Here is a 56585-nt window from a genome sequence, read left to right as displayed (position 1 = left end):
GTCGTCGGGGCCGACGCGGCGTCACCGGAAGCCCGGCACCCGGCGACGGCGCGTCGCAGCGGCGCGCGCCCCCGGCGCGGGGAACCGGTCACCGGGGCCGGTCACCGGAGCCCATCACCGGGGCCGGCCGCCGGAACCGGCCACTGGGGGCCGGTCGACGCACGAACGACCCTAGGGGCGGAGGCCCGGTCACGCCCGCCGGAGGCGCCCGACCAGGGGCGTGCGCCGCACGCCGTACCACCGGCCGGCCGGGTGAGGGGCGCCCGGATGAACCACGACCCGGCCGCCGCACGTTGTCCGAGGTGTCCGGCGGGAACGTCCGGCGCGCGGGCCTCCGACACGTCCGGGTGCACACGGAGGGAACGTCTGGCGGCGGGTTGCTTCGCCTGCTACCTTGCATTGCATGGTACCTGGCATCGCAAACCCCGAGCCCGGCCACGGCGCCGCCGGGGGCGACCGCGACGGCGCGAACGCCCCGGACGGCCCGGTGGCGACCCAGCTGCGCAAGGGCGTGCTGGAGTACTGCGTCCTCGCGCTGCTGCGCGACGGCCCGCGCTACGGCGTCGAGCTGCTCCAGGAACTCGGCCGCTTCCCGATGCTCGCGACCAGCCAGGGCACCATCTACCCGCTGCTGTCCCGGCTGCGCCGCGCCGGGCTCGCCGACACCTTCCTCCGGGACTCGGCCAGTGGCCCGTCCCGCCGCTACTACGCCCTCACCGACGCCGGGCGCGTCGCACTGCACGAGTTCACCGCCCTGTGGCCGGCCTTCCGCGCCACCGTCGACCACGTCCTCACCCCGGGAGAGAAGCCGTGAGCAACCCCATCGACCACCCGCTGGTCCGCGCCCACCTCGACGCCGTCGCCCGGCTCACCGAGCCGCTGCCCGCCGACCAGCGCCGCGAGCTGCTCGCGGACCTGCGCGAGCACGTCGAGGTCGCCCTGGCCGAGACCGGCCCGGCCGGCCCGACCGGCCCCGCGGGCCCCGCCGACGAGGCCGCCGTCCGGCGCGTCCTCGACCAGCTGGGCAGCCCCCGGCAGATCGCCGACGCCGCACTCGCCGAGGCCGGCCGCTCCCGGCCCGGAGCCGGGGCTGGGGCCGGGGCCGAGCGCCGCCCCGAGCCGGAGACCAGCAGGCGCACCACCGTGACCCTGGCGCTGGCCGTGCTCCCGCTGCCCCTGCTGCTCGTCCCGGGCGTCGGACCGGTGCTCGGGCTCGCGGCCGCCGTCGCCGCCGCCGTCCGGGTCGGGCGCTCCGCGCAGTGGAGCCGGCGGGAGAAGGTCCACGCGACCCTGCTCCTGCTCGCACCCCTGCTCGCGGTGCCGCTGGCGGCCGCGGTCGTCGTCGCCGTGGCCGGGAGCCTGAGCCCGGTCGGCGTGCTCGCGGCCTGCGCGGTGGGCTTCTGCCCGACCCTGCTCGCGGCCGCCCGGCTGGCCCGGTCCGCCGCCCGGCTGCGCGCCGCCGCCGTCACGGCCTGACCGCCGCCGGCCCGGGCACGGCCCGACCGCCGGCGACGGTCCGTCAACCGCTCAGCGCGACATTCCCGGGATGCCGCGCACCGCGAAGGCCGGCAGGCGCAGCTCGCCGAGCGCGGCCCGCGGCAGGCCGAGGCCGAACCGCCGCTCCACGACGCCGAGGGTGCGGTCGCGGACGGCCGCGTACCCCTCCTCCGGGCCGCCCCGGTCCGCGGGAGCGGTGCCGCCCGGCGCCAGCACCTCGGCGGCGACCAGCTCGGGCAGCAGCAGGTCCGGCTCCCGGCCCCAGCGCCAGCGCTCCTCCCCGAGGCCGAAGCCGCACAGCACCGCGCCGTCGCGGGCGTAGTCGAGCAGCGCCGGCGGGTGCTCCGGCATGGGGCGGAAGTGCACCACCTCGACACCACCGGCCGCTATCTCGGTCAGCCGCTCGCCGCCGGTGGAGTCGCCGTACTCGATCGCGAAGGACCAGCCGCCGCACTCGCCGACCCGGACCACGCCGTCCCCGTCGTCGCCGGGGCGGTACGACTCGATGTCGAGGTCCCACACCTCGGTGCCGCTGATCGGCTCGGTGCCGGCGGCCGGGTCCGCGCCCATCCGGCGGGCGAGTTCGCGCGGCGGTATGCCCCGGGCGAACACCACGCCGTCCAGCTCCCAGCGGACCTCGGCGAGCCAGCGGATGCCGTCACCGGCCCCCGGCCCGCACCCCTCCCCACGTCCGGTCCCGATCGCGCGCGTGCCCTCGCCCATGCCGCCGCCCTCCCCTGGCGCCGGCCCGCGATGGCAGCGGTCGCCGGTCCGCACCTTAACGGAGAGCACCGACAGCCGGAGGGCGTACGGACCGGCGCACCCGTCCGTCCCGCTCCGCGGCCGACCGCGCACCGGGCGGTACGGGCGCCGGCCGGGGCGGTACGGGCATCGGCCCGGGCCGACGTGCACCGCGCCGCGGCCGGACGGACGATGGTGGGGGGACGAACTCCCCCGGGGCGCCGTGCCGTTCACCCGGTGTCACCGCCGGGCCGGGCGCGCGGCCGACCGCGCTCACGCCCGGTAGCACCACCCGGAGCCCCTCATGCCCCTCGCATCCCCCGCCCGCCCGCTGCGCTTGGCGGCCGGCGCGGTGACCGGCCTGCTGGCCGCCCTGCTCGGCCTCGGCGCCCCGGCCGTCGCCTCCGCCGCCACCACCTCCCCCGCTCCGTCCCACCCGGTCGTCTACCTCACCTTCGACGACGGGCCCGGACCGAACACCGCCCAGGTGCTCGCCGTGCTCGCGTGGTACGGCGTGCCCGCCACCTTCTTCGAGCTCGGCCAGAACGTCGCCGCGCACCCCGGCCTCACCCGGCAGGTCGCCCACCAGGGCGAGAGCGTGCAGAACCACAGCTGGTCCCATCCCGACCTGCGGACCCTCTCGGCCGCCGACCTCAAGGCCCAGATCCTCGACACCGACCACGCCATCAAGGCCCAGACCGGCGCCACCCCGAGCTGTCTGCGGCCGCCGTTCGGCTTCGTCGACGACACCGTCCGGGCCCGCGCCGCCGCCCTCGGCAAGACCGTCGTGCTGTGGTCCGTCGACCCGCAGGACTGGTCCGACCCCGGCGCCGCCGCGATCGCACAGCGCGTCCTCGACGCCGTCCGCCCCGGCTCGGTGGTCCTGCTGCACGACGGCGGCGGCGACCGCAGCCAGACCGTCGCCGCGCTGCCGGCCATCATCGGCACCCTCCAGCAGCACGGGTACACCTTCCGCACCCTGTGTCGCTGACGCCCACCCACCCCGGTGACGCCCACCCACCCCGGGCCACCCCGCCGCCTCGCCGGGCTCGCCCTCCGACGAGGCCGGGTTCGGCAGCCGGCAGAACGGCGCCACCACCGACACCGCCCACACCGCCCGACCAGGGGAGTTATGTCAGTCCTGCCTGCTAGCGTCCGTCTCCGACAGCACGCGACCACGGGCGAGCGGCCGCACACCGCGCCGCCCGTACCGACCGAACGGGGGCAGCGCATGGTGGACGTGACGCGGCACGACGTGGAGCAGGACCGGATCGCCGACGCGCTGGCGCGCACCCGCGCACGGGCCAACGCGCAGTGGCTGACGATCAGTTGCCAGGAGCTGAGCGTCGAGCCGATCCGCGCGATGGCCGCGGTCCTGCTGGACCACCTCGGCGCGCTCTGTGCGACGGGCGGCGCGTTGGACGACCCGGAGGCCCAGGAGCTGCTGCGGACGGCCTCCGAGTGCGCGACGGGAGTGCTGCACCTCGGCAACTTCCCGCGCGGGGACTTCTCGATCCCCTTCCCGTACCTCGGCCGGACGCTGGACAGCGAGGAGCACCAGTTCGGCGAGGTGCTCGACTTCGGCGCCACCGCGCCGACCTGGGTCGAGGCCTTCGCGCTGGCCGTGGTCAGCGGGCACGTCCACGAGCGGCGCCGGATGATCGGCCCGCTGTTCAAGGACGACTTCGCGCCGTCGATCCACCGGGGCCTGCCGTGGTCGGACCTCACCACCGTCTCCGAGCCGGCCGACCTCGCCGAAATGGACGCGCTGGGCGCCTACTTCGCCCTGGTGAAGACGTCGTACTCGCCGTGGACAGCCCCCGCGCCCGACCCGCTGCGGAAGCCCCCGGCCGAGGACCGCGCCGCGGCCGTCCGGGCGTTGGACGCCGCGGGTGCGCTGAGCCCCGACCAGCGGCTGCTGCGGGTGCTGCTGGCGGACGACCAGGCGGCGTTCGAGCAGGCGCTCGCCGCCCGGCTGGCCGAGTACCGCGACAGCCTGCCGGCGGACGCCCCGCCCCGCAGCCTGCTCCCGCTCGGCACCATCGCCCTCGCGGCGCTGGCCGTCCAGGCGCACGGCTGGGAGCTGGGCGTGCGCTCCGACTACCTGCCGGCGGTGCTGCTGCGGGCGCCCGTGACAGCCGCGGGGGGTGCTCGATGACCCAGGTCGGCCGCTTCCTTCCGGAACGGGCGTCGGGCGGCCCGGCGGGGGCAGTCAGCCGGTGAGCCGCCCGTCGCGGGCGACGACCCGGCCGGCGCGCACGACCAGGTCGCGCGGCGGCAGGTCGACCACGACCTGCGGCAGACACTCCCCGGCCAGCAGCAGGAAGTCGGCGGGCGAGCCGGGCCGCAGGGTCACCGGCGGCAGGCCGAGCGGTTCGGCGCGCACCCGGTGCGCTACCCGCTCTCCTGGTGACGGGGGACGGGGGGACGGCGGCGTGTCCGTCATCCCCGCCGCCGATCGCGCGGCCGAGGCGCGGAGGCCGAACTCCCGTACGGGCGAAGCCCGCTGAGCCTTCCTCGGGAAGGAAATCCGGTGGCGCGCCCGAGCGTGCGCGGACGACCATTCCCCGCATGTACCGCCGTCCGCCAGTACCGCCGTCCGCCAGTACCGCCGTCTGCCTGTACCGCCGTCTGCCAGTAGCGCAGACGGCCGGCACCGCACCCCGGCTCAGCCGCCGTGGAAGAGGTGGCTGCGGCCGATCTCCGCGAAGCCCCGCCGGGCGTACCACTCGCGCGGCCAGTCCTCGGCGTCCGCGAGCAGGAACAGCCGGGGGATGCCCGCGGCGGCGGCCAGCCCGAGCGCGGTGCCGAGCAGGGTGTCGCCGTGGCGCCGGCCGCGGTGCGCCTCCGCGGTGACCAGGTCCTCCACCTGGGCCAGCCCGGCCCGCCGGTCGAGGTACAGGTCGGCCCAGCCGGCGACCTGCCCGTCCGGCTCCCGGGCCACCAGGAAGTGCACCTCCTCGGCGCCGCGCAGCCGGGCCGCCCGCCGGTCGGTCAGCTGCCGGGCCGACTCCTCGTCCGGGAACCAGACCAGCTGCTGGCGGAGCTCCGCCACCCGCAGCTCGGCCAGTCCGTCCGCCTCGACCGGCGGTGCGGCCGGTTCGGGCGGCACGCAGCCGGCCGTGTCCCGGGCCATCACCAGCAGGTCCTGCCGCCCGTACCCGGCGGCCGCCAGCGCCGGGGTGGCCCGCTCGCCGAACTCCCCGTCCAGGGTGGCGATCGCGTAGCGGCTGCGCTCCCCGAGGTGCCGGGCGGCGAGGCCGGGCAGTGCCGCCGGGTCGGCCTGCGGGCCGTCCACGATCAGGCAGTTGTGCTCCTCGGAGAAGGCGAACTCCCGGTCGCGGACGACGACGGCCCCGGGCAGCTCGACCGTCTCGGCGGCCTGGCGGCGGGCGAAGGCGGCACGGAAGGCGTTGACGTGGTGGATCAGTTCGGCCATGCCGCCATCGTCGTCACCGGCCGCCGCCCGCCGCAACCGAGTTCCGGCCGGGGAAGCCCCGCGCGCCGAGAGGACCGGAGGACCCGCCGCCCCCGCTCAGCGCGAGCCGCGCGAGCGCTCCAGGAAGCGCCCCACCCCGTCCCGCACGCCCTCGGTCGGCACCGTGGCCGCGAAGGCGGCCGCCTCCACCGCGAGGCCCTCGTCGATCGGCAGGTTGACGCCCCGGGTGACGGCCCGCAGGCAGGCGGCCACCGCCGTGGGCGCGTGCCGGATGATCTGGTCCGCCAGGTCCCGTGCCGCGTCGAGGAGTTCGATCGCCGGGACGACCGAGTTGACCAGGCCGATCTCGGCGGCGCGGGCGGCCGGGATCGGGTCGCCGGTGAGGATCAGCTCCAGCGCGCGCTTGCGGCCGACATGGCGCGGCAGCCGCTGCGAGCCGCCGAACGGCGGCGGGAAGCCGAGCGCGATCTCCGGCTTGGCGAAGCGCGCGTGCTCGGCCGCGACGGCCAGTGGCGCCGCCTCGGTGAGCTCGCAACCGCCGCCGTACGCCAGGCCGTTGACGGCGACGATGATCGGCTTGGGGAACTCCTCGATCCGCCGGGTCAGCGTGTGCCCGCGCCGGACGAACTCGCGCAGCGCCCGCTCCGGCCCGCCCGCGATGCTGTCGGCGAGCGAGGGGATGTCGGCGCCCGCGCTGAACGCCCGCTCCCCGGCGCCGGTCAGGATCACCGCACGGAGGCTGTCGTCGGCCTCGATCCGGTCGAGCTCGGCGAGCAGCGCGTCGATCGTCGGATAGTCGAGGGCGTTGAGCTTCTTCTCCCGGTCGATGGTGAGGGTGACGACCTGCTGGTCCCGTTCGCTGCGGACGGTCATTCGCGGCACTCCGATTCTCGCCGTACTGAAGGATTTCGCCGTACTGCCGGACGCCACCGAGCCTAGGAACCCACCACCAGGACAATCCACTCATTGTCCTGGATACACTCGCGCCACCACCGCTGCCGCCCCCGGACCGGAAGGTGCCCGCCCGTGCGACCGCCCGCCTACAAGGCCATCGTCGACGAGTACGCGACGGCCATCCGCTCCGGCACCCTCCCGGCCGGCACCCGGCTGCCGACCCACCGCACGCTCGCCCGCGAACGCCGGATCGCCCTGGCCACCGCCACCCGGGTGTACGCCGAACTCGCCGCCGCCGGCCTCGTGGTGGGCGAACAGGGCCGCGGCACCTTCGTGAAGGTCCGATCCGGCTACGACGGCATCGAGCCCTCCCGCGCCCTGCCCGTCCCCCGGGTCGCCGACCTGTCCTTCAACCAGCCGCTCGCCGCCGGCCAGGGCGACCAGCTGCGGCAGGCCCTGCGCGCGCTCGCCGCCTCCGGCGACGCCGAGGCCCTGCTGCGCCAGCAGCCGCCGGGCGGCCACCGGCACGACCGGGCCGTCGTCGCCCGGTACCTGCTGGAGCGCGGCGTCGACACCGCGCCGGAGAACGTCCTGCTGACCAGCGGCGCGCAGCAGGCGCTGGACTGCGTGCTGCGCACCCTCACCCGGCCCGGCGACGTGCTGGCCGTGGACGCGCTCAGCTACCCCGGCATCAAACTGCTCGCCGCCGCCCACGGGTTGGACCTCGCCCCCGTCCCGGTCACCCCCGCCGGCCCCGACCTCGACGCGCTGGACCGGCTCTGCCGCACCCGCCCGGTCCGCGCCGTGTACACCGTCCCGACCGTCCACAACCCGCTGGGCTGGGTGCTCGACCGGGCCCAGCGCGAGCGCCTGGCCGGGATCGCCGCCGAACACGGCTGCACGCTGATCGAGGACGGGACGTACGCGTTCCTCGCCGCCCTCGCCCCGGCGCCGCTGCACGCCCACGCCCCGGAGCACACCTGCTACGTCGCCGGCCTGTCCAAGAACGTCGCCACCGGGCTGCGGTTCGGCTTCGCCGTCGTCCCCGCCCGCCACCTGCGCGCCGCCACCGCGAGCCTGCGCGCGGCCGCCTGGGGCTCACCCGCGCTGGTCACCGCCCTCGCCACCGGCTGGCTCGCGGACGGCACGGTCGCCCGGCTGGAGGAGCAGCGCCGCGCGGACGCCGCCGCCCGCCAGCGCATCGCCCGCACCGCCCTCGCCGGCCTCGACCTCACCGGCCACCCCGTCTCGTACGCCCTCTGGCTGACCCTCGAACCGCACCAGCGGCCCGCCCACGCCGCCGCCCTGCTCGCCGCCGAGGGCATCCTGGTCTCCACCTCCGACGCCTTCGCCACCGGCCCCCACACCCCCGCCGCGCTCCGACTCGCCCTCGCCACGCCCCCGCTCGCCGACCTCGCCCCCGCCCTCGCCCTCCTGCGCCGGACCCTCGACTCCATCGCGCCCTGACCCGGAACGCCGGCCCCACCGGCCGCCGACGGCCGTGGCCCGCCCCGAGCGGTGTCGGGGCGGGCCACCGGGCGGCCGGATCAGCGGACGACGTCGAAGACGTTCTTCTGGATGCCGTTGGCGTAGACCTCGCTGTCCACGAGCTCGAGCTTCTGGGTGTCCTTGTCGGTGTCGCTGAACAGCCGCTCGCCGGCGCCGAGGAGCAGCGGGAAGACCAGCAGGTGGTAACGGTCGATCAGGCCCGCGTCGGACAGGGCGTGGTTGAGGGTGACGCTGCCGTGGACGATGATCGGGCCGCCCTCGGTCCGCTTGAGCGCCGCGACGTCGTCGAGCGAGCGCAGGATCGTGGTGGGGCCCCAGTCGGAGACGAGCGCGTCCTCGGTGAGGGTGGTGGAGACGACGTACTTGGGCAGGTCCTTGTAGTGGGCGAACTCGGGCATGCCCGGCCACACCGGGCTGAACAGCTCGTAGCTCCGGCGGCCCATCAGGACGGCGGTGGACTCCTGCTGCTCCGTCCCCTTGAGCGCGTACGCCTCGGGGACGAACTCGACGTCCTTGAAGCTCCAGCCGCCGTTGCGGTAGTCGCTCTGGCCGCCCGGGTCCTCGACGACGCCGTCGAGCGAGATGAAGGCGGTGCTGATGAGAGTGCGCATGATCATTCCTTTGTGCCGGTGGTGTCGGACGGTCGGTCGGTGGGCGTGCCGGCGGCGGGGGCCAGGCTGCCGCGGCGGCGGGTGAGGAACGCCCGCTCGCCGGGGTTCCGGGTGGTGTCGATCGCCGCGTCGTAGGCCCGGCGGGCCTCGGCGCTGCGTCCCAGCCGCCGCAGCAGGTCGGCGCGGGCGGCGTGCCAGGCGTGGTAGCCCTCCAGTGGCAGGGCGTCGATCCGGGCCAGGGCGACGGCCGGCCCGTCGACCTCGGCGACGGCGACGGCCCGGTTGAGGGCGATGACGGGGGTCGGCTCCAGGGCGTAGAGGTGGTCGTAGAGGGCGGCGATCCGGCCCCAGTCGGTGGCCGCGGCCTCGGGCGCGTCGGTGTGGACGGCGTTGACCGCCGCGAGGAGTTGGTAGCGGCCCGGGCGGTCGGTCCGCAGGCAGGCCCGGACCAGCGTGTGGCCCTCGGCGATGAGTTCGCGGTCCCAGCCGCCGCGGTCCTGCTCGGCGAGCGGGACCAGTTCCCCGTCCTCGGCGAAGCGGGAGGCGACGCGCGACTCGGACAGCAGCAGGAGGGCCAGCAGGCCGGTCGCCTCCGGCTCGTCGGGGACGAGCCGGTGCAGCAGCCGGGCGAGCCGGATCGCCTCGGCCGTGAGCTCGCGGCGCACCGGCAGCTCGCCGGCCCCGGCCAGGTACCCCTCGTTGAAGATCAGGTAGAGCACCGCGAGGACGGTGGCCAGCCGCGGCGCGAGGTCCTCCGCCCCGGGCACCCGGAACGGGATCCGCGCCTTCTTGATCTTCGCCTTGGCCCGGGTGATGCGCTGGGCCATCGTGGTCTCGGGTACCAGGAACGCGCGGGCGATCTCCGCGACGGTCAGGCCGCCGAGCAGCCGCAGGGTCAGCGCCACCCGGGCTTCGGGCGCCAGGGCCGGATGGCAGCAGGTGAAGATCAGCCGCAGGCGGTCGTCCCCGATCGGGCCGGTGGGCTCGGCCGGGGAGTCGTCGACGACCATCAGCGCCGCCCGGTGCTTCGGGGCGCGGGCCGCCTCGCGCCGCAGCCGGTCGACGGCCTTGCGGCTCGCGGTGGTCGCGAGCCAGCCGCCCGGGTTCGGGGGCGGGCCCGACTGCCAGTGCTCGACGGCCGCGAGGAAGGCGTCGGCGACGGCGTCCTCGGCGAGGTCGAGGTCGCCGAAGCGGCGGGTGAGCGTCGCGATGAGCCGGCCGTACTCCCGCTTGAAGACGGCATCGACGTCGGTCACTCCTGGTCCTCCGGCTCGATCTCGAACGGGCGCACCTCGACCTTGCCCTCGCACGCCCGCGACGCCTGGACGGCCAGTTCGAGCGCGGCGTCCAGGTCCGGGGCCCGGACGACCCAGAAGCCGCCCAGGTACTCCTTGGTCTCGACGAACGGTCCGTCCGCCAGGACCACCTCCGGCCCCCGCGCGTCGACCGTCGTGGCCGTCGCCGGCTCGGCCAGGCCCCCGGCGAAGACCCAGGCGCCCGTACGGCGCAGCTGCGCGTTGAAGGCGTCCACGGCTTCGAAGAGCGGCTGGGCCTCTTCGGGCGTGCGCCGGCGGGTGGACTCGTCGTCGACGACGGACAGCAGGTACTTCGGCATCGGCTCGGCTTTCTCGATGTTCTCGATGTCCTCGATGTCCTCGATGGGACCTCGGGACGTGCTTCCACCTGTCCTACGAACGGCGCGGGCCCGATACGACAGGGACCGGAGACCATTCTGCTGGCGATCTTGAGCACCCGCCCGCCCGGCGGAAACCGGATGCGGCGCGGGGAGCTTCGGGCCGACCGCACCCGCGCGAGAAGTCGGCCCGGCCGACTTCCTACTCCCCCGCCCCTTCCCCCGCCCCCTCCGCCACCGCGCGGCCGAAGCGGGCGCTCCAGTCCGCGAGCAGCGTGCGCAGCTCGGGCGGGTGGACGACGCGGAACTCCGCGCCGAGCGAGCCCAGGGCCATCGCGGGCCAGTCGAGGGAGTCCGCCGTCATGTGCAGCCGGCAGCGGTCCGCCGTGTCCGCCTCGACGGTGCCCCAGCGGCCGATGCGGGCGCGGACCCGGTCGGCCGGGGCCTCGACGAGCGCCTCCACCCGGTACGGGCGGGGGATGCCGCTGAGCCTGGAGCGGACGTACTCGGCCGCGTCGGCGGCCGGGAGGGCGCGCGGGGCGAAGCGGGCACCGGTGTGCCGCGGGGCGGCGAGCCGGTCGAGCCGGAAGGTGCGCCAGTCGCCGCGGTCGAGGTCGTAGGCGACGAGGTACCAGCGGCGGTCGAGGCTGACCAGCCGGTGCGGTTCGACCTGCCGCTCGCCGGGCGGGCCGCCCGCGGCGGTGTAGCGGAAGGTGAGCCGTTCGCCGTCGCGGCAGGCCAGGGCGACCACGGTCAGCGCGTCCGGATCGATCCGGGTGCCGGCGGCCGCCGTGCCCGAGTCCACGGGCACGGTCATCGCGCGCAGCGCCTCCACCCGCCGCCGCAGCCGGGCGGGCATCACTTGGACGACCTTCGCCAGCACCCGGACCGAGGCCTCGGCGACGCCCTCGACCGGGCTGTCCGCGGCCGCCTGGAGGCCGACCGCCAGGGCGACCGCCTCCTCGTCGTCGATGACGAGCGGCGGCAGCGCGGCGCCCGCCGCGAGCTGGTAGCCGCCGTCGACGCCGCGCTGCGCCTCGACGGGGTAGCCGAGTTCGCGCAGCCGGTCGATGTCTCGGCGCAGGGTGCGGACGGAGACGGCGAGCCGGTCGGCGAGTTCCCCGCCCGGCCAGTACCGGTGGGTCTGGAGGAGGGAGAGGAGCCGCAGGGTCCGGGAGCTGGTGTTCGCCATGCCTGCGATTCTCCCGGCCATTCAGGTCAGGAAGTGACCGCTGTGATCCGTAGAGTCGTTCCTGTCAGCCAGCGCAGCACCCGACGAAAGGGCCGTCACCATGAACGACACCACCGCCACCACTCCCGTCACCGGCGAGCGGGCCGACCTGCTGGTGGCCCTGGCCAAGCAGCGGCACTTCCTGCGCTTCACCGCCCGTGGTCTCACCGACGAGCAGGCCGGCCTGCGGACCACCGTCAGCGAGCTGTGCGTGGGCGGCCTGATCAAGCACGTGACCTCGACCGAGCGGGTGTGGGCGAACTTCATCGTGGAGGGCCCCTCGGCGATGCCGGACTTCTCCGCCATGACCGAGGAGGACTTCGCCCGGCGCGCCGACGAGTTCCGCATGCTGCCCACCGACACGCTGGCCGACGTGCTCGCCGCGTACGACGAAGTCGCCGCCCGTACAGACGAGTTGGTGGTCACCCTGCCCAGCCTGGACGCCACCCAGCCGCTGCCGAAGGCGCCCTGGTTCGAGGCCGGCGCGGTGTACTCGGCCCGCCGGGTGCTGATGCACATCGTCGCCGAGACGGCCCAGCACGCCGGCCACGCCGACATCATCCGCGAGGCCCTGGACGGCCAGAAGAGCATGGGCTGACGACAACGGTCAGGCCCGGCCGACGAAGGTGAAGCCGGCCCCGTCGACGGCGCCGCGCAGGGCGGCGTCGTCGAGTGGCTGCGCCGAGGCGACGGTGACCCGCCCTCCGGCCGCGTCGGCGGTGACGTCGACGACGCCCGGCAGGGCGGCGAGCCCGGCGCTGACGGTGCGCTCGCAGTGGCCGCAGCTCATGCCGTCGACGGCGAGGACGGTGGTGACGGTGGAAGCGGACATGGCGGTACCTCCGGTGGTGTGACGGACAGGGGCGCGGGAAGGAACGGCCCGGCCGACACCACGACACCGGATTCCGGCGGCCGAGCCCAGGGACACGCCACGGGGATGGCACCTTCGAGTGGTTCCGGGAACCACCGGGGCCGCCCGCCCGACGTGGCCGGAAAAGCGCGGGCCGCGGCGGCGCGCTGAACGATCTGCCCCCTCCTGCCCGTTGTGTCCGGTGAGCCCCCCGTTCCACCGACCCGTTCAGGAGAGCCGTACCGCCATGCCCACCCCGCCGCAGCCCGGCCCCCGCCGCCGATGAGGGCCCGGATACCCGCCGTCCGCCCCCGGCACGCCGTCCTCGCGCTGCTCCTGGCCGCCGCCGTCACGGCCGGCCTGCTGTGCTGGCACCCGTGGCAGCGGGCGGACGGCCCGAAGCCGCTGGCGTTCACCACCGCCCCGGGCGGCTCGGCGCGGTTCGGCACCGGCGAGCACCTGTACCGCTACAAGGTGCGGGTGGAGGACGGGCTGGCGGAGCGCCCCGAGCAGTTCGCCGCCGAGGTGGACGCGATCCTCGGGAACGTCCGGCGCGGCTGGGCGGCCGGCGGGCAGGCGTCCTTCCAGCGGGTGGCCGCCGACCCGGTGGACTTCACCGTCTACCTGGCCACCCCGCGGTCCACCGACCGGATCTGCGGCCAGTACGGGCTGGACACCGGCGGCTGGGTGAACTGCGGGGTGAACAAGCAGGTGGTGATCAACGTCAAGCGCTGGACGGAGCTGTCCGAGTTCTACGTCGGGCAGCCGGAGCTGTACCACGCGCTGGCGGTGAACCACGAGGTCGGCCACGTCCTCGGCAACGGCCACGTGGACTGCCCGGGCCCGGGCGCCCCGGCGCCGGTGATGATGCAGCAGATCAAGGGGCTGCACGGCTGCGTGCCCAACGGCTGGCCGTACTCCGACGCCGGCGCCCTGCTGACCGGCCCGCCGCTCCAGGCCCCCACCGCCGCGCCGTGAGGCCACCCCCCTCGTCCGCCTGACCAGCGCAGACGGGATAATCCTGGTCGACCCGGGGCGAACCCGGCCCAGACCACGGAGGAGAACCGTTGGACCGCGTGCCCGGCGCAGAGGACGCCCTGGACTACCCCCGCCTGCTGGCGGCCGCCGAACGGGCCGCCCGGGCGACCACCGGCCAGGGCCGGGTCGCCGACTACATCCCGGCGCTCGCCTCGGCGGACCCGGAGTCCTTCGGCATGGCCGTGGCCACGGTCGACGGCCGGCTGTACGGCGTCGGCGACTGGGAGCGGCCGTTCTCGGTGCAGAGCATCTCCAAACTGTTCACCCTGGCGCTGGCGCTGGCGCACGGCGGCGACGCGCTGTGGCAGGGGGTGGGCCGGGAGCCGTCCGGCAACCCGTTCAACTCGCTGGTCCAGCTGGAGACCGAGCACGGCATCCCGCGCAACCCGTTCATCAACGCGGGCGCCCTGGTGGTGACGGACCGGCTGCTGAGCCTGACCGGCGACGCGGCCGGGGCCGTCCGGGACTTCCTGCGGCAGGAGTCCGGCAACCCGCTGCTGGACACCGACGCCGAGGTCGCCGCCTCCGAGGCCGCGCACGGCCACCGCAACGCCGCGCTGGCGCACTTCATCGCCAGCCACGACAACCTGCACAACCCGGTCGAAACCGTGCTGGAGCACTACTACGCGCACTGCGCGATCGCCACCAGCTGCCGGGACCTGGTGCTGGCGGGCTCGTTCCTGGCCCGGCACGGCGCCCGAGCGGACGGCTCGCGGCTGATGTCGCGCAGCGAGGCGAAGCGGGTCAACTCCGTCCTGCTGACCTGCGGCACCTACGACGCCGCGGGCGACTTCGCGTACCGGGTCGGGCTGCCCGGCAAGAGCGGGGTGGGCGGCGGGATCCTGGCGATAATCCCGGGCCGGGCGGCGGTGTGCGCCTGGGGCCCGCGACTGGACCGGGCGGGCAACTCGGTGGCGGCGGTCACCGCGCTGGACACCCTGACCACGCTCTCCGGCTGCTCGGTGTTCTGACACCCGAGGGGCCCGGCCGCGACGACGCGACCGGGCCCCGCTCCGTACCGGCGGCTACTCCACCGTCACGCTCTTCGCGAGGTTGCGCGGCTTGTCCACGTCCCGCCCGAGCGCGACCGCCGCGTGGTACGCGAGCAGCTGCAGCGGGATGTTGAGCAGCAGCGGGTCCAGCTCCGGCTCGCTCCTGGGCACCACGATGCAGTGGTCGGCGAGCTTTTCCTCGGGCCGGCGGTGGGCGACGGCGATGACCCGGCCGGAGCGGGCCTTGATCTCGCCCAGCGTGGTGAGGTTCTTGTCCAGCAGCTCGTCGTCGGGCACGAGGGCGACGGTGGGCAGCTCGGGGCTGATCAGCGCCAGCGGGCCGTGCTTGAGCTCGCTCGCCGGGTAGGCCTCGGCGTGGACGTAGGAGATCTCCTTGAGCTTCTGCGCGCCCTCGCGGGCCACCGGGTAGCCGCGGGTGCGGCCGATGAACATCATCCCGGCGGAGTCGGCGTACTCGCGGGCGAGTTCGGCGATCTGGTCGCTCTGCTCCAGCACCTCCTGGATCTGCCCGGGCAGCGCCTGCAGCGCGGAGACGATCCGGCGGCCGTCCGCGGGCGAGAGGTCGTGGATGCGCCCGAAGTGCAGGGCGAGCAGCGCGAAGGCGACCACGGTGGAGGTGAACGCCTTGGTGGAGGCGACGGAGACCTCGGGCCCGGCGTGCAGGTAGATGCCGCCGTCGCACTCGCGGGCGATGGCGCTGCCCACGGTGTTGACGACGCCGAGCACCCGGCCGCCCTTGCGCTTGACCTCCTGGACGGCGGCCAGCGTGTCGTAGGTCTCGCCGGACTGGCTGACCGCCACGTACAGGGTGTCCGCCTCGATCACCGGGTTGCGGTAGCGGAACTCCGAGGCGGGCTCGCTGTGCGCGGGGATGCGGGCCAGCTCCTCGATCAGCTGGGCGCCCATCTCGCCCGCGTAGTAGGCGGATCCGCAGCCGAGGATCTTCACCCGGCGGATCTCGCGCAGCTCGCGGGCGTCCAGGTTGAGGCCGCCGAGGTGGGCGGTGGCGAAGCGCTCGTCGAGCCGGCCGCTGAGGGTGCGCTCGACCGAGCCGGGCTGCTCGTGGATCTCCTTGAGCAGGTAGTGCGCGTAGTCGCCGGTGTCGTAGGAGTCGATCTCCCAGTCGACGGTGGACGGCTGGCGGTGGGTGGTGCGGGCGTCCGAGGTGAAGGTGCGGAAGCCGTCTGCCCGGACGGTCGCCAGCTCGCCGTCCTCCAGGTGGACGACCTGGCGGGTGTAGCGGACCAGGGCGGAGACGTCGGAGGCGACGAACATCTCCTTCTCGCCGAGGCCGAGCACGATCGGGCTGCCGTTGCGGGCGACGACGATCCGGTCGGGCTGCTCGGCGTCGAGCACCGCGATGCCGTAGGTGCCGACGACCCGGCTGAGCGCGGCCCGCACGGCCTCCTCCAGCTCGACGCCCTCGACGGCGTGCGCGGCGATCAGGTGCGAGAGCACCTCGGTGTCGGTCTCGGAGCGGAAGACGGCGCCGTCCGCGGTGAGCTTGGCGCGCAGCTCGTCGGCGTTCTCGATGATGCCGTTGTGGACGACGGCGATCCGCTCGGCGTTGTCCAGGTGCGGGTGCGCGTTGGCGTCGCTGGGCACGCCGTGGGTGGCCCAGCGGGTGTGGCCGATGCCGGTGGTGCCCTTGAAGCGGGCCGGCACGGCGGCGGCGAGGTCGGCGACCCGGCCCTTGACCTTGCGGACCTTGATCCCGCCGCTGCGGCCGGTGACGGCGACGCCGGCCGAGTCGTAGCCGCGGTACTCCAGCCGGGCCAGCCCCTCCAGCAGGAAGGGCGTCGCGTCCTTGGGGCCGATATAGGCCACGATTCCGCACATGCGTGGTCTCCTCTTGAGAAGGGTTTCGGCCGTCGAACACTCATCGGAGTGTCGTCGGCGTGTCGTCGGAGGGCCGCCCACGGACCTTCGGAGGGGGCCCGGCGCTCAGCCGTACACGATCCGCCGCAGCTGGCGGGCCGAGAGCTCCGGCGCGGCCACCCGGCGGGCGGGCAGTTCCTCGGCGAGCCGGGCGAAGATCCGTTCGTTGGTCAGGCCGCGTGCCTGCAGCTCGCCGTGGCGGCGGCGCACGTACTCCTCGGTGGTCTCGGAGAAGTACGCCAGGACCTCCGCCACGATCCGCGCCGCCTCCCGGGGGCCCAGCGGACTGGTCCGGGTGAGGTGGGCGAGAAGGTCTTCGTGAGGGTGGAGTGAGCTGGACACGGTTGAGGAGCCTAGGCTCCTCGACGCCCCGAAGCCAAAGATCCTGCCCGGATTCGGGCAGACATCGCGTTTTTCCGCACTGGCAACTTCCGCCCCTCCCGGCCGTCACCTTCCAGCCAGACCCTTGAAGCCACCCAGGCCCGAAACGTAGCGTGATCCTGCAATCACTAAGCGGAAGACCGGAGGCTTGCTGATGTGCGGGATCACCGGATGGGTCGCATTCGAACGCGACCTCACCGCCGAGCGGGGCGTCCTCGAAGCGATGACGGCCACCCAGACCTGCCGCGGCCCGGATGCCGGCGGCATCCACCTGGAGCCGCACGCCGCGTTCGGCCACCGCCGACTCGCGATCATCGACATCGAGGGCGGCGTCCAGCCGATGACCGTCGAGCACGACGGCAGACTGCTGGCCGCGCTCACCTACAGCGGCGAGGTGTACAACCACCGCGAGCTGCGCGCGGAACTGGAGGCGGCCGGACACCGCTTCCGCACCCGCAGCGACACCGAGGTCGTGCTGCACGCCTACCTGGAGTGGGGCGAGCACATGGCCGAACGGCTGAACGGCATGTTCGCCTTCGCCATCTGGGACGCCCGGCAGGAGGAACTGCTGCTGATCCGCGACCGGATGGGCGTCAAGCCGCTGCACTACGCCCCCACCCGGGACGGCGTGGTCTTCGGCTCCGAGGCCAAGGCCGTCCTCGCCCACCCCGAGGTCCGCGCCGTGGTCGACCTGGACGGGCTGCGCGAGCTGATGGCCGTCACCCGCACGCCGGGCCTGACCCTCTACCGGGGCATCCACGACGTGCGCCCCGGGCACGTGGTGCGGGTGCGCCGCCAGGGGATCTCGATGCGCCGCTACTGGGCGCTGGAGGCCCGCGAGCACACCGACGACCTGGACGCCACCATCGCCACCGTCCGGGCCCTGCTGGAGGACATCGTCCACCGGCAGCTGGACGCCGACGTCCCGCTGTGCTCGCTGCTCTCCGGCGGGCTGGACTCCAGCGCCGTCACCGCGCTGGCCGCCAAGGCCCGGCGCGAGGCCGGCGCCGGGCCGGTGCGCTCCTTCGCCGTCGACTTCGCCGGCCAGGAGGAGAACTTCCACGCCACCGAGCTGCGGCCGACCCCGGACGGCCCGTACGCCCGGATGCTCGCCGAGCACGTCGGCGCCGACCACCAGGTGATCGAGCTGGACGCCGCCGAGCTCACCGACTTCGCCCAGCGCGCGGTCGCGCTGCGCGCCCGGGACCTGCCCAGCGGCGTCGGCGACATGGACATCTCGCTGCTGCTGCTCTTCAAGGGCGTGCGCCGGCACTCCACCGTCGCGCTGTCCGGCGAGTCCGCGGACGAGCTGTTCGGCGGCTACCGCTGGTTCCACGACCCGCAGACCGTCGCCGCCGACGACTTCCCGTGGGCCGTCCACAACCTCACCTCCCTCGCCGGCCAGGGCGCCGGCCCACGCGAGGCACTGCTGGACGCCGACCTGCTGCGCAAGCTCGACCTGGAGAACTACCGCAAGGCGCGCTACCACGAGGCCCTGGCCGAGGTCCCGCACCTGCCGGGCGTCACCGACCCGCTCGAACGCCGCCAGCGCGAGCTCGCGTACCTCAACCTGACCCGCTTCGTCTGCATCCTGCTGGACCGCAAGGACCGGATGAGCATGGCCAACGGCCTGGAGGTCCGGGTGCCGTTCTGCGACCACCGGCTGGTCCAGTACGTCTTCAACGCCCCCTGGTCGATGAAGACCTTCGACGGCCGGGAGAAGAGCCTGCTGCGCGCCGCCGTCCGGGACCTGCTGCCGGACGCCATCGCCGACCGGGTGAAGAGCCCGTACCCGGTGACGGCCGACCCGCACTACCCGGTGCTGCTGCGCGAGGAGCTGGCCCGGGTCGTCGCCAAGGGCACCTCCCCGGCGCTCCCCCTGCTCGACCGGCGGGGCCTGGCCGACATGCTCGCCCCGGACACCGACCCGCAGTCGGTGCGCCTCGGCGTCGACCTCGCGCTGGACCTCGACGCCTGGCTGACGGAGTACCAGGTGACCCTGGAGTTCTGACACCTGGCGGCACCGGACGGCGCGGCACCCCGCACCCGGCGGGGGGCTGCGCCGTCCGGGTGTCCGGAAGATCACCGGGAACCATCCCGGCACCGCGCGACGTCACAGCGTGCGGTAGCGTCGCCGACGTCTCCCGAATGGCGGGCGAAAACGCGGACTCCCGCCACCGCGCCGGTCAGGATGGGGGACGAACCGTCCGTCTCGATCCCCCGGGGGATTCCCACCATGCAGCCGCGAGTCTTCGCGATCGTCACCGCCCTGCTCCTGGGCGTCCTGGGCCTCGGCTCGGTGGCCGTCACCGACTGGTCGCCCGCCGGGGCCACCGCGGTGCCCGCCGCCCAGGCCGCCGGCGGCACCGCCACCGGTGCCCAGCCGGCCGCGACGACCGCCGGCGCCACCCCGACCGGGGACCCGGCGGTGTGGACCAGATCGACGCTGCGCAACAAGCTGATGGCCGAGATGGAGGCCACCGATCCCGGCGTCGCCCTCGCCGACCTCGACAAGATCACCAAGGAGAAGCCGTACACCGTGCGCTTCTGCCACCCGATCGCGCACGAGCTCGGCCACGCGGCGGTCAAGCGCTTCAACGCCGACTTCCAGAAGGTCATCTCCTACCCGCACGAGACCTGCGCGGCCGGCTACCTGCACGGCGCCGTCGAGGAGATGCTGAACGCCTCCACCCAGCCCGAGGTGGACCTGCTCAAGCTGTGCGCGCCGAAGAACACCGGCCCGTGCATCCACGGCGTCGGCCACGGCACCATGTTCGTCGCCAAGCAGGACGTCGCCAAGGCGCGCGACCTGTGCAACAAGTTCACCACCGACCAGAACCGGATCCGCTGCTCCGAGGGCCTGTTCATGCAGCTCTTCGGCCCGGACGAGGAGGACGAGCAGGCCAAGGCCAACCTGCCCGCCGACAAGCTCGCCCAGGACCCGCTGTACCCGTGCAAGGACCAGCCGGCGCTGTTCCAGTCCGCCTGCTTCTTCTACGCCCCGACCTTCTACCTGTCCTCGCACGACTACCCGAACCACCCCGAGGTCTACGCCGACGCCCTCAAGTGGTGCCTGGGCGGCAAGGCCAGCGGCGGGGCGGTGGACTGCAGCCGGGGCGTCGGCTCGCGCACCATGAAGTACAACCTGGACCGCGAGGACTGGGCCGCCCAGCAGTGCGCCAGCTCCGCGGAGGGCTGGCAGCGCAAGGCCTGCGCCGAGGGCCTGGTCAGCTACTACACGGTCAACTACACCGACGCCGGGGCGGCCGGCCGGCTCTGCGCCAAGATCACCAACAAGGAGATGCAGGGGTACTGCCGCTCCGCGAGCGGGCTGTCCGCCTCGCTCGACTGACCTCGGTCTCGGTATGAGGGCCCGCGCCGCACGGCGCGGGCCCTTTGCGTAGGATCACCCGACCATCGCCCGACCAGGGTGCGCCGAGGACGCCGCGCCCGCCCTCCCCGGTCCCTGGAGCACGCCCATGACCACCGAGGACTTCCGCGCCTCCGCCCACGCCGCCGCCGACCTCGTGTCCGGCTACCTCGCCGAGCTGCCCGCCCGCCCGGTCTGGCAGCCGATGGACGAGGCCGCCCGCGCCGCGCTGCTGGACGCCCCGCTGCCCGCCGCGGGGCGCCCGCTCGACGACCTGCTGGCCGCCATCGGCCGGGACGTCCTGCCGCACCCCATGGGCAACGGCCACCCGCGCTTCTTCGGCTGGGTCAACTCCGCGCCCGCCCCCGCCGGAGTCCTGGCCACCCTCGTCGCCTCCGCGATGAACCCCAGCTCGGCCGGCGGCGACCACGCCGACGTCCACCTGGAACGCGCCGTGGTCCGCTGGATCGCCGAACTCGTCGGCTTCCCGCACCCCGCCGGCGGCGGACTGCTCACCTCCGGCACCTCGATGGCCACCATCGTCTGCCTCGCCGCCGCCCGCGACCGCGCCGCCCGCCGGGCCGGCGTGGACGTCCGCGCGGACGGCCTGGCGGCGCTGCCCCCGCTGGTCGGCTACGTCACCGGCGAGACCCACTCCTGCGTCCGCAAGGCCGCCGAACTGCTCGGCCTCGGCAGCCGGCAGCTGCGCACCGTCGCCACCGGCCCGGACGGCCGGCTCGACCCGGCCGACCTGCGCGCGGCGGTCGAACGGGACCGAGCCGCCGGGCTGCTGCCCTTCCTCGCCGTCGCCTCCGCCGGCACCGTCGGCACCGGCGCCGTCGACCCCTTCGAGCCGATCGCCGACCTGTGCGCCGAACAGAGCCTGTGGCTGCACGTCGACGGCGCGTACGGCGCCTTCGGCCGGCTCGACCCGGCCGTCGCCCACCGCTACGCGGGCCTGGAGCGCGCCGACTCGCTGGCCCTCGACCCGCACAAGTGGCTCGGCGTGCCGGTCGACTGCGGCTGCGCGCTGGTCCGCGACCCGGCGGAACTGCGCGCCACCTTCAGCCTCGTCCCGTCCTACCTGCGCGACGAGACGGCCGGCTCGCTCGGCTGGTTCTCCGAGTACGGCACCGAGCAGACCCGCCCGTTCCGCGCCCTCAAGGTCTGGGCCACCATCGCCCACCGGGGCCGCGACGGCCTGCGCCAGGACATCGCCCGGTGCACCGCGCTGGCCCGCCGGCTCGGCGAACTCGTCGCCGCGGACGAGGAGTTGGAGCTGCTCGCGGAGGTCCAGACGTCCATCGTGGCGTTCTGCCACCGGGCCCCGGGGCTGGACGGGGCGGCACTCGACGCGCTCAACCGCGACCTCCCGGCGGCCGTCCAGCGGCGCGGCCGGGTCTTCGTCACCGGCGCCCGGCTCGGCGAGCGCGAGATGCTGCGCGCCTGCCTGCTCAACGCCGCCACCACGGAGGACGACCTGCGGCTGCTGCTCGCCGAGGTGAAGGAGGCCGCGCGCGAGCTGCTGGCGTAACACACCGTGGCGAACCTTAACGGCCGGGTCACAGCGGGTTCGTGACCGGGAAACACCGCTCGGGCACGGTGGAGGGCATGGAGCACTCGAAGCCTTCCTTCCACCGCGCCCGCCGCCGGCGCCGTGACACCGTCGAACTCGCCGCCGCCTTCCTCTCCGTCACCGCGGCCGACCTGATCGCGAAGGTCGTCCTGCACGGCTCGGACGGCCCGGTGGTCCTCGCCGCCTCGGCGCTCGCGCTGCTCGCCGTCGCCCTGCTGCACACCTGGTGGTCGCCGCACGCCCCGCCCCCGACCACGCTCTGGCGCGTCCGCACGACCGCCCTCGCCCACACGCCCACCACACTCGCGGACCACCAGATCACGCTGCTCTCGCTCCACCCCCAGGAGCTGTTCCTCCGCACCCCGCACTCGCTGAGCCCGGCCGCGCTGACCGCCCTGCTCACCACCAGCGGCCACACCGTCGAGGGTGCCCCCACCCGGATCGTCTGACCGGCGGCTCAGTCCTTGTTCTCGACCTCGACGGCGGTCCGGACCTCCAGCGCACGCCCGGCCAGGTCCGCCGGCCGGACCTCACCCGTCAGGTCGTCGACGATGCCCACCGTGGTGCCGTCCGCCCATGCGCAGACGGCCGTCCGGGACCCGTCCTGGGTGGGGACCGTCGCGCATTCGAGCGCGCCCCCGAGCGGGCCGGTCGGGTAGTCCTGGCGGTCCGTCACGCTCTTGCCGGACACCCCGGGGGCGGACGGGGTGCCGAAGTACCTGTCCAACTGCGTCCGGGCGTCCGGGAAGCTCCCGGTCAGCCCGATCACCAGCAGGGTGCTCCCGCTCGACCCGCCGGTGCCGTAGCCGGCCACCGCCAGCTCCCGGTAGGGGCGCAGCGCGGTCAGCTTCCGCTCGAACTCGCTCCGGATGGTGGTGACGATGTCGTCGTCCGGCATCCGCGCCTGGTCGCCGATCCGGTCCGCCAGCACGATCCGGTGCGGCGTCGGGCCGCCCGCCCCGGTGACGGCGGCCACGGTCAGGGCGGTGAACAGGCCCACGACCACCACGGCCGCGGCGATCAGCTTCGGCGACACCCGGCGGTACCAGGGCAGCGGCGCCACGGGCTCCAGCGTGTTCGCCCAGATCGCCTGCAGGCCGGTCGGCCGGTCGTCGGAGGCGGTGGTGTCGGTCTCGGTCATGTCGTCATCATCCAGCGGGCCAGCGGGAAAAGGGGCGGACGAGCCGAACACCAGCACGATCGGCAGGCGCTCAGCGTACGTCAGTTCACTGACAACCCGTCCGCCCCTTCGCCGAGGACCCTGCTCAGCCCCCGGTCGACGGCCGCACGACGCACGCCGAGTCGGCGAGCGTCGAGCCGAAGCCGCCGAGCAGGCCGGAGACCACCGACTTGCAGGCGGCGGCCTCCTGGGCGTTCTTCGGCCCGTTGTTCTCGGTGGCGGCGGCGGACTGGGCGAAGGCCAGCGGGACGGCGAGCAGCAGGGCGCAACAGGCCGTGGCCAGTGCGGAGTTCCTGACGGACATGGGGGAGCCCTTCGGATCGGGACGGATTCGGCGGAAAGCCGAGCCATCCCTATCCGAAGGGGCTCCCGTGCTCACGGATTCTGAGCCGTCCGAGGGCGTGTCAGCACTCTTCCGCCCGGCGCTCCACGGCCCGGATCGCGGCGGCGAGTTCGAGCACGCCGTGCTCCTTCAGCACCGCGTAGTGGTCGCCGACGAGTTCGACCACGGTGGGCGGGGCGGCGCTGTAGCCGCTGCTGCCCTCGATGAAGGAGTAGTCGTCGCCGGCCGCCTTGAAGACGGTGACCGGCGCGGCCAGCTGCCGCTCGGCCAGCTCACGGAAGCTGTAGTCGAACTCGTAGGTCTCGCCGACGATCCGGGTGATCCGCCGGATCAGCTCCTGGTCCAGCTCCGGCAGCATCCGGTGGACGAACCGGACGAAGCCGTCCTCGTCCGCCGCCTCGGCCAGGCAGCGCTCCCGGTCCGGTCCGCCGATCGTGCCGGCGAACACCGAGAACAGGATGGTCAGGTACGCCGGGTTGGCGAAGGAGGATTCCCGGCCCCACCGCTCGCCGTCGCGGGCGCGGACCTTCGGGTTGCCCGGGCAGATCAGCAGCAGGTTCTCCACCCGCTCGCCGGCCTGCTCCAGCTGCCAGGCCGCCTCGAAGGCGACCCGGGCGCCGAAGGAGTAGCCCCACAGCGTGTACGGGCCCTCGGGCTGCACGCGCCGCAGCTCGGCGACGTCCGCCGCGGCCATCTCGCGGATGGTCGGGTACGGGGTCTCCCCCGCGTTGATGCCGTGCGACTGGACCCCGTAGAAGGCGCGGCCCGCGCCGGCCTCGCGGCCGAGCACCCGCAGGTTCATCGGGTAGCCGCCGAGCCCCGGCCAGCAGAACACCGGGGGCCGGCTGCCGCCCGGGCCCGGCTGGTCCGGGCTGAGCGGGACCAGCCGGGAGACGGCGCCCGCGGCGCCGCGCAGGTCCCGCTCGACCCGGGCGGCCAGGTCTCCCAGCCGCGGGCACTCGAACAGCACCTGGAGCGGCAGCGCGGTGCCGAGCTCGCGGTTGATCCGGTTGACCAGGGCGACGGCGATCAGCGAGTTGCCGCCGGCCGAGAAGAACTCGTCGGTGAGCGAGACCTCCTCGTAGCTCAGCGCCCGCCCCCAGAACCCGGCCAGCCGGCGTTCCACCCCGCTGCTCGGAGCGACGTACTCGCCGCGGACGTCGGCGGTGCGCACCGCGTCGGAGGCGGCGAGCGTCTTGAGGTCGACCTTGCCGTTGGCGGTCAGCGGCAGCGCGTCGAGCACCAGCACCCGGTTGGGCAGCATGTAGTCCGGCAGCAGGGTGGCGAGTTCGTCCTTGATGATCTCGGCCGGGCCCTTCATGTGGACGGCGTCCTCGCGCATGTCCTCGCCGCGGATCTGCTCCTCGCTGACCTTCCCGCCGAGGAAGAAGTACGACGGGCCGGCGGCCAGGCCGGCCGCCTCCAGGATCCCGTCGACGCGGCGCGCGGCGGGCAGCGGGTGGCCGCTCTTGGAGCTGTAGCCGGAGGACATGAAGCCCAGGCCGAGGCCGTTGCGCTGGAGGCGGTGCGCCTGGGTGCCGAGCGCGATGTACTCCAGCCACTCCTCGCCCGCGCCGGCCCGGCCGACCGCGGTGACGCCGAAGGAGGCCCGGGCGTACACCGACTGGTTGATCGCGATCACGTGCCGGGCCTCGACCAGCTCGTCCGCGAGGTGCGTCAACTCGCCGTCCGCGTACCGGTAGAAGCCGGCCGGCAGGCCGTCGATCCGGCCCTCGTGGGCCTGCAGGTACAGCTCGACGGGTATGCCGCGGCGCTCGCCGCCGCCGCGGCCGACCTCGAAGGCACCCAGGTAGTGGTCCTCCTCGGCGACGTCCAGGCGCGCCCGGGCGGCCGGGTCGAGGCCGAGCGGCCGCACGGCCAGCCCGTACTCGGGCAGCACCTCCTCGAAGACGCCCAGCATGTGGCCGGTCTCGAACTCCAGCACCTCGCGGATGTTGTTCTTGTACACCGGCTCGATGGCGGCGTTCTTCCCGGCGAAGTGCAGGGTCAGGTAGGGCTCCGGGCGGGTCGGCGCGTCCGCGGTCCGGATCAGGGTGTGCTCGACCGGGTGGTAGTAGTACACGCCGGCCGCGAGCCCGTCCAGGCCGCCGGTCTCCAGGTACAGCTGGGTCGCGTACAGCGCCCCGGGCGAGGCGTAGGCGTACTTGGGCAGCAGCCGCTCGGAGCTGTGGAACTGGCCGAACCACCGCAGGATGCGGCCGAGTTCGGGCAGGCTCAGCAGCGCGAGGTCACGGCCGAAGGTGCCGGCCGGGCGGGGGGCGAGCAGCGCGAGCAGGTCGTCCCGGGTGACCGGGCCACCCTCGTAGAAGCGGTAGGTCTTGCGGGCGAAGACCTCGCGGCGCTGGCCCTCGGTCTCCCGGCGGCCGGGCAGCTCGACCCGCTCGCGCCCGGCGAGCCGCGCGGCGTCGCGCAGGCCCGGGTCGGAGAGCTGGGCGCGGACCTGCAGCCGGCTGGCCTTGGACTGGTGGTGTCCGCCGTGCACGCCCTGGTCCATCAGGGCGGCCTCGCGCGGGTTGAGCTCGACGCAGGCGACCAGGTTCTGGTGCCCGGTGCGCTCGTCGGCGGTGACGACGGCGGCGGAGCGGCGCACCCAGGTGTGCTCCTCGATCGCGCGGGCGATCTCGTCCAGCTCGACCCGGTGGCCGCGCAGCTTGACCTGGTTGTCGACCCGGCCGGCGAACTGGATGGTGCCGTCCGGGTTCCACTGCGCGAGGTCGCCGGTGCTGTACAGCCGCTCGGCGGGGGCGAACGGGGAGGAGACGAAGCGCTGCGCGGTCAGCTCCGGCCGGTTGAGGTAGCCGCGGGCCAGCTGGACGCCGCCGATGAAGAGCTCGCCGACGCCGCCGAGGCCGACCGGAGCCAGCTTCTCGTCCAGGATGTAGACCTGGGTGTTGTCCACCGGGCGCCCGATCGGCACCGAGCCGCTGCCGTCGCCGGGGTCGGTCTGGTCGACGAGCTGCGCGGTGGCGTTGATGGTGCACTCGGTCGGGCCGTACAGGTTGACCAGCGCGGCGCCGGGCAGCGCCCGGCCCAGGTCGTGGGCGAGCCGCCGGGACAGCGCCTCGCCGCCGGCGAACACCCTGGTCAGGCTGGTGCACTCGGTGAAGCCCTCGGTCTCCAGCAGGGCCCGCAGCAACGTCGGCACGCACTGCAGCGTGGTCACGCCGTGCCGGCGCACGGCCGCCACCAGCGCCTCCGGGTCCCGGTGCAGGCCCGGCGCGCCGGCCACCACGCGCGCGCCGACCGCCGGGGCCAGGATCTCCCACTGGGCGGCGTCGAAGCTCATCGGGGTCTTCTGCAGCACGGTCACCTCGGTGTCGAGGTGCCCGGCACCGAGCAGCCAGCGCAGCTGGGAGACCACCGAGCGGTGCTCGATCATGACGCCCTTGGGGCGGCCGGTGCTGCCCGAGGTGTAGATGACGTAGGCCAGTTCCTCCGGCTGCGGGCCCTCGCCCTCGACCCGGGCGTGCCCGTTCCGCGCCTCCTCGACGGTGAGGACGGCGGTGCCGCGCGGGGCCAGCGCGGTCAGCCGACCCCGCAGGTGCTCCTGGGTGAGGACGACCCGGGTGCCGCTGTCCTCCAGCATGAAGCGCAGCCGGTCCTCGGGGTACTCGGGCGCCAGCGGCAGGTAGCCGGACCCGGCGTACAGGATGCCCCAGGCCCCGGCGACCAGGTCCGTGGACGGTTCGGCGAACAGGCCGACGCAGCCGTCCGGGCCGGCGCCCAGCTCGCGCAGCCGCGCGGCGAGCCGGCGGGCCTGCTCGGCCAGTTCCAGGAAGGACAGCTCGCGCCCCTCGCCGACCACGGCCGGGGAGGCGGGCCGGACGCGGACCTGACGGTCCAGCAGGTCGGTCAGCGCGCTGCCGGCCGGTGCCCGGCGGGCGTGTGGGACGGCAGGGGTGTCGGTGCGGGGGGCGAACGGGGTCACAAGCATGGGAAAACCTTTACTGGACGGTAAGTTGACACCTGGCGGTATTGCTGGTGCAGGCTCCACCGTCGTGCGCCCGATGTCCCGGCCGCAAGGGTTATAGGTCTGGACCTCTGGCCGATTTGTCCCGCGGATTGGCGCGATTCCACTCCTGCGGGTCGCACCTCCCGGGCGCCGGGGCGTTCCCGGCCACGTCACCGCGAGTCCCGGGCATTCGTGCGTTCACGATCACGTAACCGGACGGAAGCGCGGTCTCGGTAGCGTCAGCGGCATGACGGCATCACGCACTCGCCTCGAACGGCTCTGGAACCGGTCCTTCCGCAGGTCCGACCGCAGGTGTGCGTCGCCCGAGGGCCAGGCCGCCCGGCTGCCCGCGCTCACCGGCGGCCCGTTCCGCCTCGCCCGCCCGCACCCGCCGGTCGACCGGCACCCGGCGCCGACGCCCCCGGCCATGCCCCCGCTGCCGCAGCTTCCGCCGCTGCCGGAGGGCCCGTCCCGGTTGTCCCTGCCGGATGGGACCGAGCTCCTGGTCCGCCCGGCCGGTCCCGGCGACCGGGCGGCCGCACTGGCGATGCACGACCGCTGCTCCCCCGCCTCGCTGCGGCTGCGCTACCACGGCCCGGTCCGCGACGCCGGCCGCCACCTGGACCACCTGCTGGACGGCCGGCACGGCCACAGCCTCGCCGTGACGGCCCCGGACGGGCGGATCGTCGCGCTCGGGCACCTGATGTGGGACGACGGCGAGGCCGAGCTGGCCGTCCTGGTCGAGGACGCCTGGCAGCGGCACGGGCTGGGCACGCTGCTGCTGCGCCGGATGGCCGCGACGGCCCTGGCCGCCGGGATCGGCACGGTGTACGCGGTCACCCACGCGGGCAACACCGGGCTGATCGCCGCGATGCGCCGGCTGGCCGCCCCGCTGGACATCAGCGCCGAGGGCGGCACCCTGGTGATCACCGCCACGCTGGCGGCGGAGCCGGAGCCGGCCGCGCCCGCCGGCCGGGCGGGCCGCTGATCGGATCGTCACTGCGGCGCGGATCCGATCATCACTCCGACGCCGGTCGGATCGTCACTCCGGCGCCGCCCCACCGGCCCGGCGGGCCCGACCGCCCCGCGCGACCGGGAACCCCGCACTGCCCCGCGGCGTCCTCCTCCACGACCGGCCCGTCCGTACACCGCCCTCCTCGACGGCCCGTCAGCAGCCCCGCCGGCCTCGTCGCAGCAGGCAGCGTGGGGTCCGGTTCGTCGAGCCGGGCGGCGGAGTCGGTAGGCTGATCCCGTCCCCGCCGCCCTCCGGCCTGTAGTCCGGCCCCGGGCGGTGCCGCAGCAAGGAGGAACCACTGAGCATGGCAGGCACCGAATCGGAGCCCACAGGCGCACGCGACGCCTCGCTGCCGGCCCGCGCGAAGATCGCGGTCACGGCCGGGCGGGTCGCCGCCGCGGTGTCCCGCAAGGCCGGGCGCGGAAGCGGCTCGGTGATCGGCGGCAAGGTCGCCCTCAAGCTCGACCCCGACCTGCTCGCCACCCTCGCCGACCACCTGGACGTCGTCCTGGTCAGCGCGACCAACGGCAAGACCACCACCACCCGCCTGATCGCCGAGGCGCTGCGCGCCGCCGGCCCGGTGGTCTCCAACGCCCTCGGCGCCAACATGCCGGCCGGCATCACCTCCGCCCTCGCGGGCGGCACCGACGCCCGCTTCGGCGTCATCGAGGTCGACGAGAAGTACCTGGCGATGGTCGCCCGCGACACCCGCCCCAAGGCGATCGCCCTGCTCAACCTCTCCCGCGACCAGCTCGACCGCGCCGCCGAGACCCGGATGATGGCCGAGAAGTGGCGCGAGGGCCTGCAGGACACCGAGGCCGTGGTCATCGCCAACGCCGACGACCCGCTGGTGACCTGGGCCGCCTCCTCCTGCAAGAAGGTGGTCTGGGTGGCCGCCGGACAGGCCTGGAAGGAGGACGCCTGGTCCTGCCCCGCCTGCGGCGGCGTGATGCAGCGCCCCGGCGACGACTGGTTCTGCCAGGACTGCGGCTTCCGGCGCCCCAACCCGCACTGGGCGCTCCAGGGCACCCACGTGATCGACCCGCAGCGCGGCGCCTGGCCGATCCAGCTGCAGCTGCCCGGCCGGGCCAACCTGGCCAACGCCACCACCTCGGCCGCCGTCGCCGCCGTCTTCGGCGTCGCCCCGCAGGTCGCGCTGGAGCGGATGCAGTCGGTGGCCGCCGTGGCCGGCCGCTACGACGTCGTCCAGTACCAGGGCCGCGACATCCGGCTGCTGCTGGCCAAGAACCCGGCCGGCTGGCTGGAGACCTTCTCGCTGATCGACGGCCCGCCGGCCCCGGTCATCCTCTCCGTCAACGCGCTCGACGCCGACGGCACCGACACCTCCTGGCTGTGGGACGTCGACTACGAGCGCCTCGCCGGGCACCCGGTGTTCGTGATGGGCCAGCGCAAGCTCGACCTCGCCGTCCGCCTGGAGGTCGCCGGGCTGCAGTTCCACGTCGTGGACTCGCTGGAGCAGGCCGTCCGGATGGCCCCGCCCGGCCGGATCGAGGCCATCGCCAACTACACCGCCTTCCAGCAGCTGCGGAAGGTCGTGGCCGGCTGATGCCGGGCCCGCACCCCCCTCTTTACGTGACGGAAGGCCTTCGAGGATGAGTGAGAGCAGCCTGCGCGTGGTCTGGGTCTACCCCGACCTGCTCAGCACCTACGGCGACCGCGGCAACGCCCTGGTCGTGGAGCGCCGGGCCCGCCAGCGCCACCTCAACGTGACCCGGATCGACGTCCGCTCCGACCAGGCGATCCCCACCAGCGGGGACATCTACCTGATCGGCGGCGGCGAGGACCGCCCGCAGCGGCTGGCCGCCGAGCGGCTGCGCGCCGACAGCGGCCTCGTCCGGGCCGCCGAGAACGGCGCGATCATCTTCGGCGTCTGCGCCGGCTTCCAGATCATGGGCCACGAGTTCATCAACGACCTCGGCGAGCGCGAGCCCGGCCTGGGCCTGCTCGACGTCTGGACCACGCGCGGCGAGGGCGCCCGCTGCGTCGGCGACGTGCTGGCCGACGTCGACCCGCAGCTCGGCCTGCCGCAGCTGACCGGCTTCGAGAACCACCAGGGCGTCACCCAGCTCGGCCAGGGCGTCCGCCCGTTCGCCACGGTCAGCGTCGGCCGGGGCAACGGCACCGGCGACGGCACCGAGGGCGCCTGGCGGGACACCGTCTTCGGCACCTACCTGCACGGCCCGGTGCTGGCCCGCAACCCCGCCGTGGCCGACCTGCTGATCAGGCTTGCGCTCGACGTCAACGCCCTGCCGCCGGCCGACACCACCTGGTACGACGCGCTGCGCGCCGAGCGCATCGCGGCCACGACGCGCCCCGCGTAGTACCCCGCCACGCCCCGGCCGGTTGCCCGCATTGCGGGCAACCGGCCCGCGGGCGGCCCCGGACGTACGACAATGGGGCTGCCTACTGCACACCCTCCTCGGCAGCAGGCTGCACTTCCGCGCGGGGGCGCCGACGGCGCCGCTCCCGCGTCGGCTCCTGCCCGGCCGGACCAGGGGCCGTATGCTCGACCTCGCGGCCGTTCCCGGGCGTCCCGTCCGGATCGGCCGGTGCTTCACCTCGCGGCCACCTCCCCCGCCCTGCGGCGCGGGAGCGCCCCGCCACGGTGGCGGCTCGTCGTCACAGCCTGGAGTCCGGCCGTTCCTCGGTTGCTCGGGAGTTGCAAAGCTAATGCGTATCGGAGTGCTGACCAGCGGCGGTGACTGCCCCGGACTGAACGCGGTGATCCGTTCCGTGGTGCACCGGGGGGTGGTCGACCACGGCGACGAGATCATCGGATTCCAGGACGGCTGGCGAGGTCTCCTGGAGGGCGTCCACCGCCCGCTGACCCTCGACTCGGTGAGCGGCATCCTGGCCCAGGGCGGCACCATCCTCGGTTCCTCCCGGGTGCAGCCCAGCCACCTGCGGGACGGTGTCGAGCGGGCCAAGAAGTACTGCGCCGACCTCGGCATCGACGCCGTCATCCCGATCGGCGGCGAGGGCACCCTCAAGGCCGCCAAGCTGATGAGCGACGCCGGGCTCCCGGTCGTCGGCGTCCCGAAGACCATCGACAACGACATCGCCGCCACCGACGTGACCTTCGGCTTCGACACCGCCGTGTCCGTCGCCACCGAGGCGCTGGACCGGCTTAAGACCACCGCCGAGTCCCACCAGCGGGTCATGGTCGTCGAGGTCATGGGCCGGCACACCGGCTGGATCGCGCTCAACGCCGGCATGGCGGCCGGCGCGCACGCCATCGTCGTCCCGGAGCGCCCCTTCCACATCGACAAGCTGACCGAGGTCGTGCGCGAGCGCTTCGACCGGCAGAAGAAGTTCGCGATCGTGGTCTGCGCCGAGGGCGCCAAGCCCGAGCCCGGCACCATGCACTGGGAGGAGGGCACCAAGGACATCTACGGCCACGAGCGGTTCACCGGCATCGCCACCCAGCTCTCCCGCGAGCTGGAGCACCGCCTCGGCAAGGAGGCCCGCCCGGTGATCCTCGGCCACACCCAGCGCGGCGGCACCCCGACCGCCTACGACCGGGTGCTCGCCACCCGCTTCGGCTGGCACGCCGTCGAGGCCGTCCACAAGGGCGCCTTCGGGCACATCACCGCGCTGCAGGGCACCAACATCAACCTGGTGCCGCTGGCCGAGGCCGTCGCCGAGCTGAAGACCGTCCCGCAGGAGCGCTACCAGGAGGCCGAGACGGTCATCTGACCGCCCCCTCCGGCGCCCCCGGACCCACTTTCCCGGTCCGGGGGCGCCATCGCCGCCCGCCCGTTAGCGTGGGCGCATGGAGATCCTGGCGTACGGGGTGCAGGCCGACGAACGGCCGCTGCTGGAACGGGCCTTCGCGGGCCGGCACGGGCTGCGCTGCCTGGACGTGTTCCTCAACCGGGACACCGCCCCGCTGGCCGCCGGCTACCCGGCCGTCAGCAGCAGCGTCAACGCCGTCCTGGACGCGCAGACGCTCACCGCGCTCGCCGCCGGGGGCACCCGGCTGATCGCCCAGCGCTCGACCGGCTTCAACAACATCGACCTCGACGCCGCCGCCGGCCTCGGCCTCACCGTCGCCCGGGTCTCCCACTACAGCCCGTACGCCGTCGCCGAGCACGCGTGGACGCTGGCGCTCGCCGTCAACCGGCGGATCGTCCGGGCCGCCGGGCGCACCCGGGAGTTCGACTTCCGGCTCGACGGTCTGCTCGGCCGGGACGTGCACGGGATGACGGTCGGCGTGGTCGGCACCGGCAAGATCGGCGAGTGCTTCGCCCGGATCGCGGCCGGCTTCGGCACCGAACTGCTCGGCTGGGACATCGCGGAGAACCCAGTCTGCCGCCAACTCGGCATGACCTACACCGAGTTGCCCGAGCTCCTGGCCCGCGCCGACCTGGTCAGCCTGCACGTGCCGCTCCTCCCCGCCACCCGCCACCTGATCGACGCGGCGGCCCTGGCCCGGATGAAGGACGACGCCATCCTGGTCAACTCCAGCCGCGGCGGCCTCGTCGACAGCGCCGCCCTGGTCGAGACCCTGCGCGCCGGCCGCCTCTCCGGCGTCGGCCTCGACGTCTACGAGGAGGAGACCGGCGTCTTCTTCACCGACCGCTCCCTCCAGGGCATCACCGACGACGTGCTCGCCCGCCTGATGACCTTCCCGCAGGTCCTCGTCACCAGCCACCAGGCCTACTTCACCGCGACCGCGGTCGGCCAGATCATCGCCGCCACCCTGCGCAACGTCGACGACTTCGCCGCGGGCCGCACCGGCGAGAACACCCTCGTCCCCAAGACCTGACCCGGGTGCGCGCCGGGAGCACGGTCCTGGCCGGGGGCGGCTCCCGGAGCCCGCTCCCGGGCGCGGTCTCGTCCCGGGTGCGGACGAACTCCCCCGCCCCCGAATGGTCCTCTTGATCAAGGCCGGGAATCACCCGGGCCATTCATCGGAGGGGTCCATTCGTGTACGAGCACACACCGCACAGCCGCTTCCCGCGCTCCCGCCGGGGCAACCGACACCGGGCGGTGGCGGTCGTGACCGCGGTGGCCGCCGGGGTCATGACGGCCGGGGCGCTGGCACCGACCGCGGCGTTCGCGGGCGGCAGGCCGGACAGCGTCCAGTCGAGCCTGAACGCACTGGTCAAGGACGACGGGATGCCCGCCGCGCTGGCCTCCGCCAAGGGCCGCGACGGCCGCACCCGAACCTACACCGCCGGCGTCGGCGACCTCGCCACCGGAGCCAAGGTCCCCGTGGACGGGCAGGTACGGATCGGCAGCAACACCAAGCCCTTCACCGCCGTCGTCGTCCTCCAGCTCGTCGCCGAAGGAAAGGTCGGCCTGGACTCCCCCGTCGAGACCTACCTGCCGGGCCTGCTGCGCGGCGACGGCATCGACGGGCGGAACATCACCGTCCGTCAGCTGCTCCAGCACACCAGCGGCCTGCCCGAGTACGTGGACAAGGGCTCGATCCTCGCCGGCCCGAAGCGGTACTTCGAACCGCGGGAGCTGCTCGACGCGGCCCTCGTCCAGAAGGCTCACTTCGCCCCGGGCACGCGCTGGGAGTACTGCAACACCAACTACCTGATGGCGGGCCTGATCATCCAGAAGGTCACCGGACGGCCGCTCGGAGAGGAGATCAACCGGCGCATCGTCGACCGCGTCGGCCTGCGCCACACCTACTTCCCCACCCCCGGGGACATGAGCATCCGCGAGGCCCACCCCAAGGGTTACCACCAGGGCGCCGACGGCTCGGTCCGCGAGTACACCGAACTGGACCCGTCCTGGGGCTGGGCGGCGGGCGCCGTCGTCTCCACCGAAACCGATCTCAACGCGTTCTACGCCGCGCTCCTCGGCGGCCGGCTCCTGCCCGCGGCGCAGCTCGCCGAGATGCGCACCACCGTCCCCGCCGACGAGGTGGCTCCGGGCGTCCGCTACGGGCTGGGCCTGATGAGCCGGCCGCTGTCGTGCGGCGGCGTGTACTGGGGCCACGGCGGGACCATTCCGGGCTACGACACCTCCGGGGGCGCCACCGACGACGGCCGCGCCGTCAGCATCACGGTGACCGCGATCCCGAGCGACCCGGTCAAGCAGCACGTGTGGGCCGCGGTGGACTCCGCCCTGTGCCGCTGACCCTCCCCGCTCCAGCCTGAGCCGGCCCGATCCGGCCCGATCCGGCCCGAGCATCCGCACCGGTACGGCCGGCGGGTTCTGCGCGCGGAACCCGCCGGCCGTACCGATTCCACCCTCCAGCAAGGGAGTTCCTCCATGCACGAGCACGTACAGCACGACCGGACCGGCCGGCTCCGCCGCGGCCGGCGCGGGTTGGCGGTGGCCGTGGCCGCCGTGGCCGCCAGCGTCGTGGCGGCCGGGGCGCTGGCACCGACCACGGCGTCCGCGGACAGCAGGCCGGACAGCGTCCAGTCGAGCCTGAACGCGCTGGTCAAGGGCGACGGCCTGCCCGCCGCGCTGGCCTCCGTCAAGGGCCGCGACGGCCGCACCCGCACCTACACCGCCGGCGTCGGCGACCTCGCCACCGGAGCCAAGGTCCCCGTGGACGGGCAGGTACGGATCGGCAGCAACACCAAGGCCTTCACCGCCGTCGTCGTCCTCCAGCTCGTCGCCGAAGGAAAGGTCGGCCTGGACTCCCCCGTCGAGACCTACCTGCCGGGCCTGCTGCGCGGCGACGGCATCGACGGGCACACCATCACCGTCCGTCAACTGCTCCAGCACACCAGCGGCCTGCCCGACTACATGGAGACACCCGCGCTCCCGGACTTCACCACGATCCAGTACCGCTACTTCGAGCCCCGCGACCTGCTCGACAGCGCCCTCGCCCAGAAGGCCCGCTTCCCCGCGGGCACCAGCTGGGAGTACAGCAACACCAACTACGTCGTCGCCGGACTCCTCGTCCAGAAGGTCACCGGACGGCCGGTCGGCGAGGAGATCACCAAGCGCGTCATCGACCGCGTCGGCCTGCGCCACACCTACTTCCCCACCACCGGGGACATGAGCGTCCACGAGGCCCACCCGCACGGCTACTACCGCGGCTCGCCGGACGCGGCTCCGATCGACTACACCGAGATGGACTCCTCGGCGGCCTGGGCGGCGGGAGCGCTCGTCTCCACCAACACCGACCTCAACGCGTTCTACGCCGCGCTCCTCGGCGGCCGGCTCCTGCCCGCGGCGCAGCTCGCCGAGATGCGCACCACCGTCCCCGCCGAGCTCCTGGGCCCGGGGGTCCGCTACGGGCTGGGCCTGCAGAGCAAGCCGCTCTCCTGCGGCGGACTCCTCTGGGGCCACGGCGGGACCACCGCGGGATACCGCTCCCGCAACGGGATCACCGACGACGGCCGCGCCGCGGCCATCACGGTCACCGCCGTCCCGGGCGAGGCCGGCGCGCGGCACATGGCGGACGCCCTGGACGCGGCCCTCTGCCGCTGACCCGCCCCTCGGCGTGTCCAGGGTGCCGGACACCGGGCGGACGGCCGGTGTCCGGCACGACGGCAGGACACGCGCCGGCCCCGGCGGTCACGGAACGCCACAGCTCCGTGGCCGCCGGGGCCTCAGCCCGCCGGGTTCGCGCACCGGGCCTCCACCAGACCCGACTCGTACGCCGCGATCACCGCCTGGGCACGGTCGCGGACACTCAGCTTGGCGAAGATGCTGGTGATGTAGTTCTTGACCGTGGAGACGCTGATGCCCATCGCCGACGCGATCTCGGCGTTGTCGAGGCCGGTGGCCAGCAGGTGCCACACCTCGATCTCACGGGGCGTGAGTTCACCCAGGTCGGACACCGGCACCGGCGACGGCGCCTGCGGCAGGCGGGGTGCGGTGACGTAGGTGGAGATCAACCGGGTGAGCAGGCGCGGCGCCACCGCCGCCTCCCCGGTGTGCACGGTGCGCACGGCCGCCGAGAGCTCCTCCGGGGAGACGTCCTTGGGCAGGAACCCCGAGGCGCCGGCGCGCAGGGCGGCCACCACGTACTCGTCCATGTCGAAGGTGCTCAGCGCCAGGACCCGGCACGCGGGCAGCTCCCGCGCGATCCGCTCGGTCGCCTGGACCCCGTCGAGGACCGGCATCCGGATGTCCATCACCACGACGTGCGGCCGGTGCCGGTGCGCGAGGTCGACCGCCTGCTGCCCGTCGACCGCCTCGGCCACCACCTCGAACGCCGGGTCCGGCGCCAGGATCAGGGCCAGGCCGCGCCGCACCAGCGGCTGGTCGTCCGCGATCAGTACCCTGATCCGCTCCGGGGTCCCCGTCATCCGAGCCGCTCCTCTCCGTCGGCCGGCGCCGCCGGCAGGCTGGCCATCACCCGGAAGCCACCCCCGTCGACACCACCGGCCACCATGCTGCCGCCCTGCAGCGCGACGCGTTCGCGCATGCCGATCAGACCGTACCCGGTGCGGCCGGCCCTCGCTCCGGCCGCACCGCCCGCCCCCGTCAGGGATCCCATCAGGGTGTCGGCCGGCGCGGCGGCGCCGTTGTCGGTCACCTCGACGGTGACCCGGTCGGGGTGGTAGGTCAGCTCGACCCGCGCCTGGGCCCGGCCGGCGTGCTTGCGGGTGTTGGTGAGGGACTCCTGGACGATCCGGAACACCGCCAGGCCGGTGCTCGGCGGCAGTGGACGCTCCTCCCCCAGGACGGCGAACTCCGTGGGCAGACCGGCCCTGCGGGACTCCTCGACGAGCCCTCCGAGGTGCCCGACGCCGGGCTGCGGCGCGGACGGCGTCCCGTCCGCCTCCTCCCGCGCGTCGCCGGCCCGGAGCACGTCGAGGAGCTGGCGCATCTCGCGCAGCGCCATCCGCCCGGAGCCCTCCAGCGTGACCAGGGCGTCGCGCACCACCTCGGTGTCACCCCCGAGGTTCGCTCTGGCACCGCCGGCCATCAGCTGCATGGTGGTGATGTGGTGGGCCACGATGTCGTGCAACTCCCGTGCGATGCGGCGCCGTTCCTGCGCCACCGCGCGGTCGGCCAGCAGCCTGCGCCTGACCTCCACCTCGTGCTGCCAACGCTTCAGCACCTCGGCCGCGGCGATGACCAGCGCCGCATCGAGCACGGTGACCGCCAGCTCCCCCGCCGGAGGGGGCAGCGGATGCCCCTGACCCAGGAGTGGCACGACGGCCGCTACCAGGGCGGCGGGCGCCGCCACCGCGATGCCGCGGGAGCGGGCCACGGCGAACAGCGCGACGCACAGCGAGGAGTTGAAGTGCGGCGGCACCGGCCCGCTCAGGTTCAGTGCCAGGCCGAGGACCAGCACACCCGCCAGTGACGCCAGCGGGTAGCGGCGCCTGGTGAGCAGCGGCATGGCCCCCAGGACGAGCAGGACTAGCGCGGTCAGGGCGATCGGCTGGCTTCCGTCCAGACCGCCGAGCGAGTAGCCGAGGAGGTCCAGGACGGCCGCCCCGACCGCCACCAGCGCGTCACTGGCCGTCCAGGGCAGGCCGTCGGGTATCGGTGACGCCGGCAGGGGCGGGTGGTGCGTCGACATGCTGGTGCTGGTCCTTTCCGTGGCCGGTCGGCACCGGCCTCCGCCGGTCCACCGCGGCCGTCGTCCGTGCGGCGGGTGCCGTTCCCGCAACGGCCGGCGGCCCCCGGGGCGACGCCTCCGCGGTCCATTCTCGCAGCGGCTCCCGGCCCCGGGCCGGCACCCCGGACCGATCCCCGACCAGGCCCCTGGTCCTGGTCGGGGCCGTGTACCGGGCCCAGATCCCGACGGCGTTCTCCTCCCCCGCTCGGACGAGAAGGCCCGGTACGCCGTGATGGTCTGAAGACGTGCCGGAACCCCCCGGCTGCAGCACCACAGCCGGAGGACATCGTGATCCGCGCCCTGACCGGATTCTCCACCAGAAATCCGTGGAAGGTGATCGCCGTATGGGCGGTCCTGGGAATACTCCTGACCGTCCTGAGTCAGACCTTGATCTACCGGGTGACCCAGACCCAGACGGCGGACTTCCTGCCGAAGAGCTACGACTCGGCCGCCGCCATGGAGATCGCCCACAACCGCTTCGGGACGAAGCCCGACGCCAACCCGGTGACCGTCCTGGTCGCGCGGACCGACGGCCGGGCGCTGACCCCCACGGACCGGGAGCGGATCGACGCCGGGGCGAAGCGGCTGAGCCGCCTGAAGGTCACCATGCCCAAGCCCAAGGACGCGGCGCCCCTGCAACGGGACTACTCGCAGGTCCCCCAGGTCGGTCCGGCCATGACGGCACCTGACGGAACCTTCGAGCTGCTCTCCGCCAACCTCACCGGAAACGCCGCCGACCCGGGCCTGGAGAACACCTTCCGGGCGTTCCGGGACAACGCCCGGGCGGAGTTCGCCGCCCAGGGCCTGCGAACCGGCTTCACCGGCCCGCTCGCCGAGCAGGTCGACTCCGCCGACGACGGGAAGACCCTGGCGACCATCGCCGGCGCCTGCTCCGTCGCCCTGATCGTGCTGCTCCACGTCCTCGTGTTCCGCAGCGTCCTGGCCGCCCTGCTGCCGCTGATCTCGATGGCCCTCATCAGCGGCGTGGCCGCCGGCGCGGTCGTGGGCATCGCGCTGCTCACCGGCATCAAGCTCGACTCCTCCGTACCGAGCCTCATCACCGTGGTGCTCCTGGGCATCGGCGTCGACTACTTCCTGTTCCTGATGTTCCGCTTCCGCGAGCAGCTGCGGGCCCGACCCGATCGCCACCACCGCCCCATCGCCGCCGAGGTGAGCCAGAAGGTCGGCACCGCGGTCACCTCGGCCGCGCTGACCATCGTCGCCGCCTTCGCCACCCTGGGGATCGCCAGCTTCGGCGAGTTCCGGGTGCTCGGCCCGGCCGTCGCGGTCTCGGTCCTGGTCATGCTGCTGGCCAGCCTCACCCTGATGCCCGCCGTGCTCGCGGCCTGCGGACGCAAGCTGTTCTGGCCGTCCCGCGCCCTCAAGGCCGAACCCCGCGACGGTGCCGCGGCCCGGTTCGGCGCCCTGGTGGCCCGCCGGCCGCTGACCATGGTCCTCGCCTCGCTCGCCCTCCTGGGCGCCCTGGCCGGCGGGCTGGCCGGGATCAGGATGGACTACGGCCTCGGCGGCGGCGGCCCCCGCACCGCGGCCCAGACCACCGCCCTCGAAATCTCCCGCGCCCTGCCCGCCGGCGTGGCGGACCCGACCAGCGTCTACGTGGAGACCAAGAACGCCGGCCCGCTCGCCCCCGGCGCACTCGACGGCCTGACCCAGCGCCTCACCCGGGTCCCCGGCGTCGGCCAGGTGGCCGAGCCCGTCCTGAGCGAGAGCCGGCAGGCCGCGCGGATCGACCTGTTCCTCACCGAGGACCCGCAGTCCCAGCGGGCCCGTGACCTGGTCTCCGGCCCGGTCCGCGCAGCCGTCGCCCAGAGCACACCCGCCGACCTGTCCGCGCACGTCACCGGCACCCCGGCCGTCTTCGCCGACGTCTCCACCGCCGTCGACCGCGACCTTCGGCTGGTCTTCCCGGTCGCGGCGGTACTGATCGGGGTGATCCTCCTCCTGCTGCTGCGCAGCCTGCTCGCACCGGTGGTCCTGATGCTCTCCGTCTGCCTCGGCTTCGCGGCCACCCTCGGCGCGGTCGCCCTGCTGTACCAGCACGCGATGGACAAGCCGGGCGTCAACTTCATGCTGCCCCTGGTCCTGTTCCTGTTCGTGGTCGCGCTCGGCACCGACTACAACATCCTGATCAGCGACCGGATCCGGGAGGAGATGCAGCACCCCGGGCCGCCCCGGGCGGCGGTCGCGCGCGCCCTGCGGCACACCGCCCCGGCCATCGCGACGGCGGGCCTCGTCCTGGCCGGCTCCTTCGCCAGCCTCGCGGTGAACCCGCAGCCCTCCACCCAGCAGATCGGCTTCGCCACCGCGCTCGGCATCCTGCTCTCCGCGTTCCTGCTGTCCATCGTGCTGGTGCCCGCCCTGGCCGCGATCCTCGGCCGCAGCCTGTGGTGGCCGCTGCGCCCCGGACGCGCGGCCACCCGGCCCGCCGACCGGCACCGCGCGGACGCACCGCACTCGCCGCAGTCGCCGCCCTGGTCCCAGCGCCCCGCGCCGCCGCACCAGGACACCCACCCCCAGCCGCACGCGCCGCAGGACGACCAGGGCGCCGACCCCTCCTGGGCCCGCTGGAGCCATCACTCGTAGGGCGCGGCCCGTCCCGACGTTGTCACCGCGGCCCGGCCGGGGCGACCACTGCTGGCCGATTGGAGTGAGCCGCACCGCGTCCGGACCGCCACCTGGGCGGTTCGGACGTACCTCGGCGCGCCGCCCCTCGAACGTTCGCGCACGCTGGTCCGAGGCCCGGAAGCCACCGAGCGGCGCCGACCGCGACGCTCCGCCGGCCCCGGCCCTCGACCGCACCGACGGGAGCACAGCATGTTCGGGACCCCGGAACCCCTCGACGACAGCGCGGGGGCGCCGTCCCTGCCCGGCTGCGCCGAGGACGCGGCCGGCGCGCTCAAGCAGATGTTCGTGGACATCACCCAGGGCGGGCGGCTGGCCAACGGCCAGGACCCGGTCAAGCGGCCGGTGTTCCTCAAGCCGCACGGCGTCGCCCGGGGCACGCTCACGGTCGCCGACGACCTGCCGGCCGACCTGCGCGTCGGCTTCCTGGAGGCCGCCCGCACCCGGCCGGGCGGCCTGACCGCGTGGGTGCGGTTCTCCAGCGACACCGTGCCGGGCCTGCCCGACCTGCGGACCACCCTCGGCGCCGGCATCAAGCTGTTCGGCGTACCCGGCCCGAAGCTGCTGGAGGGCTACACCGAGGCGGGCACCCAGGACCTGCTGGTGCAGAACCACGACGTGTTCTTCGTCGACACCGCCGAGGACATGTGCGAGTTCACCAAGGCCGGTGTCGTCGACGGGAGTTACGACCGGTACCTGGAGGCCCATCCGGTCACCCGGCGGATCCTCGGCGAGATGGCCAAGGTCGAGCACAGCGTGCTGACCGCCACCTACTGGGGCGTCCTGCCCTACGCCTTCGGAGCGGACCGCTTCGTCAAGTACAAGCTGGTGCCCGCCGGTTGCGCGCCCGGCGACCCGGCGTCGACCCCGCCCGACGAGGACCCCGGCTACCTCGGTGCCGACCTGGTCCACCGGCTCGCCGCCGGGCCGGCCGCCTTCGACCTGATGCTCCAGTTCCGCACCGACGACGAGGCGATGCCGCTGGACATGGCCACCGTGCGGTGGGAGGAGTCCGCGAGCACCCCCGTGAAGGCGGCCCGGCTGACCCTCCAGCAGCAGGACGTCACGGCCCGGGGCCAGGCCGAGTACGGCGAGAACCTCTCCCTCAACCCGTGGCACAGCCTCGCGGAGCACCGCCCGATCGGCAGCATCTCCGAGGTGCGCAGGACGGTGTACCTGGCATCGGCCGAACAGCGCCGCGACGTCAACGGCATCCCGACGGCCGAACCCGGCCCCGCCCGCCCGCGGATCACCCCGAAGGCGGGCCGCGACCGCCGGATCGTCCGGGCCGCCGTGCACCCGGCCATCGGCGTGGCCCGGGTCGGCGACAGCACGACGGCGGACTACGTCCTCGCCCCCGAGGTCGACGAGCCGGCTCCGCCCGCCAACGGCTACAAGGACGCCACCGGCGCCCTGCTGCGCCAGGCCGTCAGGTTCCGCGTCTACGGCTACAACGCCGCCGGGGAGCCGGTCGCCGAACTGACCGCCGACAACGCCGACCTGCGCTGGACCGTGCACGTCGCCAACTCGAAGGCCGCCTGGTACCAGTTCCAGATCGCCCTGGACATCCCGGAGGCGGCCCAGGCCGATCCCAGCAACCTGCGCAACGCCACGATCCCGGCCGACCAGCGCCCGCTGCTGGTCATCGACCCCGGCCCCCGCTCGGTCCGCGGCCGCGACCGCGGCGACAAGCCCGAGTACCGCTTCGACACCGGCAGCTTCCTGGGCAAGCCGGTCTACCTCGGGGAGCTGCGCACCGACGGCAGCGGCCGGCTGATCTTCCTCGGCGGCCACGGCCTCTCGGCCTCCGCGCACGGAACCCCCGCCGACACCTTCGCCAACAACGACGGCTGGCACGACGACACCTCGGACGGCCCGGTCACCGCCGAGGTGAGCATCGACGGCCGGCCGATCCCGGTCGAGCCGGGCTGGGTGGTGACCGCACCGCCCGACTACGCGCCCGGGCTCGCCTCGGTGCGCACGATGTACGACCTGGTGCGCGGCTCCTTCTTCAGCGCCGGACTGGTCGACGAACCGCGCCAGGTCTCGTTCACCCGTGACGTGCTGCCCGTGCTGCGGCGGCTGTCCGGGCTGCAGTGGGTCAACAAGGGCCTGGCCGCCCAGTTCGGCTTCGGCGGGCGCGAGGACCTCGTCGACCCGGCCCGGATCGCCCTGCTGGCGGATCCCTCGCGGGTGCAGCAGGAACTCCGCCGGCAGATCTGGCTCTCCATCCGCGACTACGACCGCGACGGCATGTCACCGGTGCCCTGGCCGGCCGTCTACGGCGACGCGATGAACCTGCCGCCCACGTCCGTGCGCCAGCACGTGACGCTCTCCCCGCTGCAGTACCGCCTCCTGCAGCGCTGGGCCCGCGGGGACTTCGTCAACGACTACCCCCCGAATAGCCCGCCGCCCGGCTCCCTCGACAAGGTCCCGCTCGCCCTGCAGCCCGAGACCCTCGACCGGGCGGCCCTGTCGTCCTGCCTCGCCGACGCCTTCCACCCCGGCTGCGAACTGACCTGGCCGATGCGCCACACCACCCTGTACAGCGGCCCGTTCCGGATCCGGCACCGCGACCCGAAGGCGCCGCCCCCGCCGTACTACGGCCAGACGCTCACCCCGGAGACCGCGCTCTCCCTCGACGGCCCGCTGCACGCCCAGGGCCCGGGCGACCTGACCCGGTGGATGGCCGTGCCGTGGCAGACCGACACGGCGAGCTGCCGGTCCGGCTACGAGTACAGCGCCTCCCTCGGCCTCGGCCCGTACGACCCGTACCTGCCCACCTTCTGGCCGGCCCGGGTGCCCAACCACGTGCTCGCCGAGGAGGACTTCGCCGTCGTGGTCGACACCTCCAAGCCGATCGCCGACCGGCTGGCCGCGTTCCAGAACCGGAGGACCTGGCTGCGCTGGCTGCCCCGCGACTACGCGGCCGCCATCAACGCGATGGTGCGGGACTTCGGCAAGCTCGGTGTGGTCGAGCGCCGCCAGGGCCCCACTGACGATCCCCGCCTGCCGGCGGAGCTCCTGGTGGAGTCCGAGGTGAGCTTCCCGCCCGTGCCCGCCCCGCCGGCCGGGCGCAACCTGGTCACCGTGCACGTGGACGCCGCCGCCGACCCGGCCCTGGGCGCGGCCGCCCTGGCCACCGCGGTGACCATGACGGACGCCCCCGACGAAGAGGTCTCGGTGGGGTACATCGAGAAGGTCAAGCGCTTCCGGCCGCGCCGGTGACGGCTCGCCCGCCGGCCCGCCCGCGCCCGTCCGGCCCCGTCGACGCCCTGGTGGCGGGCGGAGGCCCGGCGGGCGCCGTGGCGGCGCTCGTCCTGGCCCGGGCCGGCCACCGCGTCGAGCTGCTGGACGACGGCGGCCGGGCCCCGCGCCCGGACGGACCCGCGTTCAAGATCGGCGAGTTCCTGCCGCCCGCCGCCCGGCCCCTGCTGCGCGACCTCGGCCTGCTGGACGGCTTCCTGGCCGCCGGCCACCCCGTCTCCACCGGCACCTACGCCGCCTGGGGGTCGGCCGCACTGCACGGCCGCAGCCACCTGTTCGACCCGTACGGGCACGGCTGGCACCTCGACCGGCTCCGCTTCGACGCCTTCCTGCGGGACGCGGCCGTCGCGGCGGGCGCCGAGCTGCGCCGGGCCACCGTGCTGGACCGGGTCGGCGACCACCTGACCGTCCGCGACCCGGCCACCGGCGCGGTGACGGAGCGGGCCGCCCGCTGGACGGTCGACGCCACCGGCCGCCGCTGCGTCATCGGCCGCCGCCACGGTCGGCGCCGGCGGCAGGACCGGCTCGTCGCCGCGTACGCGGTGTTCCCGGACCGGCGCCGGCCGTGGCCGGCGGACGCCGAGGCCCGCACCCTGGTGGAGGCGGCGCCGCAGGGCTGGTGGTACACCACCCGGATCCCGGCCGGCCGGCTGGTCGCCCACCTGACCGACGCCGACCTCGCCGCCCCGGACCTGCGCACCCCGCGGGGCTTCTGGCGCGCGCTCAGCCGCACCGTCCACCTCCGGCACCGCCTGACCGGGCACGGTCCGGCCTCAACTCCCGTGCCACGCTGGGCTCCTGCGCACGGCCTGCGGCTCACCCCGGCGGCCGGCCCCGGCTGGGTGGCGACCGGAGACGCCGCCCTCGCCTTCGACCCGCTCTCCTCGCAGGGCATCCTCACCGCGCTGCACACCGGCGCCCGGGCCGGACGGACCGTGGCCGACTGCCTCGCCGACACGCGGCGATCCGGCGCCGCACTCGCCGACTACACGGCGTTCCTCGGCGGGATCGCGGCGGCCTACCGGCGAAACCACGCGGATGCGTACGCCCAGGAGCGGCGCTGGCCGCTCGACCCGTTCTGGCACCGCCGCCGGACGGCGGACGGCCCCTGACCGGCCCGGGCTCAGCGCGTCAGGTGCCGTTCCAGGGGGCGCGGAACGAGCCGTTCGCCGAGGACGGCGACGTCGCGCTCGGGCCGGTCGGGCCGGGATCCGGGCCCGCCGCCGGCCGGACGGGCCCGAACCCCGCGCGCGGTCAGGCCGGGACGACGCGGTAGCTCACGGCCGGGAAGGGCACGTCGGACTGGGCCAGCGAGCCGGTGAGCCACCCGGCGCTGCCGGTGCAGCCCGCGCCGGGGAAGAGCGCCACGGACGCGGAGCCGTTGGCGACCTGGACGGACCGGGCGGGCGTCGACAGGGTGTGGCAGGTGCCGAGGTCATTGAGGTCGACCGTCGTCACCGCGCCGCTCCCGCCGGTGCCCGTGTACAGGTAGGCACCCGGCTGCAGGGGAGGCCAGCCGGCGGCCTGCGCCCCTCCGGCACCGAGGCCCAGCACGACCGCGGCCGCGGCCGCCGTGACGGCGAGGCCGCGGAGCACTGCCTTGGGGGTGAACATGTGAACCACCTTCCAATCGTGTGATGGTGCTGCGGGTCGGTAGACGGGGCCCGGAAGTCCGGCGTTCCTGCGTTCCTGCCGTGGCGACGGCCCCCGCGCCCCATCGTTCCGTCCCGAACCGTCCGTCCACATCAGTCATTTGACTGACGCGGTCCGCTCGCGGATTCGGACTCCGCAGCGGCCCGGGGCGGCTGCTACAGTCGAGGAGACCTGTAGTCGTGTGATCGAGGAGTGGCAGACGTGGCGGGTGACGACGACATCTCCGGGTGAGATCCGGATCTGACGGCCACCGGCCGGCGCTTCAGGAGCGCCGCCGCCGAGGTGGTCCGTTTCGTCGTTCCCCTTTCCGCCCGTCTTCCCGGGGCAGAGCTCTGTCCTCCCGCCCCCGCTCCCCTTCGAGGTCATCCCCATGTCCGACGCTGCCGTCGTCTGCTCCAACGTCTCCTTCGCCTGGCCCGACGACACCCCGGTCTTCCACGACCTGTCCTTCACCGTCCCGCCCGGCCGCACCGGCCTGGTCGCCCCCAACGGCTCCGGCAAGAGCACCCTGCTGAAGCTGATCGCGGGTGAACTCCGCCCCGCCACCGGCTCGGTGACGGTCACCGGCAGGCTCGGGCACCTGCGCCAGAGCCTGCCGCTGAGCTCCGACCTGACCGTCGCCGAGGTGCTCGACATCGCCGGGATCATCCGCGCCATCGACGCGGTGGAATCCGGGGACGTCGACGAGCGGCACTTCACCACCATCGGCGACGACTGGGACATCGAGGAGCGCACCCGCGCCCAGCTCGACCGCCTCGGCCTGACCGGCCTCGCCCTGGACCGCAGCCTGGGCACGCTCAGCGGCGGCCAGATCGTCTCCCTCGGCCTCGCCGCCCAACTCCTCAAGCGGCCGGACGTGTTGCTGCTCGACGAGCCGACCAACAACCTCGACGCGCGGGCCCGACACAAGCTCTACGACGTGCTGACCGACTTCACCGGCTGCCTGCTGCTGGTCAGCCACGACCGCGCGCTGCTGGACCGCATGCAGTCCATCGCCGAGCTCGACGGCGGCGAACTGCGCTTCCACGGCGGCGACTTCACCTCCTATCAGGAGGCCGTTCGGGCCGAGCAGGAGGTCGCCGAGAAGAACGTCCGCAACGCCGAACAGGAACTGAAGCGGGAGAAGCGGGAGTTGCAGCAGGCCCGCGAACGCGCCGAGCGCCGCCAGAGCAACGCCGCCCGCAACCTCAAGAACGCCGGCCTGCCCCGGATCTTCGCCGGAAACATGAAGCGCGGCGCCCAGGAATCCGCAGGCCGGGCCGGGCAGATGCACGCGACCCGGGTCAGCGAGGCCAGGGCCCGGCTCGACGAGGCCGGGCGCGCCCTGCGCGAGGAACAGCGCCTCGCCCTGGACCTGCCCGACACCCAGGTGCCCGCCGGGCGCAACCTGTTCCTCGGCGAGGGGCTGCAGGTGCACCACGCCGGGCGGCCGGTGTTCGCCGAAGGCGGCGTCGACCTGAACGTCCGCGGCCCCGAGCGCATCGCGCTGACCGGGCCCAACGGCGCCGGGAAGAGCACCCTGCTGCGCCTGGTCGCCGGCGAACTCGCCTCGGACGCTGGGGAGATCAGGCGCAACGACGGGCGGATCGCCTACCTCTCGCAGCGTCTGGACCTGCTGGACCTCGACCGCACCGTGGCGGAGAACTTCGCCGCCTTCGCGCCCGAGCGGCCCGAGACCGAGCGGATGAACCTGCTCGCCCGCTTCCTGTTCCGCGGCGCCCGCGCCCACCTGCCGGTCGGGGTGCTCTCCGGCGGTGAGCGGCTGCGCGCCACCCTGGCGTGCGTGCTGTGCGCGGAGCCGGCCCCGCACCTGCTGCTGCTCGACGAGCCGACCAACAATCTCGACCTGGTCAGCGCGGGCCAGTTGGAGAGCGCGCTGAACTCCTATCAGGGCGCCTTCCTGGTGGTCAGCCACGACGAGCGCTTCCTCGCCGAGATCGGGGTGAACCGCTGGCTCCGGCTGGCCGACGGCGCGCTGGAGGAGACCGCGGCCCCCGGGGCGTGAGCCGCCGGGGCGCACACCGGCCCGGCGCACTGTGGACGCCCGTGACGCCGACTTTGCGTGACATGGCAGTCACATGACAGTCACCTGCGAATGCTTCCCTGAAGCCGATCCTGATCAAAGAATGACTCGACAGCAGGCCTCGGCACCTCCGATTCGGAGGGCCGAGCCCGGCACTGCCTCACGAGCACAGCGCCGCCCCGATCAGCGTCGCGCTTCCACCCCGCAGAAAGCCACGTCGAGCATGCCCAGAACCGGCCCACCGCCGCCCGCCCGCCGCGCGGTCCTCCGTACCGCGCACCGTACGGCCCGTCGCACGGCCTGCGTCACGGCCCGTGGCACGGCCCGCCGTACGGCCTCCGCCGCCGTGCCGCGCACCGCGACCGCCACCGCGGCGCGCGGGAAGGCGGGGGCATGCTCCGCCACGTGATGCGCAAGGCGGCCGGGTGGCTGGCCATGATCGTGGTCGCCACCAACGTCACGTACGTCCTCGCCGCCTGGTTCCTCGACCCGAGGTCCAACTACCAGGGCACCCGCCCGGTCCGCACCGAGGAGGAGATCGACCGGGCCCTGGCGCCGTACAACCTGGACCCGCGGGTGCCGCTGGTGGAGCGGTGGTGGCACTGGTTCCGTGACGTGGTGCTGCACTTCGACTGGGGGAAGTCCCCGGTCGGGGCCTCGGTGAACGACGAGATCGGCTTCCGGGTGCTGGTCAGCGGCCAACTGGTCACCGCCGCCACGCTGTTGTCGGTGCTCCTCGGGGTCGCGCTGAGCGTCTCCACGGCGTCCCGGCAGTACGGCTGGTGGGACCGGACGACGCAGCTGGTCTCGGTCTTCCTGTTCAACGTCCCCACCGCCGTCGCCGCGCTGGGCGTGGTCCTCGTCGGAATCCGGCTCAACCAGGGCCTCGGGCTGCGCTTCCTGTACGTCGCCGGGGAGAAGTCCCCGACCGTCGAGGGCCTGCTGCCCACCGTCGCCGACCGGTTCCAGCACCTCATCCTGCCGACCCTGAGCCTCACCCTGCTGGGGTATGTGGGCTACCACCTGACCCAGCGCACCCTGCTGCTCGACGCCATCGACTCGGACTACGTGCGCACCGCACGCGCCACCGGGCTGACCCGCGCCCAGGCGATCCGCCGCCACGCGCTGCGCGCCTCGCTGATCCCCACCGCCACCTCCCTCGCCTTCGGCATCCCCGCCGTCTTCACCGGCGCGGTCATCACCGAGACCGTCTTCGGCTGGAACGGCATGGGCCAGTACTTCACCCAGACCATCGGCAAGAACGACGTGCACGGCGCCGTCGCGGTCGCGGCGTTCGGCGCGGCCATGACCGCGATCGGCGCCGTCCTCGCCGACCTCGCCGTCGTCGTCCTCGACCCACGGGTGCGGGTGAGCTGACATGACGACCACCGCGCTCCCCTCCCCCGTGCGGCCCGCCCCGGGCAGCGGCCGGCTGTACCTGCGGCGGTTCGCCCGCAACCGCGGCGCCCTGGTCGGCGTCGCCCTCTTCGCCCTGCTGGTGCTGTTCAGTGCCCTCGGCGGCCTCTTCTCCCCCTTCACCTTCACCGACGCGGACTTCACCGCACTCACCCGACCCCCGGGCGCGGCGCACTACTTCGGTACCAACCAGGGCGGCAACGACGTCTACGCCGAGGCGGTGCACGGACTGCAGCGCTCGCTGGTGATCGCGGTCGGCGTGTCGGTGCTGACCATCGTGCTGGCCGCGCTGATCGGCGCGGGAGCCGCGTACCTCGGCGGCCGGGTCGAGAAGCTGACCCTGGCGGTCATCCACTTCCTGCTGGTCGTCCCGTCGTTCCTGATCCTCGCCCTGGTCTCGCACCGCCTCGCCGGCGACTGGCGGGTGCTGATCGTCGCGCTCACCGTCTTCGGCTGGATGACGACCGCCCGCGTCGTCTGGTCGCTGTCCACGTCGCTGCGCGAGCGCGACTACGTGCTGGCCGCCGAGTTCATGGGGGTGCGGCCGTGGCGGATCGTCGTGCGGCACATCATCCCCAACCTGGGCTCCCTGCTGGTGGTCAACCTGACCCTCGGCGTCGTCGCCACCGTGCTCAGCGAGACGGCCCTGTCCTTCCTCGGCTTCGGCGTCCAGACCCCCGACGTGTCCCTGGGGACCATGCTCGCGGACGGCTCCGGCACCATCACCAGCGCGCCGTGGCTGTTCCTGTTCCCCGCCGGCCTCCTCGTCCTGCTCACGGTCTCGATGACGCTCGTCGGCGACGGGCTGCGCGACGCCCTCGACCCCACCTCGCTCTCGGCGGCCTCGGGAGGCGCACGATGACGTTCACCCTCGCACCCGCCCCCGCGCACCCGTCGCCCGGCGACGGGCCGACCCCCGTGCTGTCCGTACGGGACCTGCGGATCTCCTTCCCGTCCGAAGCCGGTCCGGTCGAGGCGGTGCGCGGGGTCAGCTTCGACCTGCTGCCCGGCCGGACGCTCGGCATCGTCGGCGAGTCCGGGTCCGGCAAGTCCGCGACCGCGATGGGCGTCATGGGGCTGCTCCCGCCGACCGCCCGGATGTCGGGCCACGTGCTGCTCGGCGGCCGCGACCTGGTCGGCCTGGGCGACGCCCGGCTGTCCCGGGTGCGCGGCAAGGACATCGGCATGGTCTTCCAGGACCCGCTGTCCGCGCTGACCCCGATCTTCCCGGTCGGCCGGCTGCTCTCCGACGCGCTGCGCGTGCACCAGAGCCTGTCGAAGCAGGCCGCGTGGAACCGCGCGGTGGAACTCCTCGACCTGGTCGGCATCCCCGAACCGCGGCGCCGTGCGCGGTCGTTCCCGCACGAGTTCTCCGGCGGGATGCGCCAGCGCGTGGTCATCGCCCTGGCCATGGCGAACGCGCCGTCCGTCATCGTGGCGGACGAGCCGACCACCGCCCTCGACGTGACCGTCCAGGCCCAGATCCTCGACGTGCTGCGGACGGCGCAGACCGAGACCGGCGCGGGGGTCGTGCTGATCACGCACGACCTCGGCGTGGTCGCCGGGTACGCCGACGACGTCGCCGTGATGTACGCCGGGCGGATCGTCGAACGGGCGGGCGTCGACGCACTGTTCCGGCGGCCCACCATGCCCTACACGATCGGCCTGCTCGGCGCCGTCCCCCGCCCCGACGCCCCGAAGGGCCGCCCGCTGGTGCCGATCGGCGGCGAACCCCCGTCGCTGGTGGCGCTCCCGGCCGGGTGCCCCTTCGCCGACCGGTGCCCCGCCGTGCTCGACCGCTGCCGCACGGCCGAACCCGAGGCGACGGCCGTCGCCGGGCACGGGCAGGTCGCCTGCCTGCGGGCCGAGGAGATCGCCGAGGGGCGGCTGCCGGCGGAGACGCTGTTCCCGGGGGCGGACGGCAGCGCCGAGGGCGCTCCGGACGCCTCTGATTTCCCGGATTCCTCTGATTCCTCTGATTCCCCGGACTCCCCGGACTCCCCGGACTCCCCGGGCGAGGTGGTCCTTCGGGTGTCCGGCCTGGCCAAGACCTTCCCCGTCACCAAGGGCGCGTTCCTGAAGCGCCGCATCGGCACGCTGCACGCCGTCAGCGACGTCGGGTTCGACCTCCGGGCCGGCGAAACCCTGGGCCTGGTGGGCGAGTCCGGCAGCGGGAAGACCACCGCGTTGCTGGAGATCCTGCGGCTCAGGCCGCCGGAGCGCGGCCGGATCGAGGTCGCCGGGACGGACGTCGCCGACCCCGTCCCCGCCGACCGGCTGCGGGAGCTGCGCGGCGCGGTGCAGATCGTCATGCAGGACCCGATGGGGTCCCTCGACCCGCGGCTCACCGTGTTCCACCTGCTCGCCGAGCCCCTGCAGGCGGTCGGCGCCGACCGGGCGACGATCCGGGCCCGGGTGGCCGAACTCCTGGGCCTGGTCCGCCTCGACGCCTCGGTGACCGAGCGCTTCCCCGCGGCCCTGTCCGGCGGCCAGCGCCAGCGCGTCGGCATCGCCCGAGCCCTGGCGACCCGGCCCCGGATCGTGGTCCTGGACGAGCCCGTCTCGGCCCTGGACGTCTCCGTGCAGGCCGGCGTCGTCAACCTGCTCGCCCGGCTCAAGCGCGAGCTCGGCCTGGCGTACCTGGTCGTCGCCCACGACCTGGCCGTGATGCGGCACTTCGCCGACCGCATCGCCGTCATGTACCTCGGGCACATCGTCGAGACCGGCAGCACCGAGGAACTCTTCACGAACCCCCGGCACCCGTACACCGAGGCCCTGCTCTCGGCGATCCCGGTGCCCGACCCGCGGCGCGAGCGCTCCCGCGAGCGGATCGTGCTCGACGGCGAGCAGCCGAGCGCGTCGAACCTCCCGCAGGGCTGCGTCTTCGTCGACCGCTGCCCGCTGTACCGGCTGCTCGACGACGACGGTCTGCGCGAGCGCTGCCGGACCCGCCGGCCCGCCCTCGGCCCGGCCGCACCCGGCGCCGACCACCGCCACGCCTGCCACGCCCGCTGACACCGAACACCTCACCGGTCGAACCCAGTCGAACCCGGTCGAACCCAGTTGAAACCAGTCGAAGAAACGAGGACCCACTCCGCCATGCGATCGAGAATCGCCGTCCCCGCCGCCGCCCTCACCGCGGCCCTCGCCCTCGCCGTCTCGGCCTGCAGCTCCTCCGGCTCCGGCTCCGGCACGCCGAACGCCGGGAACGCGGGCGCCTCCGCCACCGCGGCCTCGGCGAAGGTCGACTACAACCCGCAGCCGTACGACAACATCAAGGACGGCGGCACCTACACCACCGCGGGCACCATCGACGACCAGGGCAACCCGTTCAACGCCAACGCGACGCTCACCGCCAAGCGCGTCTGGTTCTGGTACAACCCGGACGTCATCACCTACTCCCCCACCGGCGAGCCGCAGTACAACCCGGACTACCTCAGCGACGTCAAGTCCGAGGTCGTCGGCGGCGACCAGCGGGTCGTGCTCACCCTCAACCCCGCCGCCACCTACAACGACGGCACCCCGATCGACTGGACGGCCGTCAAAGCGACCTGGCAGGCCAACAGCGGCGCCGACAAGGAGTACAACGCGGGCGACACCGAGGGCTACAGCCTCATCACCTCGGTCACCCGCGGCACGGACGACAAGCAGGCCGTCGTCGAGTTCAAGGGCGCCGCCCCCTGGTGGTCCAGCCTGTTCACCACCCTCCTGCACCCCAAGGCCGCCACCGTCGCCGGCTTCAACGACGCCTACGTCAAGGCCGTCCACCCCGAGTGGGGCGCCGGCCCGTACACGGTCGGGACCTTCGACGACAAGACCGGCGACCTCACCTTCGTCCGCAACCCCAAGTGGTGGGGCAAGAAGGGCAAGCTCGACAAGCGCGTCTACGTCAACCTGGAGTCGGACGCCGCCGCCAACGCCTTCAAGAACGGCCAGATCGACTACACCTCCGCGGGCGACGCCGAGGGCCTGAAGCGGCTCTCCGGCGTCCAGGGCACCGAGATCCGCCAGGGCGGCAGCCCGTTCGCGTACTCCTTCTACCTCAACGCCAAGTCCCCCAACCTGCAGGACATCCAGGTCCGCAAGGCCCTCCTGGAGAGCGTCGACCGGGCGCAGATCGCCAAGATCCAGTTCCAGGGTCTCGGCGACTACAGCGAGCCGCTGCCCGGCTCCCTGCTGCTCTTCAGCTTCCAGAAGGGCTACTCCGACAACGTCGGCGCCGTCATCAAGCACGACCCGGAGGACGCCAAGAAGACCCTGGACGCCGCCGGTTGGAAGCCCGGCGGCGACGGCATCCGCGAGAAGGACGGCAAGAAGCTCGCCGTCACCTACACCCTGCGCGGCAACGACCCGCTGGAGAAGGCCACCGCCGGCGCCCTCGTCCAGATGCTCAAGCCGGTCGGCATCCAGATCGACCTCAAGACCTCCACCGCCGCCGACTTCAGCAAGATCCTCACCGACCACAGCTTCGACATCTTCCTCGTCGGCAACCGCTCCCCCGACCCCTTCGGCGCCCGCTACCTGTGCCAGTTCTACTGCAGCGACAGCAGCTCCAACATCGTGAGCATCGGCTCCCCCGACCTCGACAAGGAGATCCACGCCGTCGCCGCCGTCGCCGACCCCGACCAGCAGACCACCCAGGCCAACGCCGTCGAACGCAAGGCCCTCGAACAGTACGGCTACCTCCCGCTGTTCAGCGGCCCGTCCATCTACGGCGTCAAGAACGGCCTCGCCAACGCCGGCGCCACCATCTTCGGCACGCCGCTGCCCGAGACCATCGGCTGGCAGAAGTAGCGCCGCCGCCCGGAACGCCCGGCGGCCGCCCCACCGGACCCCGATGCCGGTGGGGCGGCCGCCGTGCGCGGGCCCGGGCGCGGGGCGGCGGTCACCACGTCCGGATGTCGGCGGTGTCCACGTCCGCGGTCCAGGGCACGGTGCGGTTGGCCGGGGGCTCGGTGCCGTGGTCGACCCAGGCCGTGAGGGCCTTGAAGGCCGTGCGGTAGAAGGGCAGGAGGGGGCGCAGGCGGCCGGGGAAGGTGTCGCAGAAGCCGTCGACGTGGTTGCCGCCCTCGATCCGGTACTGGCGGTGGAGGTGGGCGCGGCCGGCCGCGGAGACGAGGCGGGTGTAGCGGTCGGAGTGGAGGTGGATCGGGAGGAGGGCGTCCAGGGTGCCGTGCAGGGAGAGGAGGGGTCTGCCGATCGCGCCGGTGAGGGAGACCCGGTCGACGGCCTCGCGGACGCCGGGCGGGCGGGTCGCGTAGGAGTAGTGCGCGTCGGGGCCCGGGTAGTGGGGGTCGAAGACGGCGCGGTAGGTGCGCTGGGTGAAGTCCCAGTAGACCTGGTGGTGGAGCTCCCAGAGGAATTCGGAGCCGGCCGGCAGGCCCGCTTCGATCAGACGCGCACGGGCGGCCTGCGGGTCGTCGCCGTCGCGGTAGGCCGGGTAGTGGGCGAGCGCGGCGGGCAGGTGGGTGAGCAGGTTGGGGCCCTCGGGGAGCCAGAGCGGGCCTTCCCAGTCGACGCCGCCGTCGTAGAGCTCGGGGAAGCGTTCGAGTTGGACCCGGGTGAGGTACCCGCCGTTGGAGATGCCGGTGACGTAGGTGCGCTCCGGCTCGGTGCCGTAGTGGTGCCGGACGGCGGCACGGGCGGCGAGGGCGAGTTCGTGCAGGCGGTCGGTCCACTCGGCGAGGGCGTCGCCCGGCGCGGCGCCGGCGGTGTGGAAGTCGGGCCCGGAGTTCCCCTTGTCGGTGGCGGCGTAGGCGTAGCCCTCGGCGAGGACGTGGTCGGCGATGAGCCGGTCGGTGGCGTACTGGCGGCGGATGCCGGGTGCGGCGGTGACGACGAGGCCGCCGTTCCAGGCGGTGGGGAGCCGGAGGACGAACTGGGCGTCGTGCTGCCAGCCGTGGTGCGGATTGAGCCGGGTGGCGGAGGGGAAGCAGCCGTCGATCTGCCAGCCCGGCACCGGGCGGCCCGGCTGCGGGGCGTCCGCGCTGTGGAGCCCGTCCCAGTCGGCGCGCACCGTGTGCCCGTGGGCCACGGTACCGACGGTGGTCAGGTCGTCGAGCCTCGTCGCGTGCTGCCGTTCGGCTCCGGGCACGTGCGGTGCCCATCCGGTCGGGGCGGTGGGGGCCGTGGTGCCCGTCATCGCGGGTCTCCTTCCGTTGTGGCCGGATCATGCAGGTTCGTCGGGACACACCGCCCCTGGCCAGGTGGCCGGCCACTACAGAGAGGTGGCCGAGGTGTGCGCTGCCGCCATAGGACGGACACGACGGAATCCGTAGCGTGTCACGCACTCGGCCCTCGGCGTGGAGGAGTGAACACGGCATGTGGAGAAGCGGCAGGCGGAAGGGCGCGGGCTGGGTGCTGGCGGGCGTACTGGCCCTGGTCGGCGCCGTGGTCCCGTCGGGAACGGCCGCGGCGGCACCGGCGGCGGTGCCGTCCAACCTGACCATGGAGGCGAACTACACCGGCGTGGCCAACGGCTGGGACCACGTCGAGCGGTACCTCGACACCACCCCCGGCTTCCAGCAGGAGCAGTATCCGCCGGACGGCCGGGGCAACCAGGACGGCCAGCGGCTCACCTTCTTCGGCGGCGTCAAGCAGCCCTTCTCCGGCCGCTTCCTGCTCTACTCGGCCCCGGGCTGGAACACCGGCGCGCACCAGGTCCCGGTGCTGCTGGTGCACGGCGCCAACGACAACCCGGACCGGGCCTGGGCCAACCCCGGCGAGTCCGGCGGCTACGGCTGCGGCGCCGCGTCCTGCCCGAACACCGGGCTGATGCAGAAGCTGGCCGGGCAGGGCTACCGGGTCTTCGCGATCGGCTTCGCGCACAAGCAGGGCGACAACCTGATGCAGGCCCAGGAGGTCGGCGACGCGGTCGCGCTGATCCGCGCCAAGCTCGGCGTCCCGCAGGTGGACCTGGTGGGCTGGAGCAAGGGCGAGATGTCCGCCCGGGCCTACGTCTCCTCGGTCAAGCCCGCCTGGGGCCGCCCGTACGCGGGCGACGTGCGCAAGCTGATCACCCTCGGCGGCCCGAACGGCGGCTACGACTACCCCTTCGCGCACGGCTGGGCGCACGACTTCTCGATCTGGCCGCAGTGCGGCGGCGCGATCAACGCCCCCTCTCCGCACCTGCACATGACCTGCTACGGCACCTACACCGCGCACCCCGAGTTCTCCTTCACCCCCACCGGCGGCTACGACGACTACCCGGGGCAGCGGCAGATGCTGGCGCGCTGGGACTCGGTCTTCGGCCTCGACCAGACCCAGCAGGACTGGTACACCACCTACTACGGCGGGCAGGGCTTCTCCACCGATGGCGGCGGCATCCAGCCCGCGATCGACGCCGGCTCGCTGATCGCCCCGCTGAAGCAGGCCGGGGTCCCGGCCTCGGTGACGGCCTACCTGCTGGCCGGCGGCACGCCCGACATCCTCGGGATCTACAACGAGAACCGCGGCCCCAGCGACGGCGTGGTCTTCGTGTCCAGCGCGCTGGACACCACCGGCTTCGGCACCGTCGGCGGCACCGCGCTGATCACCCTCGCCAACCACCTGGAACTCGGCTGGGACAGCGCGGCGAGCGCACAGGTCGCCGGCTGGCTGAACTGAGGACACCCCGGATGATCACCGATCGACTGACGGCAACCGACCGGCTGCACGTGAACTACGCCGAGATCGAGGGCCGCACCGGCGAACCCGTGGTCCTGGTGCACGGCAACGTCTCCTCCAGCGTCTTCTGGCACGCGACCATGGCCGGCCTCCCCGCCCGCTACCGCCCGCTGGCGCCCGACCTGCGCGGCTTCGGCGGCACCGAGCCACTGCCGGTGGACGCCACCCGGGGCCTGCGCGACCACAGCGAGGACCTGCTCTCCTACCTCCGGGCCCTGGCCCTCGGCCC

General features: G+C 74.1%; 46 protein-coding genes and 1 pseudogene (1 of these 47 only partly in view). 29 read left to right on the top strand and 18 right to left on the bottom strand.

All coding sequences use genetic code 11. The annotated features are described in order from the left end of the window. Positions 1–403 precede the first annotated feature (403 nt). A complete protein-coding gene (locus ACPC54_RS26030) occupies positions 404–814 on the top strand; it encodes a PadR family transcriptional regulator (protein ID WP_498968128.1) in 411 nt (136 codons plus the stop codon). Beyond that, the gene (locus tag ACPC54_RS26025; protein ID WP_498968126.1) at positions 811–1476 is read left to right on the top strand and encodes an HAAS signaling domain-containing protein; all 666 of its coding nucleotides are present in this window, start codon (positions 811–813) and stop codon (positions 1474–1476) included. Before ACPC54_RS26030 ends, ACPC54_RS26025 begins: the two co-directional genes overlap by 4 nt. Positions 1477–1527: 51 nt before the next feature. Here ACPC54_RS26025 and ACPC54_RS26020 read toward each other — a convergent pair whose 3' ends face one another. After that, positions 1528–2220: a DUF6461 domain-containing protein gene (locus ACPC54_RS26020; RefSeq protein WP_498968124.1), complete on the bottom strand. Its 693-nt coding sequence runs from the start codon at positions 2218–2220 to the stop codon at positions 1528–1530. A 322-nt stretch (positions 2221–2542) separates the two neighbouring features. On the opposite strand from ACPC54_RS26020, the gene ACPC54_RS26015 reads away from it, so the two are divergent. Both ACPC54_RS26015 and ACPC54_RS26010 read left to right on the top strand, forming a co-directional pair. Then, the gene (locus tag ACPC54_RS26015; RefSeq protein ID WP_498968123.1) at positions 2543–3229 is read left to right on the top strand and encodes a polysaccharide deacetylase family protein; all 687 of its coding nucleotides are present in this window, start codon (positions 2543–2545) and stop codon (positions 3227–3229) included. A 240-nt stretch (positions 3230–3469) separates the two neighbouring features. Next, positions 3470–4396 (top strand): immunity 49 family protein, encoded by a 927-nt coding sequence (locus ACPC54_RS26010; RefSeq protein ID WP_498968121.1) that lies wholly within the window; start codon positions 3470–3472, stop codon positions 4394–4396. 54 nt (positions 4397–4450) lie between these two features. Here ACPC54_RS26010 and ACPC54_RS26005 read toward each other — a convergent pair. From ACPC54_RS26005 to ACPC54_RS25995, 3 genes and pseudogenes are all read right to left on the bottom strand, one after another. Further along, positions 4451–4618 (bottom strand): annotated as a pseudogene (locus ACPC54_RS26005) (cytosine deaminase); the annotation flags it as partial. Positions 4619–4906: 288 nt separating this feature from the next. Beyond that, the gene (locus tag ACPC54_RS26000; protein WP_498968119.1) at positions 4907–5677 is read right to left on the bottom strand and encodes a GNAT family N-acetyltransferase; all 771 of its coding nucleotides are present in this window, start codon (positions 5675–5677) and stop codon (positions 4907–4909) included. Positions 5678–5773: 96 nt separating this feature from the next. Then, on the bottom strand, positions 5774–6550 hold the full coding sequence (locus ACPC54_RS25995; protein WP_498968118.1) for a crotonase/enoyl-CoA hydratase family protein: 777 nt from the start codon (positions 6548–6550) through the stop codon (positions 5774–5776). A 153-nt stretch (positions 6551–6703) separates the two neighbouring features. Here ACPC54_RS25995 and ACPC54_RS25990 point away from each other — a divergent pair, with 153 nt between their 5' ends. Further along, positions 6704–8038 carry an aminotransferase-like domain-containing protein gene (locus ACPC54_RS25990; RefSeq protein ID WP_498968117.1) on the top strand — a complete coding sequence of 445 codons (1335 nt, stop codon included), beginning with the start codon at positions 6704–6706 and terminating at the stop codon, positions 8036–8038. Between the two features lie 80 nt (positions 8039–8118). Here ACPC54_RS25990 and ACPC54_RS25985 read toward each other — a convergent pair whose 3' ends face one another. From ACPC54_RS25985 to ACPC54_RS25970, 4 genes are all read right to left on the bottom strand, one after another. After that, the gene (locus tag ACPC54_RS25985; RefSeq protein ID WP_498968116.1) at positions 8119–8691 is read right to left on the bottom strand and encodes a dihydrofolate reductase family protein; all 573 of its coding nucleotides are present in this window, start codon (positions 8689–8691) and stop codon (positions 8119–8121) included. A gap of 2 nt (positions 8692–8693) precedes the next feature. Continuing rightward, on the bottom strand, positions 8694–9947 hold the full coding sequence (locus ACPC54_RS25980; protein ID WP_498968115.1) for an RNA polymerase sigma factor: 1254 nt from the start codon (positions 9945–9947) through the stop codon (positions 8694–8696). After that, positions 9944–10306 (bottom strand): YciI family protein, encoded by a 363-nt coding sequence (locus ACPC54_RS25975; RefSeq protein ID WP_498968113.1) that lies wholly within the window; start codon positions 10304–10306, stop codon positions 9944–9946. The genes ACPC54_RS25980 and ACPC54_RS25975 overlap by 4 nt, the downstream gene beginning before the upstream one ends. Before the next feature lie 220 nt (positions 10307–10526). Beyond that, on the bottom strand, positions 10527–11516 hold the full coding sequence (locus tag ACPC54_RS25970) for a helix-turn-helix transcriptional regulator (RefSeq protein WP_498968112.1): 990 nt from the start codon (positions 11514–11516) through the stop codon (positions 10527–10529). Between the two features lie 100 nt (positions 11517–11616). Between ACPC54_RS25970 and ACPC54_RS25965 the strand changes: the two genes are divergently transcribed. After that, entirely contained in the window at positions 11617–12153 is a 537-nt protein-coding gene (locus tag ACPC54_RS25965) for a DinB family protein (protein ID WP_498968110.1), read from the top strand. A 9-nt stretch (positions 12154–12162) separates the two neighbouring features. On the opposite strand, the gene ACPC54_RS25960 is transcribed toward ACPC54_RS25965, so the two are convergent. Continuing rightward, a complete protein-coding gene (locus tag ACPC54_RS25960; protein WP_498968108.1) occupies positions 12163–12387 on the bottom strand; it encodes a heavy-metal-associated domain-containing protein in 225 nt (74 codons plus the stop codon). Positions 12388–12687: 300 nt separating this feature from the next. Between ACPC54_RS25960 and ACPC54_RS25955 the strand changes: the two genes are divergently transcribed. Continuing rightward, positions 12688–13383 carry a DUF3152 domain-containing protein gene (locus tag ACPC54_RS25955; RefSeq protein ID WP_498968107.1) on the top strand — a complete coding sequence of 232 codons (696 nt, stop codon included), beginning with the start codon at positions 12688–12690 and terminating at the stop codon, positions 13381–13383. Between the two features lie 119 nt (positions 13384–13502). Then, entirely contained in the window at positions 13503–14414 is a 912-nt protein-coding gene (locus ACPC54_RS25950; RefSeq protein ID WP_498968190.1) for a glutaminase, read from the top strand. 54 nt (positions 14415–14468) lie between these two features. Here ACPC54_RS25950 and glmS read toward each other — a convergent pair whose 3' ends face one another. Together glmS and ACPC54_RS25940 are read right to left on the bottom strand one after the other, a co-directional pair. Further along, the gene (gene glmS, locus ACPC54_RS25945) at positions 14469–16295 is read right to left on the bottom strand and encodes a glutamine--fructose-6-phosphate transaminase (isomerizing) (protein ID WP_498968106.1); all 1827 of its coding nucleotides are present in this window, start codon (positions 16293–16295) and stop codon (positions 14469–14471) included. Between the two features lie 105 nt (positions 16296–16400). Further along, positions 16401–16676: a hypothetical protein gene (locus tag ACPC54_RS25940; RefSeq protein ID WP_498968105.1), complete on the bottom strand. Its 276-nt coding sequence runs from the start codon at positions 16674–16676 to the stop codon at positions 16401–16403. A gap of 193 nt (positions 16677–16869) precedes the next feature. On the opposite strand from ACPC54_RS25940, the gene asnB reads away from it, so the two are divergent. The 4 genes from asnB (at position 16870) to ACPC54_RS25920 (ending at position 22110) form a co-directional block, all read left to right on the top strand. Further along, complete coding sequence (asnB, locus tag ACPC54_RS25935; protein WP_498968104.1) at positions 16870–18726, top strand: asparagine synthase (glutamine-hydrolyzing); 1857 nt, start codon at positions 16870–16872, stop codon at positions 18724–18726. A 225-nt stretch (positions 18727–18951) separates the two neighbouring features. Next, positions 18952–20067, top strand: a complete 1116-nt coding sequence (locus tag ACPC54_RS25930; RefSeq protein WP_498968103.1) for a hypothetical protein — start codon at positions 18952–18954, stop codon at positions 20065–20067. Between the two features lie 127 nt (positions 20068–20194). Further along, positions 20195–21619 carry a pyridoxal phosphate-dependent decarboxylase family protein gene (locus tag ACPC54_RS25925; protein ID WP_498968102.1) on the top strand — a complete coding sequence of 475 codons (1425 nt, stop codon included), beginning with the start codon at positions 20195–20197 and terminating at the stop codon, positions 21617–21619. Between the two features lie 77 nt (positions 21620–21696). Then, on the top strand, positions 21697–22110 hold the full coding sequence (locus ACPC54_RS25920) for a hypothetical protein (protein WP_498968100.1): 414 nt from the start codon (positions 21697–21699) through the stop codon (positions 22108–22110). A gap of 8 nt (positions 22111–22118) precedes the next feature. Here the strand turns inward: ACPC54_RS25920 and ACPC54_RS25915 are convergent, their stop codons facing one another. From ACPC54_RS25915 to ACPC54_RS25905, 3 genes are all read right to left on the bottom strand, one after another. After that, entirely contained in the window at positions 22119–22802 is a 684-nt protein-coding gene (locus tag ACPC54_RS25915; RefSeq protein WP_498968098.1) for a hypothetical protein, read from the bottom strand. A 124-nt stretch (positions 22803–22926) separates the two neighbouring features. Beyond that, a complete protein-coding gene (locus tag ACPC54_RS25910) occupies positions 22927–23145 on the bottom strand; it encodes a hypothetical protein (protein ID WP_498968096.1) in 219 nt (72 codons plus the stop codon). A gap of 100 nt (positions 23146–23245) precedes the next feature. Next, positions 23246–27139: an amino acid adenylation domain-containing protein gene (locus tag ACPC54_RS25905; protein ID WP_498968095.1), complete on the bottom strand. Its 3894-nt coding sequence runs from the start codon at positions 27137–27139 to the stop codon at positions 23246–23248. A gap of 265 nt (positions 27140–27404) precedes the next feature. On the opposite strand from ACPC54_RS25905, the gene ACPC54_RS25900 reads away from it, so the two are divergent. From ACPC54_RS25900 to ACPC54_RS25870, 7 genes are all read left to right on the top strand, one after another. Then, on the top strand, positions 27405–28145 hold the full coding sequence (locus ACPC54_RS25900; protein ID WP_498968093.1) for a GNAT family N-acetyltransferase: 741 nt from the start codon (positions 27405–27407) through the stop codon (positions 28143–28145). Positions 28146–28476: 331 nt separating this feature from the next. After that, complete coding sequence (locus ACPC54_RS25895; protein WP_498968092.1) at positions 28477–29739, top strand: MurT ligase domain-containing protein; 1263 nt, start codon at positions 28477–28479, stop codon at positions 29737–29739. Between the two features lie 46 nt (positions 29740–29785). After that, on the top strand, positions 29786–30514 hold the full coding sequence (locus ACPC54_RS25890; protein WP_498968090.1) for a type 1 glutamine amidotransferase: 729 nt from the start codon (positions 29786–29788) through the stop codon (positions 30512–30514). Between the two features lie 349 nt (positions 30515–30863). After that, a complete protein-coding gene (locus tag ACPC54_RS25885) occupies positions 30864–31889 on the top strand; it encodes a 6-phosphofructokinase (protein ID WP_498968089.1) in 1026 nt (341 codons plus the stop codon). A gap of 76 nt (positions 31890–31965) precedes the next feature. Beyond that, a complete protein-coding gene (locus ACPC54_RS25880; RefSeq protein ID WP_498968087.1) occupies positions 31966–32961 on the top strand; it encodes a 2-hydroxyacid dehydrogenase in 996 nt (331 codons plus the stop codon). 161 nt (positions 32962–33122) lie between these two features. Beyond that, positions 33123–34289, top strand: a complete 1167-nt coding sequence (locus ACPC54_RS25875) for a serine hydrolase domain-containing protein (protein WP_498968086.1) — start codon at positions 33123–33125, stop codon at positions 34287–34289. 135 nt (positions 34290–34424) lie between these two features. Continuing rightward, positions 34425–35600, top strand: a complete 1176-nt coding sequence (locus ACPC54_RS25870) for a serine hydrolase domain-containing protein (protein WP_498968085.1) — start codon at positions 34425–34427, stop codon at positions 35598–35600. A gap of 122 nt (positions 35601–35722) precedes the next feature. Here the strand turns inward: ACPC54_RS25870 and ACPC54_RS25865 are convergent, their stop codons facing one another. Both ACPC54_RS25865 and ACPC54_RS25860 read right to left on the bottom strand, forming a co-directional pair. Continuing rightward, on the bottom strand, positions 35723–36424 hold the full coding sequence (locus ACPC54_RS25865) for a response regulator transcription factor (protein ID WP_498968084.1): 702 nt from the start codon (positions 36422–36424) through the stop codon (positions 35723–35725). After that, positions 36421–37650, bottom strand: a complete 1230-nt coding sequence (locus tag ACPC54_RS25860) for a sensor histidine kinase (protein ID WP_498968083.1) — start codon at positions 37648–37650, stop codon at positions 36421–36423. Before ACPC54_RS25860 ends, ACPC54_RS25865 begins: the two co-directional genes overlap by 4 nt. 327 nt (positions 37651–37977) lie before the next feature. On the opposite strand from ACPC54_RS25860, the gene ACPC54_RS25855 reads away from it, so the two are divergent. From ACPC54_RS25855 to ACPC54_RS25845, 3 genes are all read left to right on the top strand, one after another. Then, positions 37978–40293, top strand: coding sequence for an MMPL family transporter (locus tag ACPC54_RS25855; protein WP_498968081.1), 2316 nt, complete (start codon positions 37978–37980; stop codon positions 40291–40293). A 231-nt stretch (positions 40294–40524) separates the two neighbouring features. Beyond that, positions 40525–43560, top strand: a complete 3036-nt coding sequence (locus ACPC54_RS25850) for a LodA/GoxA family CTQ-dependent oxidase (RefSeq protein WP_498968080.1) — start codon at positions 40525–40527, stop codon at positions 43558–43560. Further along, complete coding sequence (locus ACPC54_RS25845) at positions 43557–44711, top strand: tryptophan 7-halogenase (protein ID WP_498968079.1); 1155 nt, start codon at positions 43557–43559, stop codon at positions 44709–44711. The genes ACPC54_RS25850 and ACPC54_RS25845 overlap by 4 nt, the downstream gene beginning before the upstream one ends. A 142-nt stretch (positions 44712–44853) precedes the next feature. On the opposite strand, the gene ACPC54_RS25840 is transcribed toward ACPC54_RS25845, so the two are convergent. After that, positions 44854–45213, bottom strand: coding sequence for a hypothetical protein (locus ACPC54_RS25840; RefSeq protein WP_498968077.1), 360 nt, complete (start codon positions 45211–45213; stop codon positions 44854–44856). Positions 45214–45622: 409 nt separating this feature from the next. On the opposite strand from ACPC54_RS25840, the gene ACPC54_RS25835 reads away from it, so the two are divergent. From ACPC54_RS25835 to ACPC54_RS25815, 5 genes are all read left to right on the top strand, one after another. Further along, on the top strand, positions 45623–47257 hold the full coding sequence (locus ACPC54_RS25835; RefSeq protein ID WP_498968075.1) for an ABC-F family ATP-binding cassette domain-containing protein: 1635 nt from the start codon (positions 45623–45625) through the stop codon (positions 47255–47257). 411 nt (positions 47258–47668) lie between these two features. After that, positions 47669–48652, top strand: a complete 984-nt coding sequence (locus ACPC54_RS25830) for an ABC transporter permease (protein ID WP_498968073.1) — start codon at positions 47669–47671, stop codon at positions 48650–48652. Between the two features lies 1 nt (position 48653). Next, positions 48654–49553 carry an ABC transporter permease gene (locus ACPC54_RS25825; protein ID WP_498968071.1) on the top strand — a complete coding sequence of 300 codons (900 nt, stop codon included), beginning with the start codon at positions 48654–48656 and terminating at the stop codon, positions 49551–49553. After that, positions 49550–51706, top strand: a complete 2157-nt coding sequence (locus tag ACPC54_RS25820; protein ID WP_498968070.1) for a dipeptide ABC transporter ATP-binding protein — start codon at positions 49550–49552, stop codon at positions 51704–51706. Before ACPC54_RS25825 ends, ACPC54_RS25820 begins: the two co-directional genes overlap by 4 nt. An 84-nt stretch (positions 51707–51790) precedes the next feature. Beyond that, positions 51791–53485, top strand: coding sequence for an ABC transporter family substrate-binding protein (locus ACPC54_RS25815; RefSeq protein ID WP_498968068.1), 1695 nt, complete (start codon positions 51791–51793; stop codon positions 53483–53485). Positions 53486–53576: 91 nt separating this feature from the next. Here the strand turns inward: ACPC54_RS25815 and ACPC54_RS25810 are convergent, their stop codons facing one another. Beyond that, complete coding sequence (locus ACPC54_RS25810) at positions 53577–54833, bottom strand: tannase/feruloyl esterase family alpha/beta hydrolase (RefSeq protein ID WP_498968067.1); 1257 nt, start codon at positions 54831–54833, stop codon at positions 53577–53579. A 179-nt stretch (positions 54834–55012) separates the two neighbouring features. Between ACPC54_RS25810 and ACPC54_RS25805 the strand changes: the two genes are divergently transcribed. Next, entirely contained in the window at positions 55013–56296 is a 1284-nt protein-coding gene (locus ACPC54_RS25805) for an esterase/lipase family protein (RefSeq protein ID WP_498968065.1), read from the top strand. A gap of 11 nt (positions 56297–56307) precedes the next feature. After that, positions 56308–56585 carry the beginning of an alpha/beta fold hydrolase gene (locus tag ACPC54_RS25800; protein WP_498968063.1) on the top strand. Its footprint extends 751 nt past the window's final position, so the window shows 278 of its 1029 coding nt (coding positions 1–278); it begins with the start codon at positions 56308–56310; the stop codon falls past the right edge of the window.

Origin of the sequence: Kitasatospora sp. NPDC094028, assembly GCF_049543595.1 — a bacterium.
In the GTDB taxonomy this organism is placed as follows: Bacteria; Actinomycetota; Actinomycetes; order Streptomycetales; family Streptomycetaceae; genus Kitasatospora.
Note: the sequence above shows the minus strand (reverse complement) of the source record. Positions and strands in the feature narration are given on the sequence as shown.

What these genes read in the sequence shown, in the direction of transcription:
- ACPC54_RS25960 (WP_498968108.1), bottom strand. Translation starts at nt 12,387, where the DNA reads ATGTCCGCTTCCACCGTCACCACCGTCCTCGCCGTCGACGGCATGAGC.
- ACPC54_RS25995 (WP_498968118.1), bottom strand. Translation starts at nt 6,550, where the DNA reads ATGACCGTCCGCAGCGAACGGGACCAGCAGGTCGTCACCCTCACCATC.
- ACPC54_RS26020 (WP_498968124.1), bottom strand. Translation starts at nt 2,220, where the DNA reads ATGGGCGAGGGCACGCGCGCGATCGGGACCGGACGTGGGGAGGGGTGC.
- ACPC54_RS26015 (WP_498968123.1), top strand. Translation starts at nt 2,543, where the DNA reads ATGCCCCTCGCATCCCCCGCCCGCCCGCTGCGCTTGGCGGCCGGCGCG.
- ACPC54_RS25870 (WP_498968085.1), top strand. Translation starts at nt 34,425, where the DNA reads ATGCACGAGCACGTACAGCACGACCGGACCGGCCGGCTCCGCCGCGGC.
- glmS (WP_498968106.1), bottom strand. Translation starts at nt 16,295, where the DNA reads ATGTGCGGAATCGTGGCCTATATCGGCCCCAAGGACGCGACGCCCTTC.
- asnB (WP_498968104.1), top strand. Translation starts at nt 16,870, where the DNA reads ATGTGCGGGATCACCGGATGGGTCGCATTCGAACGCGACCTCACCGCC.
- ACPC54_RS25900 (WP_498968093.1), top strand. Translation starts at nt 27,405, where the DNA reads ATGACGGCATCACGCACTCGCCTCGAACGGCTCTGGAACCGGTCCTTC.
- ACPC54_RS25840 (WP_498968077.1), bottom strand. Translation starts at nt 45,213, where the DNA reads ATGTTCACCCCCAAGGCAGTGCTCCGCGGCCTCGCCGTCACGGCGGCC.
- ACPC54_RS25970 (WP_498968112.1), bottom strand. Translation starts at nt 11,516, where the DNA reads ATGGCGAACACCAGCTCCCGGACCCTGCGGCTCCTCTCCCTCCTCCAG.
- ACPC54_RS25920 (WP_498968100.1), top strand. Translation starts at nt 21,697, where the DNA reads ATGGAGCACTCGAAGCCTTCCTTCCACCGCGCCCGCCGCCGGCGCCGT.
- ACPC54_RS25895 (WP_498968092.1), top strand. Translation starts at nt 28,477, where the DNA reads ATGGCAGGCACCGAATCGGAGCCCACAGGCGCACGCGACGCCTCGCTG.
- ACPC54_RS25985 (WP_498968116.1), bottom strand. Translation starts at nt 8,691, where the DNA reads ATGCGCACTCTCATCAGCACCGCCTTCATCTCGCTCGACGGCGTCGTC.
- ACPC54_RS26030 (WP_498968128.1), top strand. Translation starts at nt 404, where the DNA reads ATGGTACCTGGCATCGCAAACCCCGAGCCCGGCCACGGCGCCGCCGGG.
- ACPC54_RS25815 (WP_498968068.1), top strand. Translation starts at nt 51,791, where the DNA reads ATGCGATCGAGAATCGCCGTCCCCGCCGCCGCCCTCACCGCGGCCCTC.
- ACPC54_RS25885 (WP_498968089.1), top strand. Translation starts at nt 30,864, where the DNA reads ATGCGTATCGGAGTGCTGACCAGCGGCGGTGACTGCCCCGGACTGAAC.
- ACPC54_RS25890 (WP_498968090.1), top strand. Translation starts at nt 29,786, where the DNA reads ATGAGTGAGAGCAGCCTGCGCGTGGTCTGGGTCTACCCCGACCTGCTC.
- ACPC54_RS25850 (WP_498968080.1), top strand. Translation starts at nt 40,525, where the DNA reads ATGTTCGGGACCCCGGAACCCCTCGACGACAGCGCGGGGGCGCCGTCC.
- ACPC54_RS25825 (WP_498968071.1), top strand. Translation starts at nt 48,654, where the DNA reads ATGACGACCACCGCGCTCCCCTCCCCCGTGCGGCCCGCCCCGGGCAGC.
- ACPC54_RS25930 (WP_498968103.1), top strand. Translation starts at nt 18,952, where the DNA reads ATGCAGCCGCGAGTCTTCGCGATCGTCACCGCCCTGCTCCTGGGCGTC.
- ACPC54_RS25955 (WP_498968107.1), top strand. Translation starts at nt 12,688, where the DNA reads ATGAGGGCCCGGATACCCGCCGTCCGCCCCCGGCACGCCGTCCTCGCG.
- ACPC54_RS25975 (WP_498968113.1), bottom strand. Translation starts at nt 10,306, where the DNA reads ATGCCGAAGTACCTGCTGTCCGTCGTCGACGACGAGTCCACCCGCCGG.
- ACPC54_RS25805 (WP_498968065.1), top strand. Translation starts at nt 55,013, where the DNA reads ATGTGGAGAAGCGGCAGGCGGAAGGGCGCGGGCTGGGTGCTGGCGGGC.
- ACPC54_RS25910 (WP_498968096.1), bottom strand. Translation starts at nt 23,145, where the DNA reads ATGTCCGTCAGGAACTCCGCACTGGCCACGGCCTGTTGCGCCCTGCTG.
- ACPC54_RS25810 (WP_498968067.1), bottom strand. Translation starts at nt 54,833, where the DNA reads ATGACGGGCACCACGGCCCCCACCGCCCCGACCGGATGGGCACCGCAC.
- ACPC54_RS25880 (WP_498968087.1), top strand. Translation starts at nt 31,966, where the DNA reads ATGGAGATCCTGGCGTACGGGGTGCAGGCCGACGAACGGCCGCTGCTG.
- ACPC54_RS25925 (WP_498968102.1), top strand. Translation starts at nt 20,195, where the DNA reads ATGACCACCGAGGACTTCCGCGCCTCCGCCCACGCCGCCGCCGACCTC.
- ACPC54_RS25830 (WP_498968073.1), top strand. Translation starts at nt 47,669, where the DNA reads ATGCTCCGCCACGTGATGCGCAAGGCGGCCGGGTGGCTGGCCATGATC.
- ACPC54_RS25860 (WP_498968083.1), bottom strand. Translation starts at nt 37,650, where the DNA reads ATGTCGACGCACCACCCGCCCCTGCCGGCGTCACCGATACCCGACGGC.
- ACPC54_RS25965 (WP_498968110.1), top strand. Translation starts at nt 11,617, where the DNA reads ATGAACGACACCACCGCCACCACTCCCGTCACCGGCGAGCGGGCCGAC.
- ACPC54_RS26000 (WP_498968119.1), bottom strand. Translation starts at nt 5,677, where the DNA reads ATGGCCGAACTGATCCACCACGTCAACGCCTTCCGTGCCGCCTTCGCC.
- ACPC54_RS25835 (WP_498968075.1), top strand. Translation starts at nt 45,623, where the DNA reads ATGTCCGACGCTGCCGTCGTCTGCTCCAACGTCTCCTTCGCCTGGCCC.
- ACPC54_RS25865 (WP_498968084.1), bottom strand. Translation starts at nt 36,424, where the DNA reads ATGACGGGGACCCCGGAGCGGATCAGGGTACTGATCGCGGACGACCAG.
- ACPC54_RS25820 (WP_498968070.1), top strand. Translation starts at nt 49,550, where the DNA reads ATGACGTTCACCCTCGCACCCGCCCCCGCGCACCCGTCGCCCGGCGAC.
- ACPC54_RS25915 (WP_498968098.1), bottom strand. Translation starts at nt 22,802, where the DNA reads ATGACCGAGACCGACACCACCGCCTCCGACGACCGGCCGACCGGCCTG.
- ACPC54_RS25905 (WP_498968095.1), bottom strand. Translation starts at nt 27,139, where the DNA reads ATGCTTGTGACCCCGTTCGCCCCCCGCACCGACACCCCTGCCGTCCCA.
- ACPC54_RS26010 (WP_498968121.1), top strand. Translation starts at nt 3,470, where the DNA reads ATGGTGGACGTGACGCGGCACGACGTGGAGCAGGACCGGATCGCCGAC.